The organism is Kribbella sp. NPDC055110 (assembly GCF_053607525.1).
Genome location: NZ_JBSGTS010000017.1, coordinates 55,728 through 112,431 on the forward strand (window position 1 = coordinate 55,728; position 56,704 = coordinate 112,431).

The following is a 56,704-nucleotide window of genomic DNA, read 5'->3' on the forward strand; positions in this document are numbered from 1 at the left end:
GCCCGGACGTGTCGAACCGCGCCTTGCTCACGTTGCGTGTGGCAACACCTGCAGCGGCTACCCGATCGAAGACGGTTCCATGCGGCTGCCAGCGTCGCGGGTCGACCGGCGCGTCCCACGACAGCGCGTTCAGCAGCGCGCCGGTCTCCGGAACGATCGACGTGTAACCGACGATTCCATGTGCACCCGGCGGTAGACCCGTGCCGAGGCTCGTGAGGCTGACAGCCGTCGTTGACGGCACGCCGGCGGTCAGACTGCGGCTCTTCGGGATCAGCGACGACAGGTACGGCGCGGCGTCGGCGTACCGCTGCAGCAGGTTCCAGCCGAGTCCGTCCAGCAGCAGGACGGCGTACCGGGAGGCGGGTGGTAGGTCGAGGAGGTTGGTCTCCCCCGGCACCGACAGCGCACCGGCGACCGACGGCAGGACGTCGGCGAGCGCGCCGCCGCCGTACTGCGGCGAAACCGGCTCGATCACGGCGCTACCTGCTGGTGGTCGCGAACGAGAGGGCCTTCGCGAACTCGAGCACCTGCTGGATCCCGGCCGGGCCGTCGGCCGCGGCGCTGATCCGCAGCGAGATGTCGTCGGCCGCGACCGAACCGGTGTACCCGTGGTCGGCCTCGCAGTTCGGGTCCGCGCAGACGGCCGGCTCCAGGTCGATCCGGTTGACCATGCCCCACCCGATGGTCAGCACGACCTCGCCGCTGCCCGCGACCGCCGGGTCGGCCTTGCCCTTGGCGTAGCCCGCCGGGTTCGGTACGACGCGGTTCACGACGACCGCGTTCACCCGGTGCAGCGGGATCGCCTCGGTCGAGGTCGACGCGTACGGCGCGCGGATCAGTTCGTCGGCGGCGTGCTCGTCGGTGTGGCCGACGATCAGCCGGGTCGGGGTGAGCGCCAGGATCGTGATGTGCCGCCGGACCTCGTCCCGATCGAACGTGGGCTCGTGCTGCAGCACGTAGGCCCGGATCGGTTCGCCGGCGATCGCCACCTCGAGCGAATCGGTCACCACGTCGGGGTAGTAGCCGCACCGATCGATCGCCGCGCGCAGGTCCGCCGACGTGTCCGCGAGCTCCGGTGTATTCAGGTCACGCATGCCCTAATCCTTGCACGACCGCGCTCCGGAGCGGTTCACCCTCTGCGAGACCTGTGGACAACCGCGATCAGTTCGCACTTGCCTTCCGCAGGACCGGTGCACCGGCCGCGCCCGCGACGGTGACCAGGACGAGCCCCGCGACGACCTGCCCGAGCAGCAGCAGTACCCCGGAACTCCCCTCCGTAACGACCTTCCCGCCGCTCAACGCCAGCCCACACAGCGCACCGAACCCGACGACCGGCAGGCCGACACCGACGACCGGTACGACGGCCGCCACTCGGGACGCCCGCTCGATCACCGACAGCGGTACGCCGGACCGCCGCAGCGCGCGAGCAGGAGCTGCCTGGTCCAACGCCGTACCCACTGCACCCGCAGCGGTTGAGGCAGCCACGGTCAGGAAGACCAGCGACAGCAGCAACGCGACACCGATCCGCATGTCGCTGAAGGTCGGGTCGTCTTCACCAGGAGGCATGAACACCGAGATGAACCCAGTGACGAAGCCGGACAGCACCAGTGCGGCCACAGGTCGGAACGCACCCTTCGGGTCGTCTACCAGGCGTCGACCAGCCAGCAACGCCACAGGTCCGTTTGCTGCCTTCACCATCGCCTTGCCCACCAGTTGCACCGCCCACGGCCCGACCACGCGTACGGCGAGTGCCGCGAAGCCGACTGCGATCAGCAACGGCAGCACGGCCGCCCGCATCCCGTAGTACGCCAGCATCACCGGACCGATGACCAGCAACCCGATGCGCAGCACACTGAGGCCCTTGCGCGTTTGACCGCGTACGACGCCCAGTGGGGTGATGCTGACACGCCCGAGGCCGATGAGCGCACTGATGACGGACAGGACGGGTACGGCGACCAGTACGACGAGGACTGTCCACCACTGGACCGTGATGTCGCCGACGTACCAGCGTCCGCCGCCGAGTGGGATCTGCGCGATCAGTGGACTCAAAACGGTGTAGCCGACCAGACCGGCGACTGCACCGGCAGCAGCGAGCACTGCTTGTTCTACTGCACTCAGCCAGAGCACCTGGGTCCTTGTGGCACCAGCTAGACGTAGTGCGGCCAGTCGGTGCTCGCGACGCTTGGCTGCGACACCAGCGGCCTGTCCGACGAGGCTCAGGATCGGGAACAGCACCAGGATGATGCCGAACGCCACTGCGATGAGCAGACCGACCATGCGGCTGTCCCAGACCTTCTCGTTCCAGCTGCTGACGTACTGCGGGTGCTGGTCGGCAGGGATCGTCCGGACGCCGCGGATGATGATGAACTCCTCTGGCGAGGACAGGCCCTTGTCTGTGATCACACCGGTCGGTTTGTCAACGCCGTACCGGTTCCTGAGGCTCGACCAGCGTTTGGCGACCTCAGGCGAGACGTAGACCTCGCCTGGCTTCGGTGTGTGGTCGAGCCCGGGTGGTGGCGCGAGCTCGTTGGGACGGAGGACCGCGAGGTCGAGAACGCTCAAGCGGTGACCGTCGACGCGCTGGTCGTCGTCCAGATTCAGCGAGCCGATCGCGGTCGCCGGATCGGCCTTGTCCGCAGTCCGCCACCCGATCCGCTCCGACCGCTGCGACAAGCCGAGCGAGCCGGCAATCAGAAACGACACGAGCAGCGCGACCACGGCAGTCGCGCCGAACGCAGCAAGGTTCGCAGCACGTCCGCCCGGCCCAGGCCGCCGTACGAACCGCAGACCGAGCTCAGTCATCGGATTCATCGCACGGCTCCCATGGCGTCGCTGACCCGACCGTCGACGATGTGGAGGGCCCGGTGGCAGCGGGCGGCTACGGCGTTGTCGTGGGTGACGACTACTACTGCCGCGCCTCGGTAGGTTGCGGCGCCTACGAGCAGGTCGATGACCTGTGAGCCGGTGGTGGCGTCCAATGCGCCGGTTGGCTCGTCGGCGAATACCACCTGCGGCTCGCCGACCAGAGCCCGCGCGATCGCGACCCGTTGCGCTTGACCGCCGGACAGTTCACCCGGACGGCGACCGACCTCGGCGGCCAGCCCGACCTGGGCGAGAGTCGTACGGGCCCGTCCGATCGCCTCGCGCCGGCTCAGGCCGTCGACCATCAGCGGCAGGGCGACGTTCTCGTCCGCGGGCAGCTCGGCGAGCAGCTGGTTGTCCTGGAACACGAAGCCGAGGCGGCGGCGCCGCAGTACCGTCCGGGCAGCGTCGTTCAGCTGGTCGACGCGTTCACCGGCCAGCCACACCTCACCCTGGTCCGGCGTGAGGATGCCGGCGAGCACGTGCAGCAGGGTGGTCTTGCCGTTGCCGCTCGGGCCCATGACCGCGAGAGCTTCGCCGGACCGGACAGCGACGTCCACGCCGGCCAGGCCGACCACGCTGCCGTAGTGCTTCACCAGGCCGTGTCCGCTCAACACATTCTGAAAGTTCATGCCCAGAGCCTGTCGCGATCACCGCCAACGATCGTCGGCCCGCGGACGGGTCTTGTGGTCGCGTTCCGGTGCCTTTCGGCGGTACGGCGTACGACCCGAGTCGTACGGCAGCCTCAGATCAGTCGGTCCGGAAGGCCGACGGGTAGGCGTCGCGGTAGCTCGGGATCGTGCCGGTCGGGGTGTCCACCGACTCGGCGTTCAGCATCGCGTGCACGATCGCCCGCGACAGCGTCCGCGCGCCCGCGGCGTACACGGTCTCGAGCTGCCCGATCGCAGTCGGATCGGTCACGCTCAGCCGCGACTCGTCCGACGTCCGGGTCGAGAGCGCGAAGATGCTGTCGCCGTCGACCAGCGTGTGGATCGGGTCGATCGCCCGCGCCAGGCCGTCGTGCGCGACCATCGCCATCCGCTGGGTCGCGGCCTTGTCCAGCGGTATGTCGGTGGCGACGATGGCGATGACCGTGTTCATCGAAGGGCCGGGGATGAGGTTGCGGCCCGGCTCGGTGGCCGGCGGCGGCTCGACCGGGGTCCGTAGGTGCGCGAACTCGTCGCCGAGTCCGAGGCGGGCGCCGTACAGGTTGCCGTCGGCATCGACCGTGGAGCCGGCCGCGTTGACGACCACCAGCGCGCCGACCGTCGTACCGTCGTCGAGCCGGACGCTCGCCGAGCCGACGCCGCCCTTCAGCGACCGGGCCCGGGCACCGGCCCCGGCACCATGGTTGCCCAGGGCAACCGGGCCGTCGGTGGCGGCGGCGATCGCGTCCGCTCCCCAGGACGGTTCCGGCCGGGCCTTGAAGTCGCCGCCGCGGGCGAGGTCGAAGATCACGGCGGCCGGCACGATCGGCACCACGTCGTACTCGCCCTGACCGACGCGGACGCCCTCACCGCGCTCCTCCAGCCAGCGCATCACGCCGCCGGCGGTGTCGAGCCCGAACGCGCTGCCGCCGGTCAGGACAATCGCGTTCACGCCGCCGTTCGAGTTCACCGGCGCGAGCAGGTCGGTCTCGCGGGTGCCGGGCGCGCCACCGCGGACATCGACCCCGGCGACGGCGGTTCCCGGGACGTGCACGACCGTCGTACCCGTCAGGTACGGCGGGTCGCGGCGCTCGACCTGGCCGACCAGAATTCCGGGGACATCGGTGATCGCGTTGTGCGGTCCAGGGTGCATGCCGCCGATCCTAATCCGGTTGCGGTGAGCGTTAGCGTGAAAGACATGAACGCCGATCAGCTCTGTGGTCTGCTGGCCGAACCGTCGAGGTTGCGGACGTACTCCGCCATCGTCCTCGGCGCCTCCACTCCCGAGCAGGTTGCCGGGAGCACCGGACTCGACGCGTCGGTCGTGGTGAAGGCGCTGCAGCGGCTGACCAAGGGCGGGCTGATCGCGGCGAGCCGGGACGGGTTCACGGCGGACGAGGGCGCGTTCAAGGACGCCGTACGGGAGAGCAGGCCGGACCGCGTTCCGCTGGATCCCGATCCGGCGCGCGACAACGTACTGAAGTCGTTCGTCCGCGACGGACGGCTGACCCACTTCCCGACGTTCCCGGACAAGTACCGCATCGTCCTCGAGTACCTCGTGCAGTCGTTCGAGGTAGGCCGCCCGTACCCCGAGTCCGAGGTCAACAACATCCTCAACCACTGGCACCCCGACCACGCCGCCCTCCGCCGAGGCCTAGTCGACACCAACCTCCTCAACCGCAAGAACAGCATCTACACCCGCACCCACTGAGAGCCCCCGTCGGCTCGCCCGGCTGCAGGCCCGTGCGACAGGTTCTGGTGGGCTCGCACCACATATTCCCTGTCCGCAGCACCCAGAACATGTCCCTTCGCCCGACAACCGGCCGACCGCGCTCACGGGGAGCCGTCCGGATCCGATCCACGCTCCACCACAAGAGCGGTTATCCCCTCGCGTTGGGGGTTCTCCCCTCGCGTACCAACGGAGAACCCCCAACACGAGGGGATATCCAGTCCTGTACGTCGACGACCGGCCACTCGGTGACGCCCAACTCAACCCAACCGACCCACGCATCCGTCACAAGAGCCCGGGTAGCCGCTCTTTTGCCAGATCCATGGGTCATCGCCTGCCGCGGGAACGGCGACGCCCGGGCCGGGGATGGTGGCGGGGTTGCCGGTGGGTTGGTGGCGGGGTTGGTGGGGGTTAGGTGAGGCGGCGGGCGGGGGTGTCTTGGCGGGGTTTTTCGTTGGGGGCTATGCGGATTCTGGTGTCGAGGACGGTGGCGCCTTGGGCTGAGACGAGGACGGAGCGGAGGTCCAGGCGGACTACTTCCTCCAGGTCGAGGGTCAGGCGGGACACTCGGTGCAGGAGGTCCTCGATCGCCGGGATGTCGACGGGGTCCGAGCCGCGGTAGCCGTAGAGGAGGGGTGCGGCCTTCACCTCGCGGACCATCTCGGCGGCGTCGCGGGTGGTGAGCGGCGGCATCCGGTACGAGCGGTCGCCGAGGAGATCCGTCGCGACGCCGGACAGCCCGAACGTCACCACCGGCCCGAAGGACACGTCCTCGATCGTCGAGATCACCACCGGTACGCCCGGCGGCGCCATCTTCTGTACGACGAACTGCGCCCGCGCCGGATCCGACGCGACGCCGAACGTGTGAGTCATCTCGGCCCAGGCCGCGCGCATGTCCTCCTCGTCGTGGATGTGCCGCCAGATGTCGGCGAGGTCCGGCCGCATCCGCCACTGCTCCGCGGTCGCCTTCAGGATCACCTCGAACCCGAGGTCCGCGGCCCGGTCGACGGCCTCGTCCGCGGACAGCACCGGGTACGCCGGAAGCACCGGGATGCCGTAGAAGGCCAGCAGCCGCTGCCGATCGGCCTCGTCGAGATACGCGCCGGCCGGGTTCCGCCGCAGGAAGTCCGCGACGAAGTCCTCTCCCCCGGCGGTGTCGATGTCCGGCAGATCCGGGATCCGGCTGTCGGATCGGCGCCGCCATTCGGCGTACTGCGTCGCCTTCGCCAGCGCGCCGACGGCGTACTGCGGGTTGAGGAACGACGGGATCGAACCGCGGGCGGCGCCACCGTCTTCGTCCGGTACCTGCAGCTCGGCGGGCACACTGCGGGACGCGAGGAACGTCGACACCACCGGCTTGTCCGAGCCCGCGGCGGCCGCGGCGAGCACCTGCGCGACCTCGCCGCCGTTCGACTGCACCGGCGGTGTGTAGATCACCACGACCGAGTGCACCTTGTCGTCGGCGAACACCTCGGACAGCGCGAGACCGAAGTCGGACGGGGTCGCGTCGGCGCTCAGGTTCCGCGGCTCGCCCGCGACGTCCAGCCCACAGCCGGCCATGGTGTCGAGTGCGAGCAGCGTCAGCGCGTCCGAGTTCGAGACGATCGCGACCCGGCGGCCCTTCGGCAACGGCTGGTGTGCGAGCAACTGGGCGACGTCGAACAGTTCGCCGGTGGTGTCCACCCCGATCAGGCCGCTCTGCCGGAACATCGACTCGATGCTTGCCGGCGGCAAATGACTGCGCCGGACGAGCTGCCCGACCGGCACGCCCTGGGTGGCGCGCCCGGACTTCAGCGCGATCACCGGCTTCCGCCCCGCGAGCCGCCGCGCCACCCGGCTGAACTTGCGCGGGTTGCCGAGCGACTCCAGGTACAGCAGGACGACCTCGGTGGCCTCGTCGGAGTACCAGTACTGCATCAGGTCGTTGCCCGAGACATCCGCCCGGTTGCCCGCCGACACGAAGCTCGACAGCCCGAGACCACGGCCCACCATGTCGGCAAGGATCGGTACGCCGAGCGCGCCGGACTGGCAGAAGAACGCGACCCGGCCCTTGCTCGGCATCAGCGGCGACAACGTCGCGTTCAACGAGACCCCGGTCGCGGTGTTGATCAGGCCCAGCGCGTTCGGACCGATCACCCGCATGCCGTACGACCGCGCGAGACCGACCAGGTACCGCTGCCGCTTGCGCCCCTCGTCCCCGATCTCCGCGAACCCGCTCGACACCACGACCAGCCCGCGCACACCCTTGGCCGCGCAGTCCAGGACGACGTCCGCGACCATCTCTGCCTTGACCGCGACCACCGCGAGGTCGACGGTGTCCTCGACCTCCCGGATCGTCGGGTACGCCGGGACGCCCTCGATCTCCGATGCTTTCGTGTCGGTGTTGACGGCGTACAGCCGCCCGGGGAAACCGCCGTCGCGGAGGTTCCGCAGGAGCGCGTTGCCGATCGTGCCTTCGCGGCGGCTCGCGCCGATCACCGCGACACTCCCAGGGGTCAGCAGCCGAGCGATCGACAGCGCCTCGGAGCGCTGCTCGCGGGCCTGCATCACTCCGAACGACGTGTCGGTCGGCGCGATGTCGAACTCGACCATGATCACGCCGTCCTCGAACTCCCGGGCGACCTTGTACCCGGCCTCGGTGAAGACCGTGATCATCTTCCGGTTGTCCGGCAGCACCTCGGCGACGAACCGGTGGATGCCGTTCTCCCGGGCCGCCTGCGCCAGGTGCTCGAGCAGCAGCTGCCCGAGTCCGCGTCCCTGGTGTGCGTCCTCGATCAGGAACGCGACTTCCGCCGTACTCCGGCTGGTGCCCTCGTAGCGTCCGACGCCGATCATCTCGTCACCGACCGTGACGATCAGTGCGAGCCGCTGGTGGTAGTCGACCTGCGTGAACCTCGCCACATCGCGCTCGGACAGTTCCGGGTACGGGGCGAAGAAGCGGTAGTACTTCGATTGTTCGGACACCCGCCCGTAGAACGCCACCAGCAAGGCGGCATCGTCCGGCGTGATCGGCCGCAGGTGCGCGGTCGCGCCGTCCCGCAGGACGACATCGGCCTCGTATTCCGCCGGATAGCCGTCCGGAGGCTCGTGGTCATACTGGTCCGGCACCTAGACAGCGTACTCAAACACCCACTGGAGAGGACCCGAATTTGGTCGAGCGGATCGCGCCGGTGCTGGTGTTCCTGGTCGCAGTGACCGTCATCGCCGAGCTGGCCGACCAGGCCAAGGTGTTCGACGTCGCGGCGCGGGAAGCCGCGCACCTCGCCCGCGGCCGGGTCTGGCGGCTCTGGCTGCTGGTGGTCGCGCTGGCCACGGGCCTGACGATCGTGCTGTCTCTGGACACTTGCGCAGTGCTGCTGACACCTGTGGTCCTGTCGATGGCCCGCCAGCTGCAGATCCCACCAAAGCTGTTCGCGTTCACCACGGTCTGGCTGGCAGGTACGGCGTCCCTCCTGCTGCCGGTGTCCAACCTCACGAACCTGCTGGCCGCGCACCCGTTCCGCCAGCTGGACGTCAACTACCTGTCCGTGAGCTGGCGCCCTGCCATCGCCGCGATCCTCATCACAGTCGTAGTGCTCGCAGCGCTCTTCCACCGCGACCTGCCACGCCGGTACGTCGTCCCGCCGACACCTGCAGTCGACGACAAGGTCCTGTTCTGGGGCTGCGCAGGTGTCTGCCTCCTACTCGGCCCGGCGTTCGTCTCGGGCATCGAGGTGGCGTGGCCCGCGAGCATCGGGGCGCTCGTGCTGGTCGTCCTGTTCGCGGTACGGCGGCGCAGCGTCCTCAAGTGGTCACTGATCCCGTTCAAGCTGGTCGGCACCGTCGTGGTGCTGTTCGCCGTGGTCGGGTTCCTGAGCTCGCACGGTCTCGAGGACCTGTTGCGGCGGGTAGCCGGCACCACCTCCGAGCTTCGACTGAGCGCGACCGCTGCACTCGGTGCGAACCTCTTCGACAACCTCCCGGCGTACCTGGCCATGGAACCGGTCGCCTCAGACAGCCCGCACCGCATGCTTGCACTGCTCATCGGCGTCAACTGCGGTTGCCTGCTCACCCTCTGGGGTTCGCTCGCCACATTGATCTGGCAGGCCCGCTGCGACGCCGCCCGCGTGGACATCTCCTGGTGGTCGTTCCTGTGGCGCGGACTCATCCTTACACCACTGGTCGTCACGGGAGCCGTTCTCGCGCTGAATGGGTAGTGTGCGCAACATGGCGACGGAGCAGAGCACTTCGGAGGTCACCCGGGAGTTCCGGGCGGCGCGCGACTTCTTGGTGGCGCACCGGGAGGACTACGAGACGGCGTACCGGGACTTCAGCTGGCCGGCGTTCGAGCGGTTCAACTGGGCACGTGACTGGTTCGACGCGCTCGCCGTCGAGCAGCCCGAGGTGGCCGCGCTGACGATCGTCGAGGAGGACGGCGAGGTCAACTCGCGGACGTACGCCGAGATGGGCGAGCGGTCCCGCCAGGTGGCCGGCTGGCTGACCGAGGCAGGCCTGAAGCCGGGCGACCGGGTGCTGATCGTCCTCGGCAACCAGGTCGAGCTGTGGGAGACGATGCTCGGCTGCATCCGCGCCGGAGCGGTGATGATCCCCGCCACCACGCTGCTCACCGACGCCGATCTCGCGGACCGGATCTCGCGCGGCAACGTCCGCGCGGTCGTCACCAGCGGCGCCGACGCCGGCAGGTACGCCGGGATCGCCGACCACTGCATCCGCGTCGCCGTCGGCTCCGCGGCCGAAGGCTGGCTCAACTTCGAGGACTCGGCGTCGTACGACGGACCGGTGCCTGAGGTCGACACCGCAGCCGACGACTCGCTGCTGCTCTACTTCACGTCCGGTACGACGAGCCAGCCGAAGCTGGTCGAGCACACGCAGGTGAGCTACCCGGTCGGCCACCTGTCCACGATGTACTGGATCGGCCTGCAGCCCGGCGACGTACACCTCAACGTCTCCTCTCCCGGCTGGGCGAAGCACTCATGGAGCAACGTGTTCGCGCCGTGGAACGCGGGCGCGACCGTCTTCCTCTACAACTACACGCGGTTCAGCGCCGAGAAGATGCTGCAGGTGCTGCAGGAGTACGGCGTGACCACGTTCTGCGCCCCGCCGACGGTGTGGCGGATGCTGATCCAGGCGGACCTGTCCGCGGTCGAGGTCCGCATCCGCGAGTGCATCTCGGCGGGTGAGCCGTTGAACCCCGAGGTGATCGACCAGGTCCGGAACGCCTGGGGCATCACGATCCGGGACGGGTACGGGCAGACCGAGACGACCGCGCAGATCGGGAACCCGCCCGGCCAGCCGGTCAAGCTCGGCTCGATGGGCCGCCCGTTGCCCGGGTACAGCATCGCGCTGATCGACCCGTCCACGGACGAGATCGGCGACGACGGCGAGATCTGCATCGAGTTGGCGCCCGCGCCGGTCCCGCTGATGCGCGGGTACCGGGACGCGCAGGAGCTCACCGAAGAGGTGATGCGGAACGGGTACTACCACACCGGCGATGTCGCGAGCCGGGACGAGGACGGCTACATCACGTACGTCGGGCGCTCCGACGACGTGTTCAAGGCCAGCGACTACCGCATCTCCCCGTTCGAGCTCGAGTCGGTGCTGATCGAGCATCCGGCCGTCGCCGAGGCGGCCGTCGTACCGTCGCCGGATCCGGTGCGTCTCGCCGTACCGAAGGCGTACGTCGTTCTCGCGGCCGGGCACGAACCGTCGCGGGAGCTCGCCGGGGAGATCCTGGCGTTCTGCCGTGAGCACCTGGCACCGTACAAGCGGATCCGGCGGATCGAGTTCGCCGAGCTGCCGAAGACGATCTCCGGGAAGATCCGGCGGGTCGAGCTGCGGGCGGACGAGGCAGCGAAGGTGGAGAGCGGGACGAGCGGGCAGACGTACGACGAGGCTGACTTCCGGTAGATGTCGCTCCATACCGGACTCGGCTGGTCGGCTGTCGTCGTCCTGCCGTTACTCATCGCGATCGGCGTCGGTGCGTCCCGGTACGCCGGTCTGCGGCACGACAAGGGGATCGTCACAGCGGCGTTGCGCGCAGTCGTGCAGCTCGCAGCGGTCGGGGCTGTGGTCGGGATCGCGCTGCAGCACACGCTCGGCGCGATCGCGTTCGTGCTGCTGATGTTCGTGGTCGCGACCGTGACGAGCACGCGACGGCTCCAGCACACAGCGATAGTCCCGCGGCAGTGGATGTACTGCGCGGCCGCGATCGGGAGCGGCGCGTTCGCCGTACTGCTCCTGCTGATCCTGCCGGGCGTCGTACCGCGGAACCCGGCGAGCATCCTGCCGATGGGCGGCATCATCGTCGGCGGCGCGATGACCGCGACCACACTCGCGGGACGGCGGGTGCTCAGCGAGTACAGCACCCGGTACGGCGAGTTCGAGGCGGGACTGTCGATCGGGCTGCTGCAACCGGACGCGTTCAAACTCGTGGTCGGCCCGGTCGCGGGGGATGCCCTGCTGCCGGCCCTGGATCAGACCCGCACGGTCGGCCTCGTCACGCTCCCCGGCGCGTTCGTCGGCATGGTCCTCGGCGGGGCCTCACCGACCCAGGCAGCCGCGCTCCAACTCGTCGTACTGATCGGCCTGGTCGCAGCCGAGGCGATCTCGATCCTGGTCGTCACCGAGCTCCTGTCGCGCTCGAGGCTTCCGGACGGGCGTACCGTTTCCCCATGAGCGACGACAAGAGCATCTTCAGCCGGATCGACGATCTGGTGGCCGAGGAGCACGAGCTGCGGACCAAGCACGCGGCCGGACAGGTGGACGACGCCGACGAGCGGACCCGGCTGCGGGCGCTCGAGGTCGAGCTGGACCAGTGCTGGGACCTGCTTCGCCAGCGCCGCGCCAAGCGCGAGTTCGGCGAGAACCCCGACAACGCCGCCGCCCGCTCCAGCGACACGGTCGAGGGCTACCTGAACTAGAGCCTGGCCTAGAAACCGCGCAGTTTCCCGGGGGTGATCCGGATCAGCACCGAGTAGGCGGCGTGGAACTGGTCCGGAGTCATCCCGAGCCCGGCGATGTCGTCGGCGTACTTCGCGTTGTACGCCGCCAGCGCGTCGACGCCGATCGGGTCCGGGTCGATCGCCGCCGTACCGGAGATGACGCCGACGTCTCCCCCGCTGTGCGTGGCGTTGAAGTTGACCGTGACCTGCGGGTGACCGGCGACGTTGCGCAGCTTGGCCTTGTCCGGCTCGCTGCTGATCAGGATCTCGTCGTCGTGCCAGAGGAACCACACGGGAGTCGGCGCCGGCGTACCCGACGGGGCGACGGTGGTCAGCCAAACCACCCGTTCGTCGTCGAGCTGCCGTGCGATCCGCTTGCCGAAGCCGGTGGATGTGTCGATCGTGAACATCAGAGCCCTTCGGAAGAGATCGGTCCGAGACGTCCCCACTCGATCGCCGGGCAGTGGTCCATCACCATCGTGAGGCCCGCAGCCGTCGTCCGTGCGTAGGCGTCCTGATCCACTACGTCGAGCTGGAACCACACCGCCTTCGCGTTGATTCCCACCGCCTGGTCCGCGATATCGCCGGCCAGCTCGGACCGCACGAACACGTCCACGCAGTCCACCGGGAACGGGATGTCCGCGAGCGTCGCGTACCCCTGCTCGCCGTGCACAGTCTCCGCCGCCGGATGCACCGGCACGACCCGCTTCCCGTGACTCTGCAGGAACCGCGCCACGCCGTACGCCGCCCTGCTGGTGTTGTTCGACAGCCCCACCACGGCCCACGTGTCGCACTCGGCCAGGATCTTCCGAATCGCCTCGTCCATGACTAGGTCCTTTCTGGTACTCCAGCGCCGTCGCGAGGAGGTGCTCGGCGCGGTGCATCGGCGTGCGTGGGCGAAGGTCTCGATGCGGAGCATCGTGGCCTTTGCACCCGTGCGGCGAGGTGCCGTGCCGAGTGCCCCGCAGTAGGTGCTGGAGTACCAGAAAGGACCTATCCCCTCAGATACGTCAGCACTGCGGAAACGCGCCGATCCCACCCTTCGTCCAACCGCAGCTTGGCGAAGATATTCCCGACGTGCTTGCGTACGGCGGCCTCGCTGACCACCAGTTGCTCCGCGATCGACCCGTTCACCCTGCCCTCCGCCATCAATGCGAGCACCTCGAGCTCGCGCGGCGTGAGCGCCGACAGCGGCCCGTCGTTCCGGCGCCGCGCCAGCAGTTGCCGCACCACCTCGGGGTCAACCACGGTCCCGCCGTCCGCGACCCGGTCGAGCGACTCGAGGAACTCGGTCACATGCCCGACCCGGTCCTTCAGCAGGTACCCGATCCCGCCGGTCGTTGTCTCCAGCAACGACGACAGGTAGGCGTCGGCGACGTACTGCGACAGCACCAGGATCCCGATCGCGGGCAGCTCCGCCCGGATCGCCGCCGCGGCCCGCAGGCCCTCGTCGCTGTGCCCGGGCGGCATCCGTACATCGGTGATCACCAGGTCCGGCGGGTCTTTGCGGACGACGGCCAGCAACGCATCGCCGTCCCCCACCGTGTCCCGTACCTCGTGCCCGGCGCGATCCAGGATGCTGGCCAAACCCTCCCGCAACAGCAGAGAGTCTTCGGCCAGAACAATGCTCAATCGCCGAGTCGGCACGGGCACTCCATCCTCAATCGCGTCGGCCCACCAGGCGGGCTGTCGATGTCGAGTGTGCCGCCCAGCGCGTCCAACCGAGTCACCAACCCGGTCAGACCGGTCCCGGCGCCCAACTGCGCTCCACCGACGCCATCGTCGTGCACCGTGATCACGAGCCGGTCCCGGTCCACCCAGCCGGTCACCTCACACGTCGACGCCTGCGCGTGCTTGGCGACGTTGGCGAGCGCCTCACTGACCACGAAGTACGCCGCAGCCTCGATCGGCCCCGGCAACCGCGTCGGGATCGACAACTGCACCGTCACCGGCAGCGGCATCCGATCCGCCACTTCCCGTACGGCGGCCTCCAGCCCGTGATCCACCAGCACGCGCGGATGAATGCCTCGTACAGCGGCTCGCAGATCCGCGAGCGCCGCCTCCGCCTCGCCGTGCGCCTTCACCACCAACCGCCGACCCTCGCCGTCCGGCAGGTCCAGCTCAGCGAGCCCGAGCGTCATGGTGAGCCCGACCAGCCGCTGCTGTACGCCGTCGTGCAGGTGCCGCTCGATCCGCACCCGCTCGGTCTCGAACGCGTCGACCAGGTCCAGCCGGGAACGACGCAGATCGGCCAGATTCCGCTGCAGCTCCTCCTGCCGCGGTCCGAGCACCGCCTTCGCCAGCGAGGCCTCCGCACCGGCGATCACCCCGAGCAGGTACGAGCTGACGGCATAGAACGGCGGCCCGAACACGATCACGAACAGAACACCTTCGCCGACCGAGTTCAGGTCCCACGACCCCAGCATCACCGCGTCACCGTTGCCTGCGATCACCGGCGACGCGAGCGTGATGCCGAGGATCGTCGCGCTCAGGCCCCCGAACAGTGCGCTCAGCGGCCAGACGAACGTGCCGAGCAGGAACCCGTAACCGAGGGCCCGCATCGACGCCTGCTCGCGCCGCCGGAAGGTCAGCCGCGCCTTCAGCGACAACCCGGCGGGCAGGCTCGCGTGCGGGCTGCTGATCCCGTCAAGGAGCATCAGCCCGGCCCGCCACCGCTCGACCCGGCCGATCAGCACCCCGATCAGCGGGAACGCACCGATCATCACGATCCCGATCAGGATCGGGCTCAGCAGCGCGCTCAGACCGGCGAGCCCGATCAGCACCCCGATCGCCAGAACGCCGACCGGCACCGACGTGAGGAGGTACGCGTACACGCGCCACGGCCACGACGAGATCAGGTACCGCGGCGACGCCAGCGCGGCCCACACCGTCATAGGTCTCTCCACCGTGCCAACCCTAGGCGGGAGACAGCGCCGGCGCGGTAGCGTGCGCGCTACTGCAGGTCTCCCCCGTGGGCCAGGGCTCAGAACGCCGTACGACGGTTTGCTGGGACCATGACCGCTACCGCGCCCACCTATCCGTACACCACACCGGCCGAGCGGCCTGCGCTCGTGCTGGACGGCATCACCAAGACGTACCGTTCCAAGGCCGGAGCAGTCGACGCGCTGCGCGGCGTGACCTACCACTTCGCCCGTGGCTCGTTCACCGCCGTGATGGGCCCGTCCGGCTCCGGTAAGTCGACGCTGCTGCAGTGCGCGGCTGGACTCGACCAGCCGACCACAGGGACCGTGGTGCTCAACGGAGTCACCCTGCTGGGGCTGAATGAGGTAGAGCTCACTAAACTGCGCCGGGCCGAGATGGGGTTCGTGTTCCAGGCGTACAACCTGCTGCCGTCGCTGACCGTGTACGACAACGTGGCGCTCCCGCTGCGTCTCACCGGTCGCCGCCCGGCGCGGAACGACGTACAGCGGGTGCTGGAACAAGTCGGTCTGGACGGGAAGGCGAAGCGGCGGCCGGCCGAGCTGTCCGGCGGCCAGCAGCAGCGGGTCGCGATCGCGCGGGCCTTGATCACCCGGCCGTCGGTGTTCTTCGCCGACGAGCCGACCGGCGCGCTGGACAGCGGCACCAGCCGGCAGATCCTCGGACTGTTGCGCGAGGCAACCGACCGCGCCGGGCAGACCGTCGTGATGGTGACCCACGATCCGGTCGCGGCCGCGTACGCCGAGCGCGTCCTGTTCCTGTCCGACGGGCTGCTCGCGGGCCACCTCGATCGCGCCACGCCCGCGCAGATCGCGGCGGCGATGAGCGACCTGGAGCGATGATGTTCTTCCTCAGCCGGCAAACCGTCGGCCGGCACCGATCGCTGTACGCCGGTTCGTTCGTGGCGCTCGCGGTGGGGGTGTTCCTGCTCGGGCTGGCTGCGACCGCGACGGCCGCGACGATCGCGTACCACGGGCCGGCCGCGGCGAGCATCAGCGTCACCACCCTCGGCGGCGACGGTACGGCGCCTCAGAACGTGAGGGTGCCATTGTCGGACGCCGACGTGTCCGGTTTGCAGACCGTGCTCAGCCTGGTCGGGACGATCAGCGGGTTCATCACGATCTTCGTGATCGCCAGCACGTTCGCGTTCGCCGTCGCGGCGCGGCGGCGCGAGCTCGGGCTGCTGCGGCTGATCGGCGCGACCCCGCACCAGATCCGCCGGATGGTGCTCGGCGAGGCGGTCGTCGTCGCGCTCGCCGCATCGCTGACCGGGGCGTTCGCGGCTCAGCTCGCGACGCCGCTGTTGCTGCGCAAGGCGTCGTACACCGAGTTGGCGCCCGTGAAGCTGGAGCCGGCCTCGCCATGGGTCCCGCTCGCGATCGCCGTCGGGGCGGGGCTGCTGGTCGCGATGCTCGGTGCGCGTTCTGCAGCGCGGCGGGCGGGCCGGGTTGGGCCCATCGACGCGTTGCGGGAGGCCGCTCTGGAGCCGCCGCGAATCGGGCCGGTGCGGGTCGTGTTCGGGCTGCTGTTCCTCGCCGGTGCGATCACCATGCTGACGTTGATCCGGCCGTCGAGCGGTGAGGGCGCCGTACCGCTCGCGATGTTCACGCCGATGGTGGTGGTGATCGCGCTGACGTTGCTCGCGCCGCTCGTCGTACCTCTGATTGGACGGTTGTGGGCGGTGCCGCTGGTCGCGTGGACCCAGGTGTCGGGTCGGCTGGCCCGGAGCAACGTGCTCGCGGCACCGCGGCGGAGCGCTTCACTCGCGGCGCCGATCCTCTCGATCTCGGCGATCGCCGGGTCGATGGTGCTGAGCCTCAGCTTTGCCGCAGACAGTGCGGCGGCGACCATCCGGGACGCGGTCCGGGCGCCGATCGTTGTCACAGGTTCCGCTCCCGTTGACAGCGCTGGGGTGAAGGCGGTGGATGCGGGGTTGCAGCTTCAGGTGGTGCGGGTCGCTGCCGACTACGCGCAGCTCGAGGACGCCGAGGGGATCGATCCGGGCCTCGCATCGCAGACCCGGGACCTGACCGTGCGGTCCGGCGATCTCGGCCGGCTGACCGGCAATACGGTTGCCGTCAGCAAGGAAATGGCGGGGTTGGAGAACTATCACGTCGGCGACGAGATTCCGCTGGTGTTCCCCGACCGGACGCCGGTGAAGCTCCGGGTGGTCGCGATCGTGAAGGACGCGTTCGGCGTGAACCCGTCGTTCCTCATCCCGCTCGACCTCGCGCACAAGCACGCACCGCAGGCCCAGGTCGCCCGGAGCTTCGTGCTGCCGTACGACGGGGTCTCGCCCACCGATCTGGTGCAGCGGATTCCCGGTGCGCAACTGGCCGCCGACTGGGAGGCCGACCAGGCGGAGGGCATTCGGAAGGGGAATCGGCTCGGGCTCGTCATGCTGCTCGGGCCGGCCGCGCTCTACAGCGCCATCGCGATCGCCAACACGCTCCTGATGGGCAGCCTGCAGCGCCGCCACGAGTTCGTCACCTCACGGTTGCTCGGCGCGACGCCCGCCCAGCTGCGGCGGATGGTGCTCTGGGAGTCGTCCCTGGTCGGGACGATCGCCCTCAGCCTCGGGACCGTCATCACGGTGACGGTCGGCGTGCTGATCCGCCACGCGATGACCTCGGGTCTGTCCGACGTACCGACGACCGTGCCATGGGGCGTCCTGCTGGGCATCGGCGCACTTTGTCTGACCCTCGCGGTAGGGTCCGCCCTGGCCCCGACGACGTACCTTCTGCGGGTCGTGGCCAGGGAAACGACCGTTCACCAGCGAGAATAGGTGTGGCGCCGGACCGTCGCGGCGCTCGTACCGTTTGATCGAGGAGTTCGTAGACCCGCATGGCACGCCGTACCAGCACCGCCGAACCCGAGGACTTCGAGGAGCGCATCCTCGACGTCGACGTCTCCGACGAGATGCGTACCAGCTACCTGGAGTACGCCTACTCGGTGATCTACGCCCGGGCGCTGCCCGACGCCCGGGACGGGCTCAAGCCGGTCCAGCGGCGGATCCTGTTCTCGATGGCGGAGAACAACATCCGCCCCGACCGCGGCCATGTGAAGTCGGCCCGCGTCGTCGGTGAGGTCATGGGTAAGTACCACCCGCACGGTGACGGCGCGATCTACGACGCCCTGGTCCGCACCGCCCAGCCGTGGTCGATGCGTGTACCACTGATCGACGGACATGGCAACTTTGGAAGTCTGGACGATGGTCCGGCGGCGATGCGTTATACCGAGTGCCGGATGGCGCCGCCGTCGATGGCTATGACGACCGGGCTGGACGAGGACGTCGTCGACTTCAAGCCGAACTACGACGGCCGGGAGACCGAGCCGTACGTGCTGCCGGCCGCCTTTCCGAACCTGCTGGTCAACGGTGCCGCCGGCATCGCGGTCGGGATGGCCACCAACATGGCCCCGCACAACCTGGTCGAGGTGATCCAGGCGCTCCGGCACCTGATCAAGACGCCGGGCGCGGACCTCGACGACCTGATGCGGTTCATCCCCGGGCCGGACCTGCCGACCGGCGGCAAGATCGTCGGCCTAGAAGGCATCAAGGACGCGTACGCGACCGGCCGCGGCAGCTTCAAGATGCGCGCCACCGCCCGCGTCGAGAACGTCACCCCGCGCCGCAAGGGCATCGTCGTCACCGAGCTGCCGTACTCCGTCGGCCCGGAGAAGGTGATCGAGAAGATCAAGACCCTGGTGCAGAGCAAGAAGCTCCAGGGCATCGCGGATGTCAAGGACCTCACCGACCGCGCCCACGGCACGCAGCTCGTCATCGAGGTCAAGAACGGGTTCGTGCCCGAGGCGCTGCTCGAGCAGCTCTACAAGCTGACGCCGCTCGAGGACGCGTTCCACGTCAACAACGTCTGCCTGGTCGAGGGACAGCCGCGCACCCTCGGACTGAAGGAACTGCTCGAGGTCTACCTCGACCACCGGTACGACGTGACGCGCCGGCGCAGCGAGTTCCGCCGGAAGAAGGCCCAGGACCGGCTGCACATCGTCGACGGCCTGCTGATCGCGATCCTGGACATCGACGAGGTCATCCAGGTGATCCGGAGCAGCGACGACGCGGCCGAGGCCCGGTCCCGGCTGATCGAGATCTACGAGCTGTCCGAGATCCAGGCGAACTACATCCTGGACATGCCGCTGCGCCGGCTGACGAAGTACTCCAAGCTCGAACTGGAGACCGAGAAGGGCGAGCTGGAGCGCGAGATCGAGGCGCTGACCGCGATCATCGAGGACCCGACGCTGCTCCGCAAGATGGTCTCCGACGAGCTCGCCGAGGTCGCGAAGACGTACGGCACGCCGCGCCGTACCGTGCTGCTGGAGTCGTCCGGCGCGACCAAGACGGCCGCCGTGCCGCTCGAGGTCAGCGACGACCCGTGCTGGATCCTGATGAGCTCGGCGGGGCTGCTCGCGCGGACCAATGGTGTCGAACCGTTCGGTGCCAGCGAGTCGCGCGCGAAGCACGATGCGATCGTGTCCGCAGTGAAGAGCACTGCTCGTGGGCAGTACGGGCTGATCACCAGCGCCGGCCGGTTGATCCGGCTCGAGTCGCTCGACCTTCCCGCCGTACCGACGACCGCGAACGCGCCGAACCTGCAGGGTGGCGCGCCGATCGCGGAGTTCGTGTCGCTGGACCCGGGCGAGAAGGCGCTGGCGCTGACCACGATGGATCCGGACTCGGTCGGCGTCGCGCTCGGTACGACGACCGGCGTCGTGAAGCGCGTCGTACCAGATCACCTCAGCAACCGGGACTCGTGGGAGATCATCGGCCTCAAGGACGACGACGAGGTCATCGGCGCAGTCGAGCTGACCACGGGTGACGAGGAGCTGTGCTTCATCACGTCCGACGCGCAGCTGCTGCACTTCCCTGCGTCGGCGGTGCGGCCGCAGGGGCGGACCGCGGGCGGTATGGCCGGCGTACGGCTCGCTGCGAAGGCGAAGGTGGTCTTCTTCGGCGCTGTCGACACCGGGCGCGAGGCGCAGGTCGTCACTATCGCGGGCTCGTCCTCCGCGCTGCCGGGGACCGAGGTCGGTGCGGTGAAGGTGACGCCGTTCAGCGAGTACCCGGGCAAGGGCCGCGGGACCGGTGGTGTGCGTTGCCAGCGGCTGCTGAAGGGCGAAGACGGCCTGCTGCTCGGGTACGTCGGCGCCGCGCCGGTGAAGGCCAGCGCGAACAGCGGCGCACCCGTCGAGCTACCGCCCGTCGACCTGCGGCGCGACGGCTCCGGCGTACCGGTTGCTCAACCCATCGCTGCATGCGCTCCCGATCTGGCAGGCTGACCTCTGTGAAGAGAGTGCTCGCGCTGTGCGCGGTCGTGGTGCTTGCGGTGGCGGGCTGTAGTGACAAGAAGGAGTCCGGCGGCTCCGGTGGCGCATCAGGTGGCGACGCTGTCGCGCTGCTGACCGACGTCAAGAAGACGATCGACGACGCCGCCAGCGTGCACATCGTGCTAACCGGACGCGACCTGCCCGACAACGCGCAGACGCTCGCCAGCGGTGACGGCGTCGCGACGCACGCACCCGCGTTCAAGGGCAAGCTGACCGTGCGGTCGTCCGGTTCGCCGATCGACGCCGACGTGGTCGCGGTCGGGAGCAAGGTCTACGCCAAGGTGTCGTTCTCGCCCAGCTACATCGAGCTCACGCCGACGCAGCTGGCCGGGCTCGGCGCACCCGACCCGGCGATTCTGCTCGATCCGGCGAAGGGCCTGACCGCGGTACTGCCGACGCTCAAGGACGCCAAGGTGAAGGGCGAGACCCGCGAAGGCGCGAAGGTTCTCACCGAGGTCACCGGTTCCGTCGAGGGCAAGTCCCTGCAGGGCATCTTCCCGAAGGCCCCGGCCGACCAGGACTTCCCGAGCACCTTCAAGATCGACAAGGACAGCAAGCAGTTGGTCTCGGCGACGATCACCGGGCCGTTCTACTCCGGCGCCACCAGCAGCTACGACGTCACCCTGGACAAATACGGCGAGAAGATCGAAATCACGAAGCCGTGACCGCGAGGACCCGCCTCACGCTCGCGTCGATTGCTGTCGCGTTTGCGGCGGCCGATACGTACGTCGTGGTGCTGGCGCTGCCGGACATGATGTCCGGGGTCGGGCTGTCCGCGGACGAGTTGCAGCGGGCGGCGCCGATCATCTCCGGGTTCCTGCTCGGGTACATCGCCGTGCTGCCGCTGATCGGTCGGATCGCGGATGTCGCCGGGCGTACGCCGGTCCTCGTCGGCGCGCTCCTGCTGTTCGCGGTCGGGTCGCTCATCACAGCCGGCGCCTACGACCTGCCCCTGGTGGTAACCGGTCGGTTTCTTCAGGGAGTCGGCGGTGGCGGGCTGGTTCCGGCCACCCTGGCGTTGGTCGCTGACCTGTGGCCGGCGGAACGGCGCGGGCTGCCGTTGGGCGTGGTCGGGGCGGTCCAGGAGCTGGGCGCCGTGCTGGGTCCGCTGCTGGGTGCCGCCGTACTCGCGGTGGCTGACTGGCGGTACATCTTCTGGCTCAACCTGGTAGTCGCCGTCGTCCTCGCGCTCCTGCTCCGCGGGCGTTGGCGTCCACGTCTCTCGGGCGCCGTCGGGCTGCTCGCGTGCGTTGCGCTCGGCCTGACGCTCACAGCACCGGATCGACTCGCGTCCGGGGTCACACTCGGTCTGCCCTTCGTGCCTTTCACCGGAACGTCCCGGCTGCTCACGCCGATCGGGGTCGTCACCCTGGTACTGGCGCTTGTGTGGCTCGGCCTCGTGCTGTTGCGGACCCGTGGGCACGTGGCTGCCGTGCTCTCGCGAGTCGATCTTGTCGGGGCTCTGCTGCTCGCGGTCGCGTTGGCTGGTGTCGTGCTCGCCTTCGCGACGGCGGATCCTGAGCGCGAGCTCATGTCGCCGGCCGGGCCGTGGCTGCTCGTCGCGGCCGCCGTGTTCGCCATCGCATTCGCGCTGTGGCAGCGTCGTACGGCGGCGGCGATCGTGCCTCGTGGTTTGTTGGGTGATCGCCCGGCGTGGGGTTCGTTGGTGGTCAGTTTTCTGATCGGATGCGCGCTGATCGCGGCGCTGGTCGACGTACCGGTGTTTGCTCGCACGACCCAGGGCGGTGGTCAGTTGGCGGCCGCGCTGGTGCTGCTGCGGTTCCTGATCGCTCTGCCGGTCGGGGCGGTGGTCGGCGGGTGGTTGACGCGGCGGTACGGGCTCGGGTTGATCACCGGCGCCGGGCTCGGGTTGTCCGGGGCGATGTTCGTGGTGATGGCATTCTGGAGCCGTACGGCGCTGGATCACTGGCCGGCGACCGTCGTACTGCTCCTCTGCGGCTTCGGATTCGGGCTGGCGCTATCGCCTTTGAACACGGCGATGCTCGGCGCGACGCCCGCCGACAGCCACGGTCTGGTGAGCGCTCTCGTGGTGGTCGCGCGGATGGTCGGCATGCTCGTCGGCGTCTCGGCACTGACCGCGATCGGGCTTCGCCGGTACTACGCCATTGCCGACGGCATCAAATCGCCCAACGAACTCTGCCCGGCCTCCCCCGGCAACTGCCGCCCGTTCGTCGACGCGCTCCGCGACGCGGCCGTTTCACAAGTTCACGCGATCTTCGCCGGGGCCGCGGTGTGCGCGTTCCTGGCCGCCGCCCTGGGCGTCCTGCTCCTCGGCCGGCGTGGCACACCGCACACATGATGATCACCATGAGGGACAGCCGTCTCAGGTCGCGTACCGTGAAGCTGTGACGCCTGGTACCCCTGCACCTGTGGACGGCCTGTGCTCGACGTTCTGTCGGGTACTGCAGGAGCCGTTGCCCGGTACGGCGGTGGTCGCGACCGCATGGGTCGTGGTCGAGCAGCCCGGTCCGTGGGGTGCGAAGGCACCGACGCAGAGTCACCTCGACCGACGGTTCGGTGCGGCGTTCGACGACGAGTGCAAGAAGGTCGACGTACGGTTCGGACTGATCCGCTCCCCTGGCCGGCACGCGGACTCTCGCGAGCGAGCGCACCAGGTCTTCGTCGCCTCCACGCGGCCGGGCAGTTCGTGGCTGCTCGGCGGCCGGATCGTGGATCCTTCCGAGCTGAACAATCTCGACCTCGGCGCGGTGGCCCGCGGTGACCGCGCGGCTGCCCTTGCGTCGCTGCCTGCGCTGACGCCGGTCGCCGAGCCGATCGTGCTGGTCTGTACGAACGGGAAGCGCGACGAGTGCTGCGCCCTCCTCGGTCGCCCGCTGGTGGCGGGGCTGGCCGAGCGCGTGCCGGGTCGCGTGTGGGAGGCCAATCACCTCGGCGGGCACCGGTTCGCGCCGACCGCGACGTACCTGCCGGCCGGGACCATGCACGGGCATCTCACGGTCGACACAGCGGTCGAGGTGCTGGCCGCGGCGGACCGTGGCGAAACAGTGCTGACCGGGTTGCGCGGCCGGTCCACGTGGACCAAGCGCGGTCAGGCCGCCGAGGTCGCCGTACGCTCATTGACCGGAGATCTGTCGCTGGATTCGTTGCTGGTCGTCGGCGAAGGCGCTGACACTGTCACCGTCCAGCATGTCGACGGGCGGTCGTGGATCGTGCCGGTCTCCAGCGCACCAGCCGATCCACCCCGTCCGGACTCCTGCGGAAAGGAACCGTTCGCCATGTCGATTCTGCAAGCCGGTACCCCAGTGTCGGGCCCAGTTTCCGGTCCAGTGTCAGGTCCGGTGCGATGAGCGGCGGGTTCGACGACCTGCTCGCGGCCAACGCCGACTACGCCGCCGACTTCCACTACGGCGGATTCGACGGGATCGCCCATGCCGGGATCGGCGTCGTCACCTGCATGGACTCGCGGATCCCGCCGCTGGAGATGCTCGGCCTCAAACCCGGCGACGCGAAGGTCCTGCGGTCCGCCGGCGGGCGGGTCACCGAGATGACGATGACCGGCCTCGTTCTCGGCGTCCAACTGCTCGGCGTCCGGCGGATCATGATCATCCCGCACACCCGCTGCGCGATGGCCGCGATGTCCGAGGACGACCTCCGCGCGAAGGTCGAACAGGCCGCCGGGAAACCGGCCGGTTACCTGCCGATCTCGGTCATCCCCGACCAGCTCGAAGCCCTCCGCCGCGACGTCGCCGCCGTCCGCGAACACCCCCTGATCGGCGAGGACATCCTCGTCGGCGGCTTCATGTACGACGTCGACAACGGCCACCTCAACCAGATCGACTGACGCGCCCAACAGAAGAGCGTGATCCGGCTCTAGCGAGTGACGTGTGGGTGGTCGACGGGTTCGAGGGCGATGCCTGGCCTGGTGTGATCTGCAGCTCGACAGGACATGTCGAGTGAACGGGTAGTGCACCTGAGCGTGAACGCACCCGTGTGTACAGCGTCTCGCCAGTGCACTACCTGTCGAGCGTGCACACCACCCCGCCGCGAACAGCCGCGCCACCACCAGCCCACTCCCCAGCCGGCAACACAACACCACGCATCCCGCAACAGGACCGGATATCCCCTGGCGTTGTGGGTTCTCCCCTCTAATACCACCAGAGAAGCCACAACACCGGCGGATATCCCCTCGTGTGCAGGGGTCCTCGTCCCGCCCGGCCGCTGGCACGGACCGGGCGGTGGCACGGACCGGGCGGTGTATGCCGGACCAGGCGGTGTATGCCGGACCAGGCGGTGTATGCCGGACCAGGCGGTGTATGCCGGACCAGGCGGTGTATGCCGGACCAGGCGGTGGCACGGACCAGGCGGTGGCACGGACCAGGCGGTGGCACGGACCAGGCGGTGTATGCCGGAACGGGCGGTGGACGCGGTGGTGCCGTGGCGCGGTGCGTCCGCGCGTGCGGTGCGTGCGGTGCGTGCGTGCGGTGCGTGCGTGGTGCGTGCGGTGCGTGCGTGGTGCGTGCGGTGCGTGCGTGCGGCGGGTGCGGTGGGTGCTGTGGTGGGGACTCGAGACAGGGGCTGGTGGGTGGAGACAGGGAATATCGCGTTCTAGGCCTCCACGGCCTGTCTCGAGTCCCGGAGGCCGCCACCAGGACCCACGCATCGGGCCGGAGAGCCGGTTGTTCCCTCGGATTGCTCAAGGGGTGAGGGTGACCTTGCCGGTGTCCAGTTCGTAGTAGGCGCCGGTCAGTTGGAGCTTGCCGGACTTTTCCAATGGGGCGACGACGGGTGACTGGCGGAGTTGGGTGAGGACGTGGGTGATGTTGGCGTGGACGGCGTTGGTGAGGCGGTCGCCTGGCTTGCTGGAGACCTGACGGACGGCAGGGGCGAGGGTGTCCACGAGGTAGCCGAGCTTGCCGGGGTGCTTGGTGGGCTTGTCGAGGGCCTTGATGGTGGCGTCCAGGGCTCCGCAGCGTTGATGGCCGAGGACGACGAGGAGCGGGGTGTGGAGTTCGGCGATTCCGAACTCCAGGCTGCCGATCACCGACTGGTCGAGCGCTCCGCCGGCGCTGCGTACGACGACCAGATCGCCGAGCCCCTGATCGAAGACAAGCTCGATCGGTACGCGGGAGTCGACGCACCCGAGGACCGTCGCAAACGGATGCTGCCCCTTGCTGACGGCGATCCGCCGCGCGATCCCCTCGTCAAGATCCTGCTCCTGCGCGGCCACGAACCGCGCATTGCCCGCCAGCAACCGCTCCACCGCCTGCTTGCCATCAGCAACCACACCCGCGGTCTGCACGACTCCTGACGTCGGCGGCCGGCTCCCCACCACCCCCGCCGAGGCGCCCGGCTGACCGCCTCCCACCGATGCGCCTGGGTGACCGGGTCCCGGCGACGTCCGCGACTCAGCGTCTGTAGTGCAGGCGGGTAGTGCGCCGGCAGTCAGGGCTGCGCCGAACGAGGTGAGGATGTGGCGGCGGGATGGGGTGTTCATCGGCGGGTCTCCTCACGCGCGGACGGCGGGGCGGTGTCGTCTCATCGACCGTAGCAGATTGCATACAGTCTGCAGTACCCACGAACACCGAGGATCTCTCGGTTCCCGCCCGGAAGTCTGATAGACACCACGTATGAGACTCCGCCCCAGCTCATTCCACCGCTCCCTCGTCGCCGGCGCCCTGGCGCTCACAGCGGTCCTCTCCGGTGCCCCGATCGCTCAGGCACTCCCAGCCACCGCACCCGCCTTCCGCGGCGGACCGGTCACCGGCTGCCTGGACCAGTCGATCGTCGGCACGGTCGAGGAGCAGCGACTCAGCCGTGGCATCAACGGCGGTCCGTCGGTACCCGCGGAGATCCTGCGCCGCTCAGGCTTCGACCGCCAAGTCGACCAGTTCACCCAACTCTTGTGCCGAGTCCCCAACCGTCAGGCCGCAGCAGCCCTCGTGCGCACACAAGGCGAGGCCCTCTGGCGTACGGCGACGCAACGCGCGCAACGCGCCCCACACGGCACCGACGCCCTGCCCGCGACCGACGACCGCGGGCTGTACTGGGCACGCATCTCGATGGCCCTCGCCCTACGCCAATGGCAACCAGCCTTCGGCGTCGGTACGACGGAACGCGCCACTCTGATCCGCTCGTTCGAGTACGCCTCCCGCGGCATCAACAGCACCCGCTTCACCCCGGGCGTCCGCAAGATCCTCGTCACCGGATTCGACCCGTTCACGCTCGACGCGGACATTCGGATCGGCAACCCGTCCGGGGCCAACGCGCTGACACTCGACGGTCAGCGCTGGAGGGTGAACGGTACGACGTACGAGATCCAGACGGTGATGTTCCCGGTCCGGTACACCGACTTCGACGAGAGCATGGTCGAGAACGCGCTCGTACCGCACTACCGCCCCGGGCCGCAGCACGCGGACCTGGTGATGACGGCGAGCCAGGGCCGCGTGGGCATCTTCGATCTCGAGGTCTTCAACGGACGTAGGCGTTCGGTCAGCTCGATCGGCGACAACAACAACCTCTGGGGCGGCGGCACGATCAGCGCCCCGGTCGTCTCCCCCAGCATGCCGGCAGGCCCGGAGTGGCTGACCTCGAGCCTGCCTCTCGCGCGGATGGCGAAGACCGAGGTCGCGCCGTTCCGGACCCGCGTCAACACGTCCGTGCTAGAGATCCCCGCCGGTGAGACGACACCGGTCCGTCGGCCAGACGGTCCGACGGCCGGTTCGATCGCCTCCGAAGGCACCGGCGGTGGGTACCTCTCCAATGAAGTTGCCTACCGCAACACTCTGCAGCGCGACCTGCTCGACCCGTCGATGCCGGCCGGCCACCTGCACGTCCCGGTGCTGTCGTTCGACCTCACGAACAAGACCGGGATCACCGACCCGACGTACGAGGCCAACCGGGACGCGATCGTCGCAGGCGCCCACGCGATCCTGCGATCCGCGCTCTCATGATCAGAATAGTGGTCATGTGATCACTATTCTGATCACCACTTGAGGAGGTCGGCCGTCCGGACCGGCAGCCCGGTCTCGAAGGAACGGTTCGCAGCCAGCCCCCTCACCAAGGCAAGCGCGGCCTGCCGCGCATCGGCGACCTCAGCACCTTCGGTCTCTTCTCCGTCGAGCAATGCGGCCGGCTCACGGGGATCCGCGCCGCCGTGTCCCTCGTGGTCGTGGTCGACGGTGTGATCGACCGGCGCGGACCACAAGGGCCGCAGAACGATGCCGGTAAATGTCGACTCTTCGACACTGAGTTCGAGTCGTCCGCCGGATCCGTTGAACATCACTCGGTAGCCCTCGACCGGTGAGTACGCCGTCAGGTGGTACGTCATCGTGGCGCCCGTGTCGTACGAGACCAGCACCGCCATGTCGTCCTCGATCGATACTCCAGGAGCGAACACGCTCTGGTCCCGTAGTACCCGGCCCGCGGCGAGCAGCATGCGGTTGTGGAACGCCATCCGTACCGAGTTCGGGTCGCACAACGCGACCACGTCGTATGCGTCCCGTTTAGCCAGCCCTTCGGTGAACAGCTGGGCCCGGTGACCGGTTCCCACGATCGCAGTGCGCATGAATTCCTCCTATTGCTTGACCGCGCCGGCCAGGCCGTTGACGAAGAAGCGCTGCAGGAGAACGAAGAGCAGGATGATCGGCGTGAGCGTGATGACGGTGCCCGCGCAGAGCAGCGTCCACTCGGTCGAGTTCTCGCCGATGAACGCGTACATGCCGATCGCCAGCGTGCGCAGCTCGGGCCGGCCGAGCGTGAACACCAGCGGAATGAAGAAGCTGTTCCACGCGGTGATCGCGGTGAACATGCCGACTGTGGCGAGCATCGGGGCGGACAGCGGCAGCATGATCCGCGCGAACGCCTGGACGATGATCACCGACCACAGGCTGTTCAGCAGATGCAACCGCTGCATGAGGTCGAATACAGGGATGATCATGTAGCCGTGCGGCAGGAACAGCGTCGCGGACACCAGCCCGAGGTAGAACCTGCGCGCCCCGGGAACCGTGTGCGGGCAAGTACGTATCCCGCGCAGGAAGTGACTACTAAAGTATCACCACTGTTCCTAAGGTGATCAGAATTGTGTTCATGAAGTACCGGCTGAACGAGGCCTCCTGCCAGGCGTTCAGGTAGTTCGCCCAGAGGAAGTGCGACGGCATCGGATTCAGCCCGTCGGTGAAGAAGTCGTCGTCGCTCTTCAGTGAGCTCCCGAGCGCCCACAACAACGGATACAGCCAGACGAGCCCACTGACCAGCAGCGCCACATGAGTCATCGCGGTCACCACCCGCCGCCGCGTCATGCCAGGCTTCCTCCTCCGCGACGCTTGGCGAGAGACCGCAGTACGACGACCTGGACGACAGAGAACGCGATGAGCAGTACGCCGTACACGAACGATGCGGCCGAGGCGAGGCCGAAGTCCGGTTGTACTGCGTTCGCGTTACTCCCACCGAACGCCAGGTGGTAGATGTACGTGTTCACGACCTCGGTCGCGAAGGACGGCCCGCCGCTGGTCAGCACCTGCACGAGGTCGAAGATCTGGAACGTCCCGATCACCGCGAGGATCGCGATCACCACGCCGACCGCACGCAGCATCGGGATCGTGATGTACCGGAAGGTCGCGAACCGGCCCGCATCGTCCAGCCGGGCGGCCTCGTACAGCCCTCCGGAATCGTCTGCAGGCCGGCGAGGAAGTACACGAGGTTGTAGCCGAACGTGTGCCAGATCCCGACCAGGACGATGATCCCGAGCCCACTACCCCGACAAACCCGGCATCCCCACGACCAGCCGCCGGATCAACATCATCGCCGGCCTAACCGGCGCCGAAGCAATCCTCACCGGCCTCCTAGGCATCCACCCCCACCCAGACGGCTCCCTGACCATCACCCGAACCCAGTTGCCCAAGGCAACGTCAATCTCAGCAACTTCAACTACCGCGGCCACGCGACAGAGGTCGAGATCGAGTCCCGCCTTACGACGATCACCTTCGACGGCCGCAAGATCCACCAGGCCAGGTCATCCCGCCAAGATGACAGGAAACGCCTCCACCACCGACTCGAACTTGTAGTCGGCGGCCGGTGGGTGATGCTTCCCGATGTCGTGCGAGTGGTCGGCCGCTGGCGTACCGGTCGTGTGATACATCCCGATGTCGTGCGCATGGTCGGCCGCTGCCGGCTGATGCTTCCCAGTGCCGTGCGCGTGGTCGGTCGCTGATGGGGCGGGCGTGTGATGCTTCCCGATCTGGATTGTGCGGAGGCCGGCCGCGATGCCGCCGGCGATGTCGTGGGAGGGGTGGTCGCCCACCATCCAGCCGCCGTCGAGGGTTGCGCCGGTTCGGGCCGCGGTTAGTTCGAAGATGCGGGGGTCGGGTTTGCGGATGCCGACTGTTTCGGAGACGCAGGCGTAGTCGATGACGTCGGCGATCTGCGTGTACTCCAGCTTCAGGTTCTGCTGGACGGTGCCGCCGTTCGTCACCACCGCAACCCGCCAGCCAGCTGCCCGCAACTCGGCCAGCCCCTCGAGCACGGGCTGCTCGACCCAGGCGAACAACGGATGCTCCTCGTCGTACGACGCCACCAGCTCCCCCACCGAAGCCGCCAGACCGAACCGCGACCGAGCCATCCCGAACAGCTCCGCCCGCGGCCTGAACCCACCGTTGTCATGAGCAACCAACCACTCAACAGCGGACTCCCCCAACCCGTTCAACTCCGCCCACCACCGCCCCCACTTCAAGAACGCCCCGTCCCGATCAATCAGCGTGTTATCCAAATCAAAACAAGCCAACCGAGATCTCCGCTCCACACCCCCACCCTCACACATCCCGAACCCCAGCCCATCACAATCCCCCGCACGCCCATGTGCGCGAGCGTGCGGCACCGAGCGGCCACCGATTGTGATGGCCTGGACGTCCACCTGACGACTCACGGCAAGAGGCACAGCACGGTCGCGATCCGCCAGCACTCCGGCGACCAGAGCCCGCGCCAGCCAGCGCCCCCGACCGAGGCCGCTTTCCGGAACATTTCTGGCAGCAGGTGCAAGATTGTTTCCGGAAAGGCTCCTGGCAGTTCGCAGCCCCACGCGAGCCGCCCTCGGCTGGAGGGCGACGGACGTCCAGGCCATCAGATTCGTGTGTGGTGGGCGTGCGTGCGCGTGCGGCGCCGAGCGGCCGGCGATTGTGATGGGCTGGACGTCCGGCCGGGCTGGGCGTTCGGTCTGGACGACTCACGGCGCGTGCAACGACCACCGCAGGCCGCGACCGCTTTCCGGAACATTTGTGGCAGCAGGTGCAAGATTCTTTCCGGAAAGGCGCCCGCCAACTCACCGCCGGGCCACCCTCAACCGGGGGACGCGGACGTCCAGGCCATCACAATCGGCCGCCTTCGGCGTGCGCGAGCGTGCGTGGGCGTGTGCGCCGCGGGCGGTTGGCGATTGTGATGGGCTGGACGTGCGCGTTAGACGTCGATGCGGTTTTCGTCTAGTTCGTAGGCGCCTTGGACTAGGAACTCTTTGCGGGGGGCTACGTCGTTGCCCATCAGGAGGTCGAAGACCTGGGCGGCGGCTTCGGCGTCGTCGACCGTGATGCGGCGCAGGGTGCGGTGCCGGGGGTCCATGGTGGTTTCGGCCAGCTGGTCGGCGTCCATTTCACCGAGGCCCTTGTAGCGCTGCGGCGGCTCTTTCCAGCGGACGCCCTTCTTCATCAGTTCGGCGGTCTTCCGCTGGTACTCCGAGTCGCTGTAGGTGTACAGGTACTTGTCCTGCCCCTTCTTCGGGTTCGTCAGCTCGAACCGGTGCAGCGGCGGTACGGCGGTGTAGACGCGCCCCGCCTCCACGAGCGGCCGCATGTACCGGAAGAAGAGCGTCGCGAGCAGCGTCCGGATGTGGGCGCCGTCGGAGTCGGCGTCCGCCATGAAGATGATCTTGCCGTAGCGCGCCTGCTCGAGGTCGAACGTGCGGCCGGAGCCGGCGCCGACGACCTGGATGATCGACGCGCACTCGACGTTCTTCAGGACGTCGCTGACGGACGCCTTCTGCACGTTCAGGATCTTGCCGCGGATCGGCAGCAGCGCCTGGAACTCCGAGCTCCGCGCGAGCTTCGCCGTACCGAGTGCCGAATCACCCTCGACGATGAACAGCTCGGACCGGTCGACGTCGTTGCTCCGGCAGTCCGCGAGCTTCGCGGGCAGCGCCGACGACTCCAGCGCGGTCTTGCGCCGCTGCAGCTCGCGGTGCTGACGCGCGGCGACGCGGGTCCGGGATGCGGCGACGATCTTTTCCAGTACGGCGCGCGCCTGCGCCTTGTACTCACGTTTCGTCGATGTCAGGAACGCTTCGAGCTCGGTCTGCACGACCTTCGCCACGATCCGCGACGCCGCCGGCGTACCCAGCACTTCCTTGGTCTGCCCGTCGAACTGCGGTTCGGCCAGCCGGACCGTGACGACCGCGGTCAGACCTTCGAGTACGTCGTCCTTGATGATCTCCTCACCGTTCTTCAGCAGCCGGGTGCCGTCGAGAGCGTTCGTGAAACTCTTCGACAGCGCCCGCTCGAACCCGGCGACGTGGGTGCCGCCCTTCGGGGTCGCGACGATGTTCACGAACGACCGCAGCTCGGTCTCGTACCCGTCGCCCCAGCGGACCGCGATGTCGACCTCGAGGTCCCGCTCGACGTCGGTCGGCGTCATGTGGCCGGCGTCGTCGAGCATCGGCACGGTCTCGGTGAAGTGACCGGTCCCGGCCAGCCGGACGACCTCGGTGACCTTCTGGTCGGTGGCCAGGAACTCGCAGAACTCACTGATCCCGCCGTCGTGCTTGAAGGTCTCCTCGGTGATCTCGTCGCTTCGCGCGTCGCGGATCACCAGCTCGAGCCCCGGCACCAGGAACGACGTCTGCCGCGCCCGGGTGACCAGCTCGTCGTAGTTGAAGGTGGCGTCCTTGGTGAAGATCTGCCGGTCCGCCCAGTACCGGATCCGGGTGCCGGTGACACCCTTCTTCGCCCGGCCGGCCTTCCGCAGGCCCTTCGACGGGGTGAAGCCGGCACCGGCGCCTTCGCCGTCGAACTCACCGGCGACACCGCGCCGGAACGACGTCGTCCAGATCACGCCGCCGCGGTCGACCTCGACGTCCAGCCGCGCGGACAGTGCGTTCACCACCGATGCGCCGACGCCGTGCAGACCACCTGACGCGTTGTACGACCCGCCGCCGAACTTGCCGCCGGCGTGCAGCTTGGTGAACACGACCTCGACTCCGCTGAGCTTGGTCTTCGGCTCGATGTCGACGGGGATCCCGCGCGCGCGGTCCACCACCTCGACCGAGCCGTCCTTGTGGAGCACGACGTCGATCCGCTCGCCGTGGCCGGCCAGGGCCTCGTCGACGGCGTTGTCGATGATCTCCCACAGGCAGTGCATCAGACCGCGGCTGTCGGTGGACCCGATGTACATACCCGGCCGCTTCCGGACCGCCTCGAGTCCTTCGAGGACGAGCAGATGGCGGGCGTTGTACGCCGGGTCGATCTCGGTACTGCGAGGCGTCGGGGCGGCCACAGGGCTCCTTCACTGGTTTGCCACACTTACACACCCCAGCCTATGCGGCCGCACCCCCAAAACGTGGCAGGCGGGCCCTGCGAACACTTGCCGCCGGGTACCGGACATAGGTGTTGCGACAGGTATCGATCCGGACTCGATTAAGAGTGGCGTACGACACTCCGAACCCGAGCAGACGGTGATCGATTCATGGCGCACAGTGAGAGAAGAAGCACCCCGCCTCCGTGGCTCACCACGAAATCGCCCTCCGACGAAACGATTCCGCGTCAGCAAGCGTCATACGAAGACAGGTGGTTCGTCTCACATACGGACACGTTGTCCGCACCGGGAAGCGATCCACGTGTCAGGATGTTGCTATCTGGTGAGTACGGAACTAGATGAGATGAGGCCTCAATGACTACAGCACTCGCCCCGAGTTCGGCCCTGTCGGCCGCGGATCGCTGTGACCGCTGCGGTGCGCAGGCCTACGTCCGAGTCACCCTGACCAGCGGTGGGGAGCTACTTTTCTGCGCCCACCACGGCCGCGAGCACTCGGAGAAGCTGCGCAACATCGCGATCACCATCCACGACGAGACCGGTCGGCTCGAAGCCACCCCTTCCACGGTCGCCGTAGACGACGAGCGGTGACCCTCACGCTGTTCTAAACGCGCCAATGGCGGCGCCAAAGTCATCACAGGCTTCGATGGCGGTTCACCCGAGGGGTGAACCGCCATCCCTCTTTTCGCCCAAAAGGCTTACACGACAGGTACGCCGGGACCGGGCCCGTGCCGCCTTAGTTCCTGCCAGGCCCGCGACAGCCGCGCGACGGCATCATCAAGCACTTGCTCGGAGTAGGCGAACGGCAGCCGTAGGTAGTCGTCATGCGCGCCCGACGGATCCATCGCCTGGCCGGCCACCACCTCGACACCGTGCCGCAACGCCACCTGCGCGAACACCCGAGCATCCGTGTCCGGCAACCGGATCCACAACGCCGACCCGCCCACCGGCGACGACCATTCCCAGTCCGGTAGCCGTTCGGTCAGCAACTCCCCCATCAGCTTCTTCCGCACGGTCGCCAGCCGCGCCCGCTCCGACGTCAGCTCGGTGAGCCGCGGCAGCAGCCGCGCAGTCAGTGCCTGGTCGATCAGCGGACTCCCGAGGTCGGCCAGCGCCTTGTGCCGCGCCAAGCGTTCGGCGAGCGGCCGCGACGCCCGGATCCACCCGATCCGCAGTCCACCCCACACGGCCTTCGACACCGACCCGATCGTCAGCACCTCCGCATCGTCCGGCGCGTACGCCGCCAGCGGCGGAGGGATCTCCGGACCGGCCGGATCCCACGCCGAGTACGCGTTGTCCTCGACCACGACGACCCCGTACCGCGCCGCCAGCTGCGCGACCTGCCGGCGTCGGTTCGCCGACATCAGCCGGCCGGTCGGGTTGTGGAACGTCGGCATCACGAACAGCATCGCCGGCTGATGCTCCGCGAACGCGGCCTCGAGCAGGTCCGGCCGGATCCCGGCATCATCCAGCGGTACGCCGACCACTCGCCCGCCGGCCGCGCCGAACAGGTCGAAGCACCCGGGCCAGCTCGGCTGCTCGATGGCTACCGCGGCGCCATTGCGCAGGTACATCTGCGTGGCCAGCGCGATCGCCTGGTGCGCGCCGGTGGTCACGACGATCTCGTCCGGCGACGTCGGCAGTCCGCCCTCGGTGAAGTGTTCCGCGATCCGCTCGCGCAGTACCGGCAGACCGCGCGGGTGGTACCCGACGTCGCCGAGCAGTGCGGGCAGCTCGTCGGAAGCCAGCGCGATCAGCTCCGACGACAGTTCGGGCAGCCCGGGATCCACGGCGTACGTCAACGAGATGACCTCGCCCGGTCCGACGGTGATCCGGTGGAACAGCGACTCGCCGTACCCGGTGGGCATCTGCTTGTCGGATCGTGAACGACCGCGTCCGGCGGCGTGCGCGACCGTCGTACCGCTGCCGCGCCGGCTCTCGACCAGGCCGCGGGCGCGGAGTTCGTCGTACGCCGCGACGACTGTCGATCGGCTGATCGCCAACGAGTCGGCCAGTCGTCGCTCGGCCGGGAGGCGGGCGCCGACCGGGAGCTCGTCGGAGCCGATGAGGGCAGCTATCTCGTCGGCGAGTCGCCGGTACAGGCCGCCGGTGCGCGTGCTCAGCCGGTGCCCGATCAGGTCGGCCAGCGCCGACGGATCTCCAGAACGGTCCACTTCTCCTCGGATTGGCTCGGGTGGACTGCTTCTCGCGCCGCCAGGCTAGTACCGGAAGGCAGTCCAGTTCGAGTACGGAGGCGAGAAACACATGATGATCGGTCAGTGGCTGGGGTTCACCGGCGCGACGGTGGTGCTGGTCGGGATGCCGGGGCCGAACAACCTGTACATCTCGCTCCGCAGCCTCACCCAGGGCCGTCGCGCGGGCGTCGTCTCGGCGCTGGCCGTCGAGACCGGGACGCTCGTCTACATCGTGGTGACCGCGCTCGGTCTCGCCACCGTGGTGCAGGCCTCGCCCACGCTCTTCACCGCGATCACCGTCGCCGGAGCGCTCTACCTCGCCTACCTCGGTCTCAAGCTACTCAAGGTTCCGGCGAGCGATCACGCCGCCGATATCCAGGCCGCGCCGCTCGGCCGTGTCTTCCGCGACGGCGTCGTGGTGAACCTGCTCAACCCGAAGGCAGCGCTGTTCTTCCTCGCGTTCCTGCCGCAGTTCGCGACCCGCGGCGCGGATCCCGCTCAGCTCCGCAGCGAACTCCTCCTGCTCGGCGTCGGCGCCTTGATGATCGGCCTCACCCTCGACCTCTGCTACGCGGTCGGCGCGGACGCCGTCGGTCGGCGCTTCCGTTCGGTCCGTACGACGAGCCGCCGCCGCAACCTGATCGTCGCGGCGATCTACCTCGGACTGTCCGCGTTCGCGCTGATCACAGCACTCTGAGGGGCGTCCACGACCACCACTGAGCCGTCCTCGAACCGCAGCGACAACGTCTCGCCGCCGACCCGCAACCCGTCGAGTTCAAGCACCTGCCAGGGCACCGAGTCCGCAGGATGGATCGCCAGCGTGCCGCCCGGTACGTCGGGCTCGATGCCGAACGCAGCCACCAGAACCGCGACCGCCGAAGCCGCCGCCCACGCCTGCGGACGGCACGAGAGCGGGTACGGCGTCGGCGTACCCTCCTCGCCTGTCCCGCGGCCGCCGTACAACTCCGGCAGCCGGTAGTCGAACGCCTCCGCCGCGCGGATCAGGCCCTCGACGTACGACGATGCCACGTCGGACTGACCGCTCGCGAACAGGCCTTCGACCGTCATCGCGGTGTCGTGCGGCCACACGCTGCCGGTGTGGTAGCCGAGTGGATTGAAACGGGTCATCGCGGTGGACAGCGTGCGCAGCCCGAAGCCGCTGTTCAGGTCGTCGCCGGCCAGTACGTCGGCGACCGTCTGCTCCTCGTCCGCGTCGAGCAGCCCCGTGCCGAGCAGGTGGCCCATGTTCGACGCACGACCCGCGACCGGGTTCTTCGCGCCGTCGAGCGCGATCGCCGGGTAGCCGTCGATCCAGAACGTCGCGCGGAATCGTTCCTGCAGCGCGGCCGCCCAGGCCCGCCACTCGTCGCCGGACTCGTCGTGTGCCTCGAGCAGTTCGGCGCCCTTCACCGCGGCCGCGTACGCGTATCCCTGCACCTCGCACAGCGCGATCGGTGCCGTCGCCAACGTCCCGTCCGGCCACTGCACCGCGTCGTTGGAGTCCTTCCAGCCTTGGTTCGCGAGCCCGTGACCCGACTCGTCGACGTACTCGAGGAAGCCGTCGCCGTCCGGGTCGGCGTACTCCTTCATCCAGGTGAGGGCGCGCTTCAGGTTCGGCAGCAGGTCGCGGACCTCGTCGGCGGGCATGCCCCAGCGCCACGCCTTGTGCAGCGTGATGATCCACAGCTGGGTCGCGTCGTGGGTGCCGTAGTACACGGCCGGGAGGACCAGGCCGCCGCCATGGTCAGCGACCTCGGCGCGTAGCTCGTGCGGGATCTTGCCCGGTTGTTCGGCGGATCCGGCGTCGATCTTGGTGCCTTGCCTGGCGGCCAGTGCACGCAGCGTGCCGGCTGCGAGCGTGGGGTCCACGGGGATCAGCATGCCCGACGAGATCAGCGAGTCGCGGCCGAAGAGCGTGAGGTACCAGGGCGGTCCGGCGCCGAGGTAGCGGTCGTTGTCGGCGGCGAGTTGAAGCGCGCGGACGTCCTGCAGCGAACGGTCCAGCCAGCGTTCGACGCGTCGGTCGTCACAGTGGACAGTCACGTCGTACGGCGTGCGCTCGGCCGGCGGCTCGATCGAGAAACCGGTGTTCGACTTCGGGAAGTCGGCGGTCACGCGCAGGGTGATGGTGAACTCCTCCCCCGGCTCGATGCGCGGCGTGGCCGAGACGCCGGGGTCCGCGGTGACGACCACGCGGGTGTCGTCGCTCTCCCAGCGCGTGCGGCTCGGGCCATCCGGAAGCGGAGCAAGTTGCGGCAGGCCGGTGGCGGCGCCGCTGCGGACCGCGGCCGTGCCGGCGAGATCGGTGCCGAGGGCAACATCCAGCCGGCATTCGATCGCCGACCGCGAGCGGTTCACCAGGGTGATCTGCTCGGTCAGGCCTTCGGAGTCGACGGTCCGGGTCCGGTACAGCATCACGGTCGGATCGTGCCGGGTGTCGCCGAGCCCCTCGACCATCGCGACGTACTGGTGGGTGGCCGCGTCCCGTTCGTCGACATGCACCGGGACCGGTTCGCGTCCGTCGACCGTCACGCTCAGGTTGGACAGGATCCGGCGGTCCCGGGCGTACACGCCCTCGGCGCCGGCGCCGGTCAGCTGACCGGACCGCGGCGACAGGACCACCCACGGAGCGGCGAGGGCGGTGACCAGTTCGTGCAATGGGGACATGCCTCCACCCTAAAGGTGCGCCGGTGCGAGAGAGTGTGGGCATGGAGACAGGGGTGACCGTACTCGTCGGGATCGCGATCCTCGTCGGGATCGTGGGCATCGTCGTACCGATCCTGCCCGGGGCGATCCTCAGCCTGGCGGCGATCCTGGTCTGGGCGCTCGTCGAGCGCAGCGCGACCGGGTGGGTGGTGTTCGCGATCGCTGTGGTCCTGATCGGTGCGAGTCAGGTGGTGAAGTACGTCGTACCGGAGCGTCGGCTCCGTGAGGCCGGCGTACCGCGGCGGTCGATGTTCTTCGGAGTTCTGGCCGGCATCATCGGGTTCTTCGTGATCCCGGTGGTCGGGATGTTCGTCGGGTTCCCGATCGGCGTCTACTTGTCCGAGCTGCAGCGCCAGCGCGACCACGCCGCCGCGTGGACCTCGACCAAGCACGCGCTCCGCGAGACCGGCGTCTCGATCCTGATCGAGCTCGTCGGCACGTCACTCGCCGCTGCCGTCTGGTTGATCGCCGTGCTGTTTGTGGTCTGACATTGCCAGCGACTTTCCAGTCCCACCGGAGGGCCGTCCAAGGTAGGAGAGGACGACTTTCTTAGGTGATTGCCAGGTTGTTCTTATCCGCAGGCAAGGTTCGTCCCAGCTCCGCGCGCCACCGTGTGAAACGACAGTGCCGGGTGACGTCCCGGCACGCAGTACGGAAGGCGCAGCAGGATGAAGCTCTCACAGAAGCGATGGCGGCTGCTCGGCACGGTGGCCGCCGTGGTCGTGACCACCACGGCCGGCGGGGTCGCCTGGGCAACGAGCAACGCGGACCCGACGCCGTCGGCCTCCCCCTCCAGCCCGGCGACGCCCGGCCAGCAGAAGCCCGGTGAACCTGGTGGACCGGGCAAGGGCGGATTCGGGCGGGGCGAGTTCGGGCTCGGCGGGGCGCTGCACGGCGAGTTCGTCGTACCGAAGGACGGCGGCGGGTACCAGACCGTCGCGACCCAGCGCGGCGAGGTCACCGCGGTCAGCAAGGACTCGATCACCGTGAAGAGCGCGGACGGGTACAGCCGGACCTACACGCTCACCGAGGACACGCTGGTGAACGCGGCCCGCGACGGCATCGCCGACGTGAAGACCGGGAACACCGTCACCGTGACGGCCGTGGTCACCGACGGTAAGGCCACCGCCAGTTCGGTCAACGACGGGACCGTCCGCGACGCGGCGGGCCAGAAGTGGGGCTTCAAGCACGGTCCCCGCTGAGCTTGCTCTGAGTAGTCGCGGACGACTCACAGGCGATTGCCAGGAACCTTGCAGGGTTCACATGGGATTCGCCTGCACACTGAGACCATGAGTCCGCATCTGCTGGTTGTCGACGACGAGCCGAACATCGTCGAACTGCTGTCCGCGAGCCTGCGTTTCGCCGGGTACGACGTGACCACGGCGACCCACGGCGCCGAGGCGCTGCGCAAGGCGCGGGACGTGGAGCCGGACCTGGTCGTGCTCGACGTGATGATGCCGGGGCTGGACGGTTTCGAGGTCGTACGCCGTTTGCGCGGTGAGGATCGGCACGTGCCGGTGCTGTTCCTCACCGCCCGGGACGCGGTCGAGGACAAGGTGCTCGGACTGCAGACCGGTGGCGACGACTACGTCACGAAGCCGTTCAGCCTCGACGAGCTCGTCGCCCGCGTCCGTGCGCTGCTCCGGCGTTCCGGTCACCGCGAAGAGACCACGACAGAGGCCGCCGTACTGCGCTATGCGGACCTGGAACTGAACGAGGACAGCTACGAGGTCTTCAAGTCGGGTCAGGCCGTGCAGCTGTCGCTGACCGAGTTCAAGCTGCTGAGGTGTCTGCTGGAGAACGCCGAGCGGGTCATGTCGAAGGGCCAGATCCTGTCCGCGGTCTGGAACTACGACTTCGCGGGGGACGCCGGCGTGGTCGAGTCGTACATGTCCTACCTGCGCCGTAAGGTCGACACCGGCGACCAGAAGCTGCTCCACACCGTCCGCGGGGTCGGCTACGTCCTGCGTACTCCGCGAGGCCCCAACTGATGCAACTGAACCACCGGCGGTTCGCCGACCGGTACCCGCTGCGCATCACCATCGTCGTGGTCCTGCTGGCGCTCGTCGCGCTCGCGCTGGCCGCGTCCGGTGTGCTGGCGACCACGATCATGCGCGGCTACCTCATCGACCGCGTCGACGAGCAGCTGCAGCAGACCGCCGCACAGCTGTCTCATGTCCGGGCCGACCGGCGTCCGGTTCCGCCGCCTAACGGTGGGGGCGGCCCACGGCAGCTGCCGAGCCAGTTCGTGGTGCAGTTCAACGAGTCCGACGGGTCCAGTGTCAAGGGGCCGGTCGGGTCACGCCTCGACGAGCCGGAGCCGTTGCCGAAGCTGCCGACGCTCAACCTCAACCAGGTGCGGCTGCTCGAGGGGCGGCCGTTCGGAGTCGATGCCGAGTCCGGCGGCGTCAGGTGGCGGGTCCTCGCGGTGCCGACCGACGACGGCAAGGGCTCCGTCATGGTCGCGCAGAGCCTGAAGGACATGGACCACACGATCCAGCGACTGGTCGGGATCCAGGCCGCGGCCGGGGTGATCCTTCTGGTGCTGCTGGCCGGCGTCGGGACTTACGTCGTACGGCGAAGTCTGCGCGGACTCGAGGACGTGGAGCACACCGCTGTCGCGATCGCCGGCGGGGACCTGAGCCAACGGATTCCGCAGCGGGACCCGCGGACCGAGGTCGGTCGATTGTCGCTGGCGCTGAACCAGATGCTCGGGCAGATCGAGACCGCGTTCGCGCAACGCACCGCGTCGGAGTTCGCGGCGCGTCGGAGCGAGGACGTGGCGAAGCAGTCGGAGGAGGCCGCACGGCAGTCCGAGGACCGGATGCGGCGCTTCGTCGCGGACGCGTCACATGAGCTGCGTACGCCGTTGACGTCGATCCGGGGGTTTGCGGAGCTGGCCCGGCACCGGGGCGACGTGGCAGACGCCGACACGATGCGCCGGATCGAGGACGAGGCCAAGCGGATGGGGCTGCTCGTCGACGACCTGTTGCTGCTCGCGCGACTCGATCAGCAGCGTCCGTTGCGGATGGAGTCCGTCGACCTGCTCCCGATCGCGGCCGACGCACTGCACAACGCGCAAGCCGTGCAGCCTGATCGCCACCTCTCGCTGACGATCCTGCCCGATTCCGAGGCGCCGGTCGTCTCCGGTGACGAGGCACGTCTGCGGCAGGTCCTCGGGAACCTGGTCAGCAACGCCCTCCACTACACGCCAGTCGACGCGCCCATCACCGTCTCCGTCGGCACCCGCGGCCCCGAAGCCATCCTCGAAGTCAGCGACACCGGCCCCGGCCTCACCGACGAACAGAAGGCCCGCATCTTCGAACGCTTCTACCGAGTGGACACCGCCCGAACCCGCTCCACCGGCGGCTCCGGCCTAGGCCTGTCCATAGTCGCGGCCCTGGTAGCCGCCCACCACGGCCACGTAACCACCACAGACACCACCCCCCACGGCGCAACCTTCACAGTCCACCTCCCCCTCACCCCGTAAAGCCCCCCCCGCGCGCTCCCACCCACCCCCGGCTTGGCGCCGTGCATCCGTTCCCGGCCTGCGCCGGGAGTTGCGGGCTACCGCCCGCGGGCGACAGCGGGCTGCGCCGATCATGCCGACCGCAGCGTCACGCGACCCAGCGCGTCGTCCAACTGCACGACCTCAACTCGATGCACCGAGTCGTGGCGTTTGGTCGGCGGCTGCATTCGCGAGTCGTGGATCCTGGTTCGCGATCCGGCCGATTCTCCGCCAATTCCCACGACTCGAGGGATGTCAGAGGACTGGGAAGGTTCGGGTGGCGGACTCGCCGTGTTCCAGGACTTCGGTGGCGGGGCCCAGGATTTTGGGGTCGGGGTGGCCTACTAGGGCCTCGTCCTTGTCTGTGTAGTCGTAGCGGGAGAGGACGTGGCGCATGGCTTCCAGGCGGGCGCGTTTCTTGTCGTTGCTTTTGACAACGGTCCAGGGGGCGTGCGGCGTGTCCGTGTAGTGGAACATCGCCTCCTTCGCCTCCGTGTACGCCTGCCACTTGTCGAGCGACGCGAGGTCGGTCGGTGATAGTTTCCACTGTCGGACCGGGTCGATCTGCCGGATCGTGAACCGCGTCTGCTGTTCGGCCTGCGACACCGAGAACCACAGCTTCACCAGGCTGATCCCGGACCGCACCAGCATCCGCTCGAACTCGGGCGCCTGCCGCATGAACTCCTCGTACTGCTCCTGGTCGCAGTACCCCATCACGTGCTCGACGCAGGCGCGGTTGTACCAGGAGCGGTCGAACAACGTCATCTCCCCGGCCGCCGGCAGGTGCGCGACGTACCGCTGGAAGTACCACTGGGTCTGCTCGCGCTCGGTCGGCTTCTCGAGCGCGACGATGCTCGCCCCGCGCGGGTTGAGGTGCTCCATGAACCGCTTGATCGTCCCGCCCTTGCCCGCGGCGTCACGGCCCTCGAACACGATCACGAGCCGCTGCTTCGACCGCTTCACCCAGTACTGCAGCTTCAGCAGCTCGATCTGCAACAGGCGCTTGTCCCGGTCGTAGATCTCCCGCGGCAACCGTTCGCCGTACGGATAACCCTCGCGCCACGTGTCCACCGGCGTACCGTCGGCGCGCAGCAGCACCGGGTCGTCGTCCTCCTCGTCCAGCACGCGAAAGCCGAGCTCTTGCACCAGATCAGGCGTGTTCATGACGACAGGGTCAGCCCCGAGGATGACGCCCAGGTGAACAGGCTCAGTGGCGTCGCAGCTTGACCGTGCAGTCGCGGCGATTGATCGGTACGCCGTCGCGCAGCACCTGCGCCCGCTCGTGCACACGGCTGACCAGCGTCTCCCACCCGCCATCGGGAAGCGCCAGGCTCTCGATCACCTCGTCAGGCTCCGGGAAGTGGATGTCAGGGTGCGGGTTGTGCTCACCGGACGGGAAGCCCAGGTGCCCCTCGATCAGCAGTACGCCGCCTGGCGCGACAGCAGCCGCCGCGCTCCGCAGGATGCCGTCGCGCGGCAGTTCGGTCTTGGAGTGCAGGAACTGGGCCGACACCAGGTCGAACTCCCCGTCCGGGAACGACTTCCCCAGTTCGTGCTGCTGCCAGTCGATCCGGTCGCCGACGCCGGCGGCCTTCGCATGCTCGGCCGCACGGCCCAGCGCGACCGACGAGATGTCGACAGCGGTGACCGTCCAGCCCCGCTGCGCGAGCCAGATCGCGTCGGCCCCTTCGCCGCACCCGAGATCGAGCGCCCGGCCCGGCGTCAGGCCGGACACCTCGTCGACGAAGGCGACGTTCGGCTTGCCGCTCCAGATCTGCTCGTGCTCGGTGTAGAACGCGTTCCAGTGCTCGCCAGGGAGCTGTTCGGTGGTCATGCACCGATGCTGCGCGACCCCGGCAGGATGTGGCAAACAATCTTGCCGGGTTGGCAAACCTAGCTGTCGCGGACCGGGAGCGGTTCGGCCTTCCCGACCACGAACGCGTACGTCAACGCTCCGATCACCGCCACCACCCCGGCGAGCGCGAACGACGGCAGGTACGACCCGTGGTAGATGTCGAGCAGCAGGCCGAAGACGTACGGGCTGATGATGCCCGCGATGTTCGACGCGAAGTTCTGGATGCCGCCGATCGACGCCACATGCCGCGACGACGGCGCCACGTCACCCGGCAAGGACCAGATCCCCGTCGCCGCGATCGCCAGGCTCGCGTACGAGATCGCCAGGAACAGCAACGCGACGTACACCGACTTCGCCGGCGCCGCGAACACGATCGCCGCACCGCCGAGCAGCCCACCCACCATCACGGTCTTCCGCACCCGCGTCACGTCCGCGCCCGCCCGGATCCGCCGGTCGGCGACGATGCCCGCGATCCACCCGCCGGCGATCGCGGTGATCCCGGGCAGTGTCCCGAGCGTCCCGAGCTCCTTCAGGTCGAGCCCGCGGGCGTCCTTCAGGTACGACGGGAACCAGGTGAGGAAGAAGTAGATGACGAAGTTCAGGCAGAAGAAGCCGAGCATCATCCCGCGGATCGTCCGGTACCGGAACAGGTCCCGCCACCGCACCTGCGCCGCGGCCTCGCTGTCGTTCTCGTCGAGCCGCGCACCGTTCGACACGATGTAGTCGCGTTCCTCGGCGTTCGCGTGCTTGTGCTCCATCGGGTCGCGGTAGTACCAGTACCAGACCGCCGCGAGCATGATCCCGAGCACGCCGAGGACGACGAACGAGAAGTGCCAGCTCACCAACGCGATCAGCCCGGTCACGACCGGCAGCGACAACACCGTCCCGACCCGCGAACCCGAGTCGATGACCGCGCTCGCGAACGCCCGCTCGTGCGCCGGGAACCACCGCGACGCGGCCTTGGTCGCACTCGGGTACGCCGGCGCCTCCCCCGCACCGAGCGCGAACCGAAACGCGAACAACGACCAGAACCCGCGCGCCAGCGGCGTCAGCGCGGTGACGACGCTCCACCACAGCGCGGCGAACGTGAACGCCTTCCGCGAACCCACCTTGTCGGCGAACCAGCCCGCCGCGAGCATCGCCCCGTCGTACGCCCAGAAGAACGCGCCGAGGATCAGACCCTTCTCGGCGTTGCTCAGGTCAAGATGCAGATCGTCCTGGATGAACGGCAGCGCGACGCTGAGGTTCGCGCGGTCCAGGTAATTCAGTGAGAGCCCGACGAACGCGAGCCCTAGGATCAGGTACCTCGTACGGCTGGCTCCGGGTGGAGCTTTCACAGAGGTGGCGGTCACTGTGTGCCTCCGATCGAGTGCGGATCGTGGCACATTACCCTGCGCCTCTTCTTTGTGCAGACAAACGTTTCACCCAGTGGAATGAGGCTTTGAGTGATCGAGGACGGCGAAGAGAGTCCGCTGCTCGGCGGCGACGTGACCGAAGGCCTGGTGCGCGTCGGCGACACGGTACGGCGGCCGCCCGGTGAACGCGCCGAACTTGTCCAGGACGTCCTGCTGCACCTGGAGAAGGTCGGGTTCGACGGCGCACCGCGCTTCCTCGGCATCGACTCGGCCGGCCGCCAGGCGCTCACGTACGTCGAGGGCGAGGTCGCGGGCCGCCCGCGGCCGCCGTGGATCGCGGACGAGGACCGGATGGTCTCGGTCGCGCGATTGCTGCGTGCGTACGACGACGCGGTCGAGGGCTTCGGCATCCCGGAGAACCTGCCCGCGCCGATCGAGCCGCCCGGGTTGCCGGACCTGAACGATCCGCCGGAGCTGGTCGGGCACCAGGACGTCACGCCGGAGAACGTGGTCTTCCGGGAAGGTTGCGCGTACGCCCTGATCGACTTCGACCTCGCCCGCCCGGTGAGCCGGGCCCGTGAGTTCGTGAACCTGATGCTGTGGTGGGCCCCACTCGGCGCCGAACCCGACCTCGACCCCGAGTTCCGCGGCCTCGACCGCCCGCACCGCTGCCGGCTCCTCGCCGACGCCTACGACCTCTCCCCCACCGACCGCGCCCGCGCGCTGGAACTCACGATCGGCTTGAACGAGCGCGCCTGGCACACCATGAAGTACCGCGCCGAAACCCTCGGCGGCGGCTGGCAACGCATGTGGACCGAAGGAGTAGGCGACAAGATCCGCGCCCGCCAAACCTGGCTCGAAGCCAACGCCAACTCCCTCACCACAGCCCTACTCGACTAAAGCCCGAACCCCTCACCACCCACCGCCCCTCACCCCGGGAGTGGTTGCCCGGGGTGGTTGCCCGGGGTCAGCAGCCCGGGCAACCGAACCGTCAGCGGGCGATCTTGACCTCGGCGCCGCTCTTCGCGGACTCGTAGATCGCGGACAGCATGCGGGCCATCTCCAGGCCCTGCTCCGCGGTCGCGTCGGCCGGGATCTCGCCGCGGCAGATCTGCAGGAAGTGGTCGATCTGGTTCGCGAACCCGACCCGGAAGTCGAACCCGAGCGAGTCGATCTGCGGCTGGATGTGCAGCAGCGTGTCGTGCAGTTCGGTGACCATCAGCAGCTCGGGCTCGATCTCCGCACCGCCCTTCTCGCCGTGGATCCGGACGCTGATCTCGTTGCGCGCATGCAGCGAGTACGACGTGTCCACGTCGAGGACCGCCCCGCCCTCGAAGCGGATCTGCGCGGTCGCGTAGTCCTCGACCGTGTTCGGCCGCGCCGCCGACGCGGCCTTGTACCGGGTCAGGTTCTGGATGTTGTCGCGGGCACCCAACGGCGCGAACGTCGCACCGGACGCGGACACCGGCTTCGGCATCCCCATCAGGTACCAGCACAGGTCGATGATGTGTACGCCGAGATCGATCAGCGGACCGCCGCCGGACAGCTCCACGTCACCGAACCAGCCGCCGGGGTTGCCGGCCGTCCGCAAGAGCGTGGCCCGGGCCGCGTAGATGGCACCGAACTCGCCCGCGTCCAGGAACCGCTTCGTCACCAGCGCGTTCGGCGCATACCGCCGTACGTACCCGATCTGCAGCGCCTTCCCGGTTTCCTCGACCGCCTTCACCAGCGCCTCGGCCTCGGGCACCGTCACGGTCATCGGCTTCTCGACCAGGACGTTCTTGCCGGCCCGCAGCGCCGCCTCGGCGATCGGGGCGTGCAGCGTGTTCGGTACGCACACGCTCACCGCGTCGATGCCCGGGTCCGAGAAGATCTCCTCGGCGTCGCCGGTCACCCGGTCCACGCCGAACTGCTCGGCGCGGGCCTTCGCCCGCTCGAGGTCCACGTCGCACACGGCGACGAGCTCGGCCTGGGGGTTCTTCTGGTACGCGCTCAGGTGCTCGACAGCGATGGTGCCGAGCCCGATCACCGCAATTCGCGTCGTCATATCAGGCAATGCCTTCCGTCAGTCGAAGAATGTTCGCGAGCGAGCGCTCGATGGCCGGCAGCGGTGCCTCCATGCCCTCGAACTCCAGGCTCACCGGTACGTCGGGCTTGGTCGCGGCCAGTGCGAGCAGGCCGGCCACGTCCACGTCGCCGTGGCCCGTCACCGTGCCGAGCAGGTAGTCGCCGGCCAGCGTCTTGAGCCAGCCGTCTCCCGCCGAACGGCGGATGTGGAAGTCCTTCACGCCGATCGACGCCGCGACGTCGATCAGGCCGGCCGCCGTCTTGCCGGGCACCTCGCCGACACACAGGCCGTTGCCGAGGTCGAGCGTGACCCGGAAGTTCGGGCGGTCCACGGCGTATACGAGCCGGGCCAGCCGGTCGCTGCCGTTCATGAAGAAGCCGTGGTTCTCGATCGTCGACACGATGCCCAGGTCCGCGGCGTGGTCGGCGACCGCCCGGCAGCCCTCGACGACCTTCGCGAAGGTCGACTCGAACTCACCCGGATCCTGCTCACGCCACGCCCACGGCGCGACGTCGTGCCGGAAGATCCGCGCGCCGAACCGGTGCGCGACGTCCAGCTGCTTGCGAAGGCGGTCGATCTCCTCGGTGTCAGCGGTCCGCAGATCGCCGCTGACCAGGTAGTTCACGATCGGTACGCCGATCTCCTCGGCGTGCTTCGCCGTGTCGCGGACGACGTTCTCGTTCTCCAGGTAGTACTCGCCGTCCATCGCGGCGACCTCGATGTGCCCGGCCGACGAGGCCGCGACCCAGTCCAGGACCGCGATCAGGTCCATCTCGCCGCTCGTCATGAGCTGGCGGAAGCAATACGAGCTGACTCCTAGCTTCACTGCGTGGTCCTCTCGAGTTCATGAGTGATGTGGTGCCACGGACTCGGGTAGTCGTGGACACCGTAGATACCTGAGCTGCACCGGTCGAACGCATTGCCTACCGCCCCGAGCACCACCGCCTCGCGCCCCAGAGCCGAGGCGACGAAGGGCGGACGTTCGGGGAAGACCAATTCCTGCTCCACCGCTGCGGCGAGCGGACGAAGCAGCGCGCCGCTGTCCTGCAGAGCTCCGCCCCGCACGACCACGACCTCCGGATCGACGACCAGCAGCACGGTCGCGATCCGACCGGCGATCTGCGCGCAGAAGTCCTCGACCTCCGCCTGCGCGTCGGCGTCGCCCGCGGCGGCTGCACTCAGCACCTCCGCGCTGGTCGGCCGCACGGACCAAACCAACTGCCCGCGTTGCGCGTTGCGCGTCCAACGCATGCCGCGCTGGGCGCCGAGCTCACCCGCGAGCCGGTGGCGGCCCTGCCTGATGACTCCGTTCAGGACGATCGATACGGACAGCCGGTGACCGATCTGGAGGTAGACGACGTCGGAGTACCCACGGCCCGCACCGCCGCGTTGTTCCGCTAGCGCCGCTAGCTTGATGTCGTTGTCCACGACGATCGGCTGCCCGAGCTCCTTCGCCACCAACTCCGCGACAGGCAGTCCCACCAGGTCCGGCATCGCCAGACTCGCCCGCAACCGCCCGTCCGCCTCGATCACCCCCGGCAGCCCCACCCCAACCGCCCGCAACCGCCCAAGATCGAGCGAGGCGGTCGGCGCGAGGTCGTGTGAGGTCACAGGCGCATCCGGCCCACGAAGCACGGGGTCGTATGAGGTGACGGACGCACCCTGCGCGCGAAGCACAGGGGCTTGTGAGGTGACGGACGCATCCTGCGCGCGAAGCACGGGGGTTTGTGAGGTGGCAGGCGCGCCTGCTGCGCGGTGGTCGGGGTCGGGCGAGTTGGCTGCGGCTTGTAGGGCGCGGGGGATCAGCGAGAGGTCCGCTCGGGTGTCGGGCGATACCTCGGCGTATCCGACGCGGCGGCCGGACAGGTCGCAGATGATCGCGCGTGCTCCGCGGGGACCGAGGTCGACGCCGGCGACGAGCCCGGTTTCGCGGGCGAACCGGAACGCACGGGCAGGCCGGCCCGGCCCCGCCGTCGCAGGGCTGGTCGCCTCGACCAGCCCGGTCTCGAGGAGATCGTCCAGGACGGCGTGCACAGTCGGTCGCGACAGGCCGGTCCCCTCGCTGATCGCCCCGACCGTGCGCGCCTCGTCGGCGTCGGCGAGGAGCCGCAGACACGCGACCTGATTCGCAGACCGCTCCGCCTGAGCGGCGCCGCGTGCAGTATCCATCGACCCCAACCCATTATGGAACCGGCTTTAATAAAGACGGTAACAGAACGCGGATCGGACCGCCAGGCCATCACAATCCCCTGTGGCCGAGGCGTCTCCGCCTCACGAGGCACGCCGGCACGAGATTGTGATGGCCTGGCGGTCCCCCAACACGCCACCCGGCGCGCGCGAGGGTGCGCCGACCGAGGTTGGGGAGAGTTTCCCGCCCGATCCGGGACGCAACCCTCCCCAACCTGGCAATAGCCCTAGCGCTGCAGGATCGTGCGTTCGGCGAGCGTCCAGGTGGTGGTGGTCAGTAGATAGAGGCCGGCCGCGAGGGGTACGAAGGCGGCTGTCACCAGCGTGCCGAAGGGCAGGAGTCGGGCGAGGCGTCGGGACAGCGTGCTCGCTGACCCGTCCAGCTGGCGTAGTTGGAGTCGCGCCGAGAACCATGCGACGACGGCGAGTAGTACCGCGATCACGATGTACGCCGGGGTGCCGGTGAGGATCGGCCAGTGCACGCCGAGTGGAGCGCCGAGCAGGTTGCCGCTGATGAGCTGGTTCGACTCCCCCGCGACCATGGTCCGCGAGAACAGCGTGTACATCAGCCAGAAGAACGGCAGCTGCGCGAGCATCGGCAGGAAGCCCGCGAACATCGACGTACCGGACTCCGTCTGCAGTTTCGCGATCTCACGCTGCAGGCGTTCCGGGTTGTCGCGATGCCGCTCAGTCAACTGTTTCAGCTGCGGCATCAACTCGGCGCGGGCCTTCATGCCGCGGTGCGCCCGCACGCTCAGCGGGACGAGGGACAGCCGTACGGCGAGGGTGCACAGCACGATCGCGATGACCGCGGCGTACGCACCGGTGAGTGGTTCGAGGGCTGCGACGAGGGACGTGAGCAAGTGATAGGCACCGGCGACCGGTGCCTCCAGAAAGGAAGGCACAGCAGAACTCCACGAGTGTGTAGGAACAGGTAGCGAGGTGGAGCGCTACCGTCCCGGTGCTCGTGGGCGTGATCGACCGGCCGCGTCAGGATCGCGCAGCCGCAGGAACACGGTCTGCTCGGCGCGATCCCGGACCGAGGTGGCTCGCGCGAGCAGCGGTGCGGCCGTGTGCACGGACCAGCGTGCGGACGTCCGCGCGACCACGACCAGCGCCAACAGCAAAGCCGCCGCCGTGAGCACGGCGGCGGCCAGTGAAGCCGTGTCGAACACAGGGATCACCGACGCGACCACGCCGGCGATCCACTGCGTCATGACATCAGTCCAGGTAGTCGCGGAGCACCTGGGACCGCGACGGGTGCCGGAGCTTCGACATGGTCTTGGACTCGATCTGGCGGATCCGCTCGCGGGTCACGCCGTACACCTTGCCGATCTCGTCGAGCGTCTTCGGCTGACCGTCGGTCAGACCGAACCGCATCGACACCACGCCGGCCTCTCGCTCGGACAGCGTGTCGAGGACCGCGTGCAGCTGCTCCTGGAGCAGCGTGAACGAGACCGCCTCGGCCGGCACGATCGCCTCGGAGTCCTCGATCAGGTCACCGAACTCGGAGTCGCCGTCCTCACCGAGCGGCGTGTGCAGCGAGATCGGCTCGCGACCGTACTTCTGCACCTCTATGACCTTCTCCGGGGTCATGTCGAGCTCCTTGGCGAGCTCTTCCGGAGTGGGTTCGCGACCGAGGTCCTGCAGCATCTGCCGCTGGACGCGGGCCAGCTTGTTGATGACCTCGACCATGTGCACCGGGATCCGGATGGTGCGGGCCTGGTCGGCCATCGCGCGGGTGATCGCCTGCCGGATCCACCAGGTCGCGTACGTCGAGAACTTGTAGCCCTTGGTGTAGTCGAACTTCTCCACCGCGCGGATCAGACCGAGGTTGCCCTCCTGGATCAGGTCCAGGAACAGCATGCCGCGGCCGGTGTAGCGCTTGGCCAACGACACCACCAGGCGCAGGTTGGCCTCGAGCAGGTGGTTCTTGGCGCGCCGGCCGTCCTCGGAGATCCACTCGTACTCGTCGCGGACCTTCTCCTTGAGCTTGGCGGTCTCGTCGGCGATCTGCTCCTCCGCGAACAGGCCGGCCTCGATCCGCTTGGCGAGCTCGACCTCCTGCTCGGCGTTCAGCAGCGGGACCTTACCGATCTGCTTCAGGTAGTCCTTGACCGGGTCCGCGGTGGCGCCGGCGACCATCACCTGCTGCTCGGGCTCGTCGGTCTCGTCGGCCTCGGAGACGATGAAGCCCTGGTCCTCGGTGAGCTCCTTCTCCAGGGGCTTCACCGCTTCCGGGCTGAAGTCGGACTCGTCCACTTCGTCGAGCGCGCGCGGCTTCCCGGTCTTCGGGTCGATCGCCAGACCCGCCTCGGACACTGCCTTCTTCGCCGGAGCCTTCTTGGCAGCGGCCTTCTTCGCGGGGATACCGTCCTCCTTGGTGCCGGCGGCCTTCACCGCCGCCTTCTTCGCGGCCGCCTTCTTGGCAGCGGGGTCGGTCACTCGGGCGCTGGTCCTCGGAGCCGTGCTACGGGCCGTGGCGGCCACGGTCCAGGCCGGCTCGGCGGGAAGATTCTCGGACGAGCTGGACGACACGAATTACCTCTCGTCTGACGCAGGGTTTGTACGACGGTACGGCGTTGTGTTGCTGAGTCTTTGGGTACTGCGGTTCGCGGCTGCTCGCTGGTCAGGCGGCGGCAACAGTCCATTGTAATCCGCGAACCAAGCCCCTGCGTGCCGCGACCCCCCGCCGACGTCATTTCAGGGGGGCCGCTGCCGTCGATCGTCTCACCCGTTGCGGGTCTGCCGCAGTGGACGTGCCACCACCCGCTGCCGGACCATCTGCTGCTCCTGCTTGAACTGCCGCACCTTGACCAGCGACGCCACGTCGATCACGTCGGCGACCGACTTGAACGCGCCGTCCTCGCCGTACGGCTCCGAGGCCTCGCGCCAGCCGCGCGGCCGGACCTTCAGCTGCTTGCCGAGCAGCGCGACGAAGATCTTCGCCTTCTGCGCGCCGAACCCCGGCAGCGCCGACAGCCTGGCCAGCAGGTCGTCCCCCGACTTGACGTCGGACCACAGGCCCGAAGCGTTCCCTGCGTAGTGGTCGTCCAGATGCTTGGCCAGCGTCTGGATCCGGGCGGCCATCGCGGTCGGGAAGCGGTGCACGGCCGGCGGGCCGGCGACCACCTCGACGAACGCGTCCGGGTCGTAGTGCGCGACCGTGGACGGATCGAACGGACCGATCATCCGCTTCGAGATCGCGACCGGGCCGGCGAACGCCCGCTCCATCGGAATCTGCTGGTCGAGCAGCATGCCCACCAGCAGGGCGAACGGATCTCTGCTCAGCATCTCGTCGGCGTCGGGCTGCTGCGCCAGGCACAGCTTTCTGCTGCGTGTCGAAGTCACCTCAGTCCTCCTCCCCTTCAGACAACTCAGGCTCGGCCTTCACGGCCAGCACCGGACACGGAGCGTCGAGCAGCACCCGCTGCGCGTTGCTGCCGAGGATGAGCTTGCCGACCGGGGACCGGCGCCGCAGCCCGATCACGATGAACTCCGCATGCACCTGCTCGGCGACGGCCACCAGGTCCTCCGCCGGGTCCAGGCCACGCACCAGCTGCCGCACCTCATACGGCACGCCGGTCGAGTCGAGCTGCTCCCGTACTTCCGTCAAAGCGGCGTCACTCGCCGCAGCCTCGTCGCTGTCGAAGCTGCGTCCGCCCCGGTGCGAGTTCACCACTACCAACTTCGCGTCGCGCAGCGTCGCTTCCTCCGCTGCTCGCCGAAGAGCCGCACGGCCTTCCGCCTTCGGCACATAACCCACGACGATGGTCGTCATCGCCCTGCCTCACCTCCGGGTGTGTGTCGACCCGTCTCGAACGATACTGCTCCCGACCGCGGTCGGCATCCGCTGCATTTCCACCTGTTGTGTCGCACCGGTGACGGAGGGCTGCCGGTGCCCGGGTCCTACCCGCGGCGGGCCCGCCTAACCTTCCAGTTGCCACACCTTTGCAGGGCTGTCACCAAATGCGCCACCCCTGTAGTCCGGGTCGTTATCGAACTCGCCCGGAAACCGTCGATCCCGTTGCCTTGGGCAAGCGCGAAGAGGTTCCGCCAGAAGGACCGGGGTTCCGCCGCCATGCGGTCCCCCACTGTCCTACGTTGTCCTGCGTACGCCGGCGTACGAACCGGTTCAGTCCACCGGCCATTCGTGCACCGGCGTGTTGTCGTGCATGTGGTCGCGGTACCGGCGGAGCATCTCGCGCAGCGCGTCCTTGCGGCCGTGCGATCCCTTTGTATACAGGCGGTGGAACTCGTCGGCCTGCCACGACGCGCCGTTGCGGCCGGTGAGGCAGCGCTGCTCGATGATCCCGAGCAGCCGGTCCCGTACGGCGACGTCCACGCCCCAGGCGTCGAGGCCCCGAACCGCCAACGGGAGAAGGCGTCTTAGCACGAGTTCGGTCGCGCGCGCCGTACCCACGCCGGGCCAGAACACCTCTGCCTCGATCCCGTTGCGGGCCGCGGCGTGGAAGTTCTCCTCGGCGGCGCTGAACGACATCTGCGACCAGATCGGCCGCTCGTCGTCGGCCAGCGCGCGGACCAGGCCGAAATAGAAGGCGCCGTTGGCAATCGTGTCGACGACGGTCGGTCCGGCCGGCAGGACACGATTCTCCACGCGCAGATGCGGCTTCTCCCGGACAACGTCGTACACGGGCCGGTTCCAGCGATAGATCGTCCCGTTGTGCAGCCGCAACTCCGAAAGGGCCGGCGTGTCACCGCGGTCCAGGACCGCGATCGGATCCTCGTCGGAGGTGACCGGCAACAGCGCCGGGTAGTATCGCGAGTTCTCCTCGAAAAGGTCGAAGATCGAGGTGATCCATCGTTCGCCGAACCAGACCCGCGGGCGGACGCCCTGCGTCTTCAGTTCGTGCGTGCGCGTGTCGGCGGCCTGTTCGAACAACGCGATCCGGGTTTCGCGGAGCAGCTCCTTGCCGAACAGGAACGGCGAGTTCGCGCCGACCGCGAGTTGGACGCCGGAGATCGCCTGTGCAGCGTTCCAGTACTTCGGGAATGCCTCCGGCGTGACCTGGAGGTGGAACTGCGTCGACGTACACGCCGCCTCGGGGACGATGCTGTCCGCGGTGACCTGCAGCCGTTCGATACCGTCGATGGAGATCTGCACGTCCTCGCCGCGGGCGGCGAAGATCTGGTCGTTGAGCAGCGCGTACCGCGGGTTGGTGCTGAGTGCGTCGCGGCGGATGTGCTCGGTGAGCAGCGTCGGCAGGATGCCGATCACCACCATCGACGAGCCGGTCCGGGCGGCCTTGTCCTCGGCGGCGTTCAGGCTGTCCCGGATGCTCGACTCCATGTTGTCCAGACCGAGTCCGTCGATCTGGCCGGGCGGCACGTTGATCTCGATGTTGAACTGGCCGAGCTCGGTCTGGAACGCGTCGTCCTCGATCGCGCTCAGCACCTCGGTGTTCTTGAACGCCGGGTCGCACAACTCGTCGACCAGGTTCAGCTCGATCTCGATCCCGGTCATCGGCCGGTCGGGGGCGAACCGGTCCTCGCGCAGCATCCGCGCGAAGGCGTCCAGATTGCGATGGACCTGCCCGCGGAACGCGGTCCGGTCCGCCCGGGTGAACTCGACCCGGTCGACTTCCTCACCCATCAGCGCCTCCCCTGGTGGCTCTTCCGCTCAGTGTGCCTGAAGGTGCCCGTTCGTGTACGGCGCAATCGCGTGGTGGACTCAGACCGGGTAGACGATGAAGTGGTCGCGCTCGATCCGCACCGGCTCCTCCCCCGCCTCGGCCAGTACGCCGGCGAGCTCGGACAGTACGTCGGGACGCAGCTGGAGCACGTGCTCGCCGGGGTGCTTGTCGGCCCCCATCTCGTAGTCCTGCCCCGCCTGGCTCGTCAGCTCGATGTGCGCGCCGAGGATCCACTCGACCGGATTGCCGTCAGCAACGAACTCGGCCAGCCGCGCGACGCTCGCCCGGAACGCGGGCCAGTCGAAGACGTACAGCCGCCCCGGGTAGAGCGAGTCGCCGCTGAACAGGATCCGGGTGCTCCGGTCGTACACCGCGATGTGCGACGCATGGTGGCCCGGGATCGGCACGACGTCGAGAACCCGCCCGCCGAGGTCGACCTGCACCACGCCGTTCGGCCAGTCGGCGAACCCGAAGTACGTCGCGACCTCCTCAGCGGACCGGCCGACGGGCTTGTCGAACTCGCCGTCGCCGCCCACGTGGTCGCCGTGGCCGTGGGTGTGCGCGACGACCAGCTCCCGCTCCCCCGCCAGCTCCTCGATCAGCGGCCGTAGCTTCACGTGCCCGGTGCCGGTGTCGAGCAGCAGGGCGCGCTCGTCGCCGAGCAGGAGGTAGAGGAACGGGCCCTCGAAGTTGGTCCGGAGCGACTGGCGGATGATTGCGGTGCGGTCGTCGTACCAATGGATCTGGTGCTCGGGGCTGGACGGGTCGGTTCCGTCGTCCCACTGCTCGGGGAAGGTCATGCCGGAAATTGTCGGTGATGGCAGGGACACTGGAGCGGTGCGAGGGGATCCGTCGGTGCTGCACGTCGATCTGGACGCGTTCTTCGCGGCCGTCGAGCAGCGGGACAAGCCGTCACTGCGGGGCAAGCCCGTGGTCGTCGGCGGCATCGGCGTGCGCGGAGTCGTGTCGACGGCGTCGTACGAGGCGCGCAAGTACGGCGTGCGCTCGGCGATGTCGACCGCCGAGGCGCGATCCCGTTGCCCGCACGCGGCGTACCTGAGTCCGCGCTTCGAGGTCTACCGGCAGAGCAGCCGGGCTGTGATGGCCGAGATGCGGACGCTGTCGCCGCTGGTCGAGCCGCTGTCGCTGGACGAGGCGTTCATCGATCTGGCGGCGAGCGGGCTGACCGGGCTGACGGTCGAGGACGTGCAGGCGATCGCCGACGACCTCAAGGCAGCGATCCACAAGGTGTCCGGCGGGCTGACCGCGTCGGTCGGTGCGGGTACGTCGAAGCTGATCGCGAAGATCGCCAGCGATCTGGACAAGCCCGACGGCGTGGTCGTCGTACCGGCCGGCACCGAGGCCGAGTTCCTCGCGCCGATGCAGGTCACGGTGATCCCGGGCGTCGGGCCGGCCACCGCGCAGCGGCTGAGCATGGCCGGCGTCCGCACCGTCGCGGACCTGCAGCAGCTCGACGAGGACGAGTTGATCCGCCAGGTCGGATCCGCGCACGGCACCAGCCTGCACCGGCTCGCGGTCGCGGCCGACGACCGGCCCGTCGTGAGCGATCGGGAGACCAAGTCGGTCAGCGTCGAGGACACCTTCGAGACCGACATCATCGACCGCGCGCTGCTGACCGCGATCGGCGACCGGATGGCGCACCGCGTCGCCGAGCGCCTGCAGAAGGCGCAACTGTCCGGCCGGACGGTGACGGTCAAGACGCGGATGCACGACTTCACCACACACACCCGCTCGTCGACCTTGGCCGGACCGACCGACGACCCGCGGGTCGTCGCGCGGGTTGCGCGCCGGCTGCTCGAGGAGAGCGACATCGGCGGCGGTATCCGATTGCTCGGTGTAGGCGTCTCGTCACTCGCCGACTGGATCCAGGACGACCTGTTCACCGAGGGCGAGCACGCCGAGAACCCGATCGAGGTGGTCGAGCTGCCGGCCAGACCGCGCGACCAGCTCGGCTTCCATCCCGGGCAGGACGTCGCACACCCCGACCACGGCCGCGGCTGGGTGTGGGGCTCGGGACGGGGCCGCGTCACGGTCCGGTTCGAGACCGCCGACACGCCACCAGGCCCGGTCCGAACCTTCGCGATCGACGATCCGGCCCTGACAAAAGTGCGAATCGTCGGTGCGGATGCAGACGAAGGACCCGAAAC

The 56,704-nt window shown here is 68.6% G+C and carries 53 protein-coding genes (2 of these 53 only partly in view); 21 read left to right on the plus strand and 32 right to left on the minus strand.

Annotated elements, in window-relative coordinates; all coding sequences use genetic code 11:
- The 5 genes from ACWF0M_RS24945 to ACWF0M_RS24965 form a co-directional block, all read right to left on the minus strand.
- Positions 1-475: the beginning of an alkaline phosphatase family protein gene (locus tag ACWF0M_RS24945; protein WP_452238112.1), read on the minus strand. The gene continues 653 nt to the left of window position 1, outside the view; the window shows 475 of its 1,128 coding nt (coding positions 1-475); its start codon is at positions 473-475; its stop codon lies beyond the left edge, outside the window.
- Between the two features lie 4 nt (positions 476-479).
- Positions 480-1,094 carry a DUF5998 family protein gene (locus tag ACWF0M_RS24950; RefSeq protein WP_452238113.1) on the minus strand — a complete coding sequence of 205 codons (615 nt, stop codon included), beginning with the start codon at positions 1,092-1,094 and terminating at the stop codon, positions 480-482.
- Between the two features lie 67 nt (positions 1,095-1,161).
- Complete coding sequence (locus ACWF0M_RS24955; RefSeq protein ID WP_452238114.1) at positions 1,162-2,811, minus strand: FtsX-like permease family protein; 1,650 nt, start codon at positions 2,809-2,811, stop codon at positions 1,162-1,164.
- Positions 2,808-3,494 (minus strand): ABC transporter ATP-binding protein, encoded by a 687-nt coding sequence (locus ACWF0M_RS24960; protein ID WP_452238115.1) that lies wholly within the window; start codon positions 3,492-3,494, stop codon positions 2,808-2,810. The genes ACWF0M_RS24955 and ACWF0M_RS24960 overlap by 4 nt, the downstream gene beginning before the upstream one ends.
- Before the next feature lie 118 nt (positions 3,495-3,612).
- Positions 3,613-4,662: a P1 family peptidase gene (locus ACWF0M_RS24965; protein WP_452238116.1), complete on the minus strand. Its 1,050-nt coding sequence runs from the start codon at positions 4,660-4,662 to the stop codon at positions 3,613-3,615.
- Between the two features lie 45 nt (positions 4,663-4,707).
- Between ACWF0M_RS24965 and ACWF0M_RS24970 the strand changes: the two genes are divergently transcribed.
- Positions 4,708-5,220, plus strand: a complete 513-nt coding sequence (locus ACWF0M_RS24970) for a DUF2087 domain-containing protein (RefSeq protein ID WP_452238117.1) — start codon at positions 4,708-4,710, stop codon at positions 5,218-5,220.
- 429 nt (positions 5,221-5,649) lie between these two features.
- Here the strand turns inward: ACWF0M_RS24970 and ACWF0M_RS24975 are convergent, their stop codons facing one another.
- Positions 5,650-8,346 (minus strand): bifunctional acetate--CoA ligase family protein/GNAT family N-acetyltransferase, encoded by a 2,697-nt coding sequence (locus tag ACWF0M_RS24975; protein WP_452238118.1) that lies wholly within the window; start codon positions 8,344-8,346, stop codon positions 5,650-5,652.
- A gap of 41 nt (positions 8,347-8,387) precedes the next feature.
- On the opposite strand from ACWF0M_RS24975, the gene ACWF0M_RS24980 reads away from it, so the two are divergent.
- Genes ACWF0M_RS24980 through ACWF0M_RS24995 form a run of 4 tightly spaced genes read left to right on the plus strand, consistent with a single transcriptional unit; the run spans position 8,388 to position 12,158 of the window.
- A complete protein-coding gene (locus tag ACWF0M_RS24980; protein WP_452238119.1) occupies positions 8,388-9,434 on the plus strand; it encodes an SLC13 family permease in 1,047 nt (348 codons plus the stop codon).
- Positions 9,435-9,444: 10 nt separating this feature from the next.
- Positions 9,445-11,145: an AMP-binding protein gene (locus ACWF0M_RS24985; RefSeq protein WP_452238120.1), complete on the plus strand. Its 1,701-nt coding sequence runs from the start codon at positions 9,445-9,447 to the stop codon at positions 11,143-11,145.
- Positions 11,146-11,913, plus strand: coding sequence for an ABC transporter permease (locus ACWF0M_RS24990; protein ID WP_452238121.1), 768 nt, complete (start codon positions 11,146-11,148; stop codon positions 11,911-11,913). It begins immediately after the preceding gene.
- Positions 11,910-12,158: a DUF2630 family protein gene (locus ACWF0M_RS24995; protein WP_452238122.1), complete on the plus strand. Its 249-nt coding sequence runs from the start codon at positions 11,910-11,912 to the stop codon at positions 12,156-12,158. The genes ACWF0M_RS24990 and ACWF0M_RS24995 overlap by 4 nt, the downstream gene beginning before the upstream one ends.
- Positions 12,159-12,166: 8 nt before the next feature.
- On the opposite strand, the gene ACWF0M_RS25000 is transcribed toward ACWF0M_RS24995, so the two are convergent.
- From ACWF0M_RS25000 to ACWF0M_RS25015, 4 genes are all read right to left on the minus strand, one after another.
- Positions 12,167-12,589, minus strand: coding sequence for a TIGR03667 family PPOX class F420-dependent oxidoreductase (locus tag ACWF0M_RS25000; protein WP_452238123.1), 423 nt, complete (start codon positions 12,587-12,589; stop codon positions 12,167-12,169).
- Complete coding sequence (locus ACWF0M_RS25005; protein ID WP_452238124.1) at positions 12,589-13,005, minus strand: CoA-binding protein; 417 nt, start codon at positions 13,003-13,005, stop codon at positions 12,589-12,591. The genes ACWF0M_RS25000 and ACWF0M_RS25005 overlap by 1 nt, the downstream gene beginning before the upstream one ends.
- 167 nt (positions 13,006-13,172) lie before the next feature.
- Entirely contained in the window at positions 13,173-13,826 is a 654-nt protein-coding gene (locus ACWF0M_RS25010) for a response regulator (protein WP_452238125.1), read from the minus strand.
- The gene (locus ACWF0M_RS25015; RefSeq protein ID WP_452238126.1) at positions 13,808-15,073 is read right to left on the minus strand and encodes a sensor histidine kinase; all 1,266 of its coding nucleotides are present in this window, start codon (positions 15,071-15,073) and stop codon (positions 13,808-13,810) included. Before ACWF0M_RS25015 ends, ACWF0M_RS25010 begins: the two co-directional genes overlap by 19 nt.
- A gap of 120 nt (positions 15,074-15,193) precedes the next feature.
- Here ACWF0M_RS25015 and ACWF0M_RS25020 point away from each other — a divergent pair, with 120 nt between their 5' ends.
- Genes ACWF0M_RS25020 through ACWF0M_RS25050 form a run of 7 tightly spaced genes read left to right on the plus strand, consistent with a single transcriptional unit; the run spans position 15,194 to position 24,282 of the window.
- Complete coding sequence (locus ACWF0M_RS25020; protein ID WP_452238127.1) at positions 15,194-15,961, plus strand: ABC transporter ATP-binding protein; 768 nt, start codon at positions 15,194-15,196, stop codon at positions 15,959-15,961.
- Positions 15,961-17,904 carry an FtsX-like permease family protein gene (locus ACWF0M_RS25025; protein WP_452238128.1) on the plus strand — a complete coding sequence of 648 codons (1,944 nt, stop codon included), beginning with the start codon at positions 15,961-15,963 and terminating at the stop codon, positions 17,902-17,904. The genes ACWF0M_RS25020 and ACWF0M_RS25025 overlap by 1 nt, the downstream gene beginning before the upstream one ends.
- A gap of 59 nt (positions 17,905-17,963) precedes the next feature.
- Complete coding sequence (locus tag ACWF0M_RS25030) at positions 17,964-20,411, plus strand: DNA gyrase/topoisomerase IV subunit A (protein ID WP_452238129.1); 2,448 nt, start codon at positions 17,964-17,966, stop codon at positions 20,409-20,411.
- Positions 20,412-20,416: 5 nt separating this feature from the next.
- Positions 20,417-21,124: an LppX_LprAFG lipoprotein gene (locus ACWF0M_RS25035; RefSeq protein ID WP_452238130.1), complete on the plus strand. Its 708-nt coding sequence runs from the start codon at positions 20,417-20,419 to the stop codon at positions 21,122-21,124.
- Complete coding sequence (locus ACWF0M_RS25040) at positions 21,121-22,779, plus strand: MFS transporter (RefSeq protein WP_452238131.1); 1,659 nt, start codon at positions 21,121-21,123, stop codon at positions 22,777-22,779. The genes ACWF0M_RS25035 and ACWF0M_RS25040 overlap by 4 nt, the downstream gene beginning before the upstream one ends.
- Before the next feature lie 46 nt (positions 22,780-22,825).
- Entirely contained in the window at positions 22,826-23,788 is a 963-nt protein-coding gene (locus ACWF0M_RS25045; RefSeq protein WP_452238132.1) for a sucrase ferredoxin, read from the plus strand.
- Positions 23,785-24,282 (plus strand): beta-class carbonic anhydrase, encoded by a 498-nt coding sequence (locus ACWF0M_RS25050; RefSeq protein ID WP_452238133.1) that lies wholly within the window; start codon positions 23,785-23,787, stop codon positions 24,280-24,282. Before ACWF0M_RS25045 ends, ACWF0M_RS25050 begins: the two co-directional genes overlap by 4 nt.
- A gap of 852 nt (positions 24,283-25,134) precedes the next feature.
- On the opposite strand, the gene ACWF0M_RS25055 is transcribed toward ACWF0M_RS25050, so the two are convergent.
- The gene (locus ACWF0M_RS25055; protein WP_452238134.1) at positions 25,135-25,935 is read right to left on the minus strand and encodes a carbonic anhydrase; all 801 of its coding nucleotides are present in this window, start codon (positions 25,933-25,935) and stop codon (positions 25,135-25,137) included.
- Between the two features lie 133 nt (positions 25,936-26,068).
- Between ACWF0M_RS25055 and ACWF0M_RS25060 the strand changes: the two genes are divergently transcribed.
- A complete protein-coding gene (locus tag ACWF0M_RS25060; RefSeq protein ID WP_452238135.1) occupies positions 26,069-27,391 on the plus strand; it encodes a hypothetical protein in 1,323 nt (440 codons plus the stop codon).
- A gap of 32 nt (positions 27,392-27,423) precedes the next feature.
- Here ACWF0M_RS25060 and ACWF0M_RS25065 read toward each other — a convergent pair whose 3' ends face one another.
- The 6 genes from ACWF0M_RS25065 to ACWF0M_RS25090 all read right to left on the minus strand — a co-directional run bounded on the left by ACWF0M_RS25065 (position 27,424) and on the right by ACWF0M_RS25090 (position 32,972).
- On the minus strand, positions 27,424-28,005 hold the full coding sequence (locus ACWF0M_RS25065) for a Gfo/Idh/MocA family oxidoreductase (protein ID WP_452238136.1): 582 nt from the start codon (positions 28,003-28,005) through the stop codon (positions 27,424-27,426).
- A gap of 9 nt (positions 28,006-28,014) precedes the next feature.
- Complete coding sequence (locus tag ACWF0M_RS25070) at positions 28,015-28,410, minus strand: carbohydrate ABC transporter permease (RefSeq protein ID WP_452238137.1); 396 nt, start codon at positions 28,408-28,410, stop codon at positions 28,015-28,017.
- 73 nt (positions 28,411-28,483) lie between these two features.
- Positions 28,484-28,738, minus strand: coding sequence for a hypothetical protein (locus ACWF0M_RS25075; protein ID WP_452238138.1), 255 nt, complete (start codon positions 28,736-28,738; stop codon positions 28,484-28,486).
- Complete coding sequence (locus tag ACWF0M_RS25080) at positions 28,735-29,160, minus strand: carbohydrate ABC transporter permease (protein ID WP_452238208.1); 426 nt, start codon at positions 29,158-29,160, stop codon at positions 28,735-28,737. Before ACWF0M_RS25080 ends, ACWF0M_RS25075 begins: the two co-directional genes overlap by 4 nt.
- A gap of 291 nt (positions 29,161-29,451) precedes the next feature.
- The gene (locus ACWF0M_RS25085; RefSeq protein WP_452238139.1) at positions 29,452-30,555 is read right to left on the minus strand and encodes an HAD family hydrolase; all 1,104 of its coding nucleotides are present in this window, start codon (positions 30,553-30,555) and stop codon (positions 29,452-29,454) included.
- A 332-nt stretch (positions 30,556-30,887) separates the two neighbouring features.
- Positions 30,888-32,972 (minus strand): DNA gyrase/topoisomerase IV subunit B, encoded by a 2,085-nt coding sequence (locus tag ACWF0M_RS25090; protein ID WP_452238140.1) that lies wholly within the window; start codon positions 32,970-32,972, stop codon positions 30,888-30,890.
- Between the two features lie 393 nt (positions 32,973-33,365).
- Here ACWF0M_RS25090 and ACWF0M_RS25095 point away from each other — a divergent pair, with 393 nt between their 5' ends.
- Positions 33,366-33,599: a DUF7455 domain-containing protein gene (locus tag ACWF0M_RS25095; protein WP_452238141.1), complete on the plus strand. Its 234-nt coding sequence runs from the start codon at positions 33,366-33,368 to the stop codon at positions 33,597-33,599.
- Between the two features lie 107 nt (positions 33,600-33,706).
- Here ACWF0M_RS25095 and ACWF0M_RS25100 read toward each other — a convergent pair whose 3' ends face one another.
- On the minus strand, positions 33,707-35,182 hold the full coding sequence (locus ACWF0M_RS25100; protein WP_452238142.1) for an aminotransferase-like domain-containing protein: 1,476 nt from the start codon (positions 35,180-35,182) through the stop codon (positions 33,707-33,709).
- A gap of 91 nt (positions 35,183-35,273) precedes the next feature.
- On the opposite strand from ACWF0M_RS25100, the gene ACWF0M_RS25105 reads away from it, so the two are divergent.
- A complete protein-coding gene (locus ACWF0M_RS25105) occupies positions 35,274-35,900 on the plus strand; it encodes a LysE family translocator (protein ID WP_452238143.1) in 627 nt (208 codons plus the stop codon).
- Here the strand turns inward: ACWF0M_RS25105 and ACWF0M_RS25110 are convergent.
- Complete coding sequence (locus tag ACWF0M_RS25110; RefSeq protein WP_452238144.1) at positions 35,858-37,870, minus strand: glycogen debranching N-terminal domain-containing protein; 2,013 nt, start codon at positions 37,868-37,870, stop codon at positions 35,858-35,860. The genes ACWF0M_RS25105 and ACWF0M_RS25110 overlap by 43 nt on opposite strands.
- 23 nt (positions 37,871-37,893) lie before the next feature.
- On the opposite strand from ACWF0M_RS25110, the gene ACWF0M_RS25115 reads away from it, so the two are divergent.
- From ACWF0M_RS25115 to ACWF0M_RS25130, 4 genes are all read left to right on the plus strand, one after another.
- The gene (locus ACWF0M_RS25115; RefSeq protein WP_452238145.1) at positions 37,894-38,397 is read left to right on the plus strand and encodes a DUF456 domain-containing protein; all 504 of its coding nucleotides are present in this window, start codon (positions 37,894-37,896) and stop codon (positions 38,395-38,397) included.
- A 180-nt stretch (positions 38,398-38,577) separates the two neighbouring features.
- Positions 38,578-39,111: a hypothetical protein gene (locus tag ACWF0M_RS25120; protein WP_452238146.1), complete on the plus strand. Its 534-nt coding sequence runs from the start codon at positions 38,578-38,580 to the stop codon at positions 39,109-39,111.
- 87 nt (positions 39,112-39,198) lie between these two features.
- Positions 39,199-39,900, plus strand: a complete 702-nt coding sequence (locus ACWF0M_RS25125; protein ID WP_452238147.1) for a response regulator transcription factor — start codon at positions 39,199-39,201, stop codon at positions 39,898-39,900.
- Complete coding sequence (locus ACWF0M_RS25130; protein ID WP_452238148.1) at positions 39,900-41,399, plus strand: sensor histidine kinase; 1,500 nt, start codon at positions 39,900-39,902, stop codon at positions 41,397-41,399. The genes ACWF0M_RS25125 and ACWF0M_RS25130 overlap by 1 nt, the downstream gene beginning before the upstream one ends.
- A gap of 273 nt (positions 41,400-41,672) precedes the next feature.
- Here the strand turns inward: ACWF0M_RS25130 and ppk2 are convergent, their stop codons facing one another.
- Genes ppk2 through ACWF0M_RS25145 form a run of 3 tightly spaced genes read right to left on the minus strand, consistent with a single transcriptional unit; the run spans position 41,673 to position 44,624 of the window.
- A complete protein-coding gene (ppk2, locus tag ACWF0M_RS25135; RefSeq protein WP_452238149.1) occupies positions 41,673-42,581 on the minus strand; it encodes a polyphosphate kinase 2 in 909 nt (302 codons plus the stop codon).
- Positions 42,582-42,624: 43 nt separating this feature from the next.
- Positions 42,625-43,251 carry an SAM-dependent methyltransferase gene (locus ACWF0M_RS25140; RefSeq protein ID WP_452238150.1) on the minus strand — a complete coding sequence of 209 codons (627 nt, stop codon included), beginning with the start codon at positions 43,249-43,251 and terminating at the stop codon, positions 42,625-42,627.
- Between the two features lie 59 nt (positions 43,252-43,310).
- Entirely contained in the window at positions 43,311-44,624 is a 1,314-nt protein-coding gene (locus tag ACWF0M_RS25145; protein ID WP_452238151.1) for an MFS transporter, read from the minus strand.
- Positions 44,625-44,717: 93 nt separating this feature from the next.
- Here ACWF0M_RS25145 and ACWF0M_RS25150 point away from each other — a divergent pair, with 93 nt between their 5' ends.
- Positions 44,718-45,527 (plus strand): hypothetical protein, encoded by an 810-nt coding sequence (locus ACWF0M_RS25150; protein WP_452238152.1) that lies wholly within the window; start codon positions 44,718-44,720, stop codon positions 45,525-45,527.
- Between the two features lie 91 nt (positions 45,528-45,618).
- Here the strand turns inward: ACWF0M_RS25150 and ACWF0M_RS25155 are convergent, their stop codons facing one another.
- The 10 genes from ACWF0M_RS25155 to ACWF0M_RS25200 form a co-directional block, all read right to left on the minus strand.
- Positions 45,619-46,674 carry a Gfo/Idh/MocA family protein gene (locus ACWF0M_RS25155; protein ID WP_452238153.1) on the minus strand — a complete coding sequence of 352 codons (1,056 nt, stop codon included), beginning with the start codon at positions 46,672-46,674 and terminating at the stop codon, positions 45,619-45,621.
- A gap of 1 nt (position 46,675) precedes the next feature.
- Complete coding sequence (locus ACWF0M_RS25160; RefSeq protein WP_452238154.1) at positions 46,676-47,482, minus strand: sugar phosphate isomerase/epimerase family protein; 807 nt, start codon at positions 47,480-47,482, stop codon at positions 46,676-46,678.
- Between the two features lie 35 nt (positions 47,483-47,517).
- Positions 47,518-48,864, minus strand: a complete 1,347-nt coding sequence (locus ACWF0M_RS25165; protein WP_452238155.1) for an ROK family protein — start codon at positions 48,862-48,864, stop codon at positions 47,518-47,520.
- 245 nt (positions 48,865-49,109) lie between these two features.
- Positions 49,110-49,787, minus strand: a complete 678-nt coding sequence (locus ACWF0M_RS25170) for a YidC/Oxa1 family membrane protein insertase (RefSeq protein ID WP_452238156.1) — start codon at positions 49,785-49,787, stop codon at positions 49,110-49,112.
- A gap of 45 nt (positions 49,788-49,832) precedes the next feature.
- Entirely contained in the window at positions 49,833-50,099 is a 267-nt protein-coding gene (locus tag ACWF0M_RS25175; protein WP_452238157.1) for a DUF6412 domain-containing protein, read from the minus strand.
- A 4-nt stretch (positions 50,100-50,103) separates the two neighbouring features.
- Complete coding sequence (locus tag ACWF0M_RS25180; protein WP_452238158.1) at positions 50,104-51,420, minus strand: RNA polymerase sigma factor; 1,317 nt, start codon at positions 51,418-51,420, stop codon at positions 50,104-50,106.
- A gap of 192 nt (positions 51,421-51,612) precedes the next feature.
- Positions 51,613-52,233 carry an HhH-GPD-type base excision DNA repair protein gene (locus ACWF0M_RS25185; RefSeq protein ID WP_452238159.1) on the minus strand — a complete coding sequence of 207 codons (621 nt, stop codon included), beginning with the start codon at positions 52,231-52,233 and terminating at the stop codon, positions 51,613-51,615.
- Between the two features lies 1 nt (position 52,234).
- Complete coding sequence (locus tag ACWF0M_RS25190; RefSeq protein WP_130448106.1) at positions 52,235-52,663, minus strand: universal stress protein; 429 nt, start codon at positions 52,661-52,663, stop codon at positions 52,235-52,237.
- A 354-nt stretch (positions 52,664-53,017) separates the two neighbouring features.
- Entirely contained in the window at positions 53,018-54,496 is a 1,479-nt protein-coding gene (locus tag ACWF0M_RS25195; protein ID WP_452238160.1) for a glutamate--cysteine ligase, read from the minus strand.
- A gap of 78 nt (positions 54,497-54,574) precedes the next feature.
- On the minus strand, positions 54,575-55,336 hold the full coding sequence (locus tag ACWF0M_RS25200) for an MBL fold metallo-hydrolase (RefSeq protein WP_452238161.1): 762 nt from the start codon (positions 55,334-55,336) through the stop codon (positions 54,575-54,577).
- 37 nt (positions 55,337-55,373) lie between these two features.
- Between ACWF0M_RS25200 and ACWF0M_RS25205 the strand changes: the two genes are divergently transcribed.
- Positions 55,374-56,704, plus strand: the 5' portion of a protein-coding gene (locus tag ACWF0M_RS25205; protein ID WP_452238162.1) for a DNA polymerase IV. The gene runs 25 nt beyond the window's last position; only the first 1,331 of its 1,356 coding nucleotides appear in the window; it begins with the start codon at positions 55,374-55,376; its stop codon lies off the right edge, out of view.

What these genes read in the sequence shown, in the direction of transcription:
- ACWF0M_RS25165 (WP_452238155.1), bottom strand. Translation starts at nt 48,864, where the DNA reads ATGGATACTGCACGCGGCGCCGCTCAGGCGGAGCGGTCTGCGAATCAG.
- ACWF0M_RS25050 (WP_452238133.1), top strand. Translation starts at nt 23,785, where the DNA reads ATGAGCGGCGGGTTCGACGACCTGCTCGCGGCCAACGCCGACTACGCC.
- ACWF0M_RS25110 (WP_452238144.1), bottom strand. Translation starts at nt 37,870, where the DNA reads ATGTCCCCATTGCACGAACTGGTCACCGCCCTCGCCGCTCCGTGGGTG.
- ACWF0M_RS25065 (WP_452238136.1), bottom strand. Translation starts at nt 28,005, where the DNA reads ATGCGCACTGCGATCGTGGGAACCGGTCACCGGGCCCAGCTGTTCACC.
- ACWF0M_RS24960 (WP_452238115.1), bottom strand. Translation starts at nt 3,494, where the DNA reads ATGAACTTTCAGAATGTGTTGAGCGGACACGGCCTGGTGAAGCACTAC.
- ACWF0M_RS25140 (WP_452238150.1), bottom strand. Translation starts at nt 43,251, where the DNA reads ATGACCACCGAACAGCTCCCTGGCGAGCACTGGAACGCGTTCTACACC.
- ACWF0M_RS25200 (WP_452238161.1), bottom strand. Translation starts at nt 55,336, where the DNA reads ATGACCTTCCCCGAGCAGTGGGACGACGGAACCGACCCGTCCAGCCCC.
- ACWF0M_RS25025 (WP_452238128.1), top strand. Translation starts at nt 15,961, where the DNA reads ATGTTCTTCCTCAGCCGGCAAACCGTCGGCCGGCACCGATCGCTGTAC.
- ACWF0M_RS25055 (WP_452238134.1), bottom strand. Translation starts at nt 25,935, where the DNA reads ATGAACACCCCATCCCGCCGCCACATCCTCACCTCGTTCGGCGCAGCC.
- ACWF0M_RS25125 (WP_452238147.1), top strand. Translation starts at nt 39,199, where the DNA reads ATGAGTCCGCATCTGCTGGTTGTCGACGACGAGCCGAACATCGTCGAA.
- ACWF0M_RS25020 (WP_452238127.1), top strand. Translation starts at nt 15,194, where the DNA reads ATGACCGCTACCGCGCCCACCTATCCGTACACCACACCGGCCGAGCGG.
- ACWF0M_RS25160 (WP_452238154.1), bottom strand. Translation starts at nt 47,482, where the DNA reads ATGACGAGCGGCGAGATGGACCTGATCGCGGTCCTGGACTGGGTCGCG.
- ACWF0M_RS25095 (WP_452238141.1), top strand. Translation starts at nt 33,366, where the DNA reads ATGACTACAGCACTCGCCCCGAGTTCGGCCCTGTCGGCCGCGGATCGC.
- ACWF0M_RS24985 (WP_452238120.1), top strand. Translation starts at nt 9,445, where the DNA reads ATGGCGACGGAGCAGAGCACTTCGGAGGTCACCCGGGAGTTCCGGGCG.
- ACWF0M_RS24970 (WP_452238117.1), top strand. Translation starts at nt 4,708, where the DNA reads ATGAACGCCGATCAGCTCTGTGGTCTGCTGGCCGAACCGTCGAGGTTG.
- ACWF0M_RS25085 (WP_452238139.1), bottom strand. Translation starts at nt 30,555, where the DNA reads ATGGCCTGGACGTCCGTCGCCCTCCAGCCGAGGGCGGCTCGCGTGGGG.
- ACWF0M_RS25000 (WP_452238123.1), bottom strand. Translation starts at nt 12,589, where the DNA reads ATGTTCACGATCGACACATCCACCGGCTTCGGCAAGCGGATCGCACGG.
- ACWF0M_RS25030 (WP_452238129.1), top strand. Translation starts at nt 17,964, where the DNA reads ATGGCACGCCGTACCAGCACCGCCGAACCCGAGGACTTCGAGGAGCGC.
- ACWF0M_RS25155 (WP_452238153.1), bottom strand. Translation starts at nt 46,674, where the DNA reads ATGACGACGCGAATTGCGGTGATCGGGCTCGGCACCATCGCTGTCGAG.
- ACWF0M_RS25075 (WP_452238138.1), bottom strand. Translation starts at nt 28,738, where the DNA reads ATGACGCGGCGGCGGGTGGTGACCGCGATGACTCATGTGGCGCTGCTG.
- ACWF0M_RS25005 (WP_452238124.1), bottom strand. Translation starts at nt 13,005, where the DNA reads ATGGACGAGGCGATTCGGAAGATCCTGGCCGAGTGCGACACGTGGGCC.
- ACWF0M_RS25130 (WP_452238148.1), top strand. Translation starts at nt 39,900, where the DNA reads ATGCAACTGAACCACCGGCGGTTCGCCGACCGGTACCCGCTGCGCATC.
- ACWF0M_RS24950 (WP_452238113.1), bottom strand. Translation starts at nt 1,094, where the DNA reads ATGCGTGACCTGAATACACCGGAGCTCGCGGACACGTCGGCGGACCTG.
- ppk2 (WP_452238149.1), bottom strand. Translation starts at nt 42,581, where the DNA reads ATGAACACGCCTGATCTGGTGCAAGAGCTCGGCTTTCGCGTGCTGGAC.
- ACWF0M_RS24955 (WP_452238114.1), bottom strand. Translation starts at nt 2,811, where the DNA reads ATGAATCCGATGACTGAGCTCGGTCTGCGGTTCGTACGGCGGCCTGGG.
- ACWF0M_RS25060 (WP_452238135.1), top strand. Translation starts at nt 26,069, where the DNA reads ATGAGACTCCGCCCCAGCTCATTCCACCGCTCCCTCGTCGCCGGCGCC.
- ACWF0M_RS25105 (WP_452238143.1), top strand. Translation starts at nt 35,274, where the DNA reads ATGATGATCGGTCAGTGGCTGGGGTTCACCGGCGCGACGGTGGTGCTG.
- ACWF0M_RS25190 (WP_130448106.1), bottom strand. Translation starts at nt 52,663, where the DNA reads ATGACGACCATCGTCGTGGGTTATGTGCCGAAGGCGGAAGGCCGTGCG.
- ACWF0M_RS25015 (WP_452238126.1), bottom strand. Translation starts at nt 15,073, where the DNA reads ATGACGGTGTGGGCCGCGCTGGCGTCGCCGCGGTACCTGATCTCGTCG.
- ACWF0M_RS25195 (WP_452238160.1), bottom strand. Translation starts at nt 54,496, where the DNA reads ATGGGTGAGGAAGTCGACCGGGTCGAGTTCACCCGGGCGGACCGGACC.
- ACWF0M_RS24995 (WP_452238122.1), top strand. Translation starts at nt 11,910, where the DNA reads ATGAGCGACGACAAGAGCATCTTCAGCCGGATCGACGATCTGGTGGCC.
- ACWF0M_RS25175 (WP_452238157.1), bottom strand. Translation starts at nt 50,099, where the DNA reads ATGACGCAGTGGATCGCCGGCGTGGTCGCGTCGGTGATCCCTGTGTTC.
- ACWF0M_RS24965 (WP_452238116.1), bottom strand. Translation starts at nt 4,662, where the DNA reads ATGCACCCTGGACCGCACAACGCGATCACCGATGTCCCCGGAATTCTG.
- ACWF0M_RS24990 (WP_452238121.1), top strand. Translation starts at nt 11,146, where the DNA reads ATGTCGCTCCATACCGGACTCGGCTGGTCGGCTGTCGTCGTCCTGCCG.
- ACWF0M_RS25120 (WP_452238146.1), top strand. Translation starts at nt 38,578, where the DNA reads ATGAAGCTCTCACAGAAGCGATGGCGGCTGCTCGGCACGGTGGCCGCC.